This window comes from Streptomyces sp. NRRL B-1347 (genome assembly GCF_000720325.1).
Classification (GTDB): Bacteria; Actinomycetota; Actinomycetes; order Streptomycetales; family Streptomycetaceae; genus Streptomyces.
Map to the genome: position 1 here is coordinate 1 of NZ_JOJM01000014.1, position 56,903 is coordinate 56,903.

A 56,903-nucleotide genomic window follows, 5' to 3' on the forward strand; every position below is an offset into this window, starting at 1 on the left:
CACGATCTGGCAGCCCGACGCCGTCAGCTCGGCGATCTGCTGGAGCGTCGCCCCGATGTCGGACGTACGCGTCGTCGTCATCGACTGCACCGACACCGGTGCGTCCCCGCCTACGGCCACCGAACCGACCTGGATCTTGCGGCTGACCCTGCGGTCGGCCAGCTTGGTCGGAACGGACGGGATTCCGAGAGAAACGGCAGTCATCTGGCGTGCATCCCCAAGTGTGGATCGAGGTCCCGAGTTCGGCGGGCTCCGGGCTACGCGGCATCGCGCTACAACGTCACAACGTCGCTTGTTCGCGGGTTCGAGATTACGGCACCCCACAGGCCCCAAGCACATCCCGCCCCGATGTCCACCCATAGGCGGACGGGACCGCACATACGAAGGCGGCCGGGCACACACGGTGCCCGGCCGCCGCAAACTTCGTACGACTAGGAAATTCTGACCGGGTTAACCACATCCGCGATCAGGACCAGAATGGTGAAGCAGATGAAGATCCCGGCCACCACATAGGCCACGGGCATCAGCTTCGCCACGTCGAACGGGCCGGGATCCGGTCGCCGCAGGACCTTCGCCGCGTTCCGGCGCAGCGACTCCCACAGTGCACCCGCGATGTGACCGCCGTCCAGGGGCAGCAGCGGCAACATGTTGAACAGGAACAGCGAGAGGTTGAAGCCGGCCAGCAGGAACAGCATCAGCGCGATCTGGTTCTGCGGCGGGATGTCCAGGGTGAACACCTCACCGCCGACGCGGGCCGCGCCCACGACGCCCATCGGGGAGTCCTGCTTGCGCTCCCCGTCGCCGAACGCCGCGTTCCACAGGTCGGGGATCTTGGAGGGCAGGGCGACGATCGACTCGACGCCGTTCTCCATCATGTTGCCCATGCGGTCGACGGACTCGCCGAAGGACTGCTGGACGATGCCGGAGGCGGGGGTGAAGCCGAGGAATCCGGCGTACACGTACTTGCCCTCGACGTAGCCGCCGTCGCCGTCCGTCTTGCTGACCTGGTTCTTGATCAGGTTGGCGTGCAGGTCGACGCGCTTGCCGTCGCGCTCGACGGTGATGGTGGCGGGGCCGATGGTGTCGCGGATCCTGGACTGGAGCGCGGACCAATCGTCCACGTCCTTGCCCTGGAAGGCGACGATCTTGTCGCCCGCCTTGAGGCCCGCGGCCTTGGCGGGAGCGGGCTTGTCGCCCTTCTCGCAGCTGGTGCGGTTCTGGCCGGCCTCGATGACGCAGTCGGAGACCTTGCCGACCGAGGTGGTCTGGGTGCTGATGCCGAAGGTCATCATCACGCCGAGGAAGATCACGACGGCCAGGATCAGGTTCATGAACGGCCCCGCGAACATGACGATCACGCGCTTCCACGGCTTGCGCGTGTAGAAGAGCCGGGACTCGTCACCGGGCTTGAGCTCCTCGAACGCGGCGGAGCGCGCGTCCTCGATCATGCCGCGCCAGGGCGAGGTGGAGCGCGCCTCGAGGCGCCCGTCGGGCCCCGGCGGGAACATGCCGATCATGCGGATGTAGCCGCCGAGCGGGATGGCCTTGATGCCGTACTCGGTGTCGCCCTTCTTGCGGGAGAAGATCGTCGGGCCGAAGCCGACCATGTACTGCGGCACGCGGATGCCGAACATCTTCGCGGTCGACAGGTGGCCGAGCTCGTGCCAGGCGATCGAGAAGAGCAGCCCGATCACGAAGACGACTATGCCGAGGATCATCATCAAGGTCGTCATGCACGAGCCTCCGCGGTCGTCTGGGTCGAAGCCGTCAGTTCCCGGGCCCGGGCCCGGGCCCAGGTCTCCGCTTCGAGGACGTCCGCCACGGTCAGGGAGGTTCCCGTACGCGGTGTGCCGTGCTCGGCGACGACCCGGGTGACGGTCTCCATGATGCCGTTGAACGGCAGCGTGCCCGCCAGGAAGGCGTCCACGCACTCCTCGTTGGCGGCATTGAACACCGCCGGGGCCGTGCCCGCGAGCTCCCCGACGTGCCGGGCGAGCCCCACCGACGGGAACGCCTCGGTGTCCAGCGGGAAGAACTCCCAGGTGGAGGCCTTGGTCCAGTCGAACGCGGGGGCCGCGTCCGGCACCCGCTCGGGCCAGCCGAGCCCGATCGCGATGGGCCCGCGCATGTCCGGCGGGGTCGCCTGGGCGAGCGTGGAGCCGTCGGTGAACTCGACCATGGAGTGCACGTACGACTGGGGGTGGACGACGACCTCGATGCGGTCGAAGGGGATGTCGTAGAGGAGGTGGGCCTCGATCACCTCCAGGCCCTTGTTCACCAGCGTCGCCGAGTTCACCGTGATCACCGGGCCCATCGCCCAGGTCGGGTGCGCGAGCGCGTCCTTCGGCGTGACGTCGGCGAGCTCGGCCTTCGTACGGCCGCGGAAGGGACCGCCGGACGCGGTCACGACGAGCTTGCGGACGTCGGCGCGGGTGCCCGCGGCGAGCGCCTGGAAGAGCGCGGCGTGCTCGGAGTCGACCGGGATGATCTGGCCGGGCTTGGCGAGCGCCTTGACCAGCGGGCCACCCACGATCAGCGACTCCTTGTTGGCGAGCGCGAGCGTGCGGCCCGCCTCCAGGGCGGCGAGCGTGGGCGCGAGGCCGATGGAGCCGGTGATGCCGTTCAGGACCGTGTGGCAGGGCGAGGCGGCGAGCTGGGTGGCCGCGTCCGGCCCCGCGAGGACCTCGGGCAGCGGCTCCCCGGCCCCGTACTCCTCGCGCAGCGCCTCCCGCAGCGCGGGCACGACGTCCTCGCGGGCGACCGCGACGGTCCCCACCCGAAGGCGCCTGGCCTGCTCGGCGAGGAGCCCGACCCGGCCGCCCGCGGCGGACAGGCCGGTGACCCGGAAGCGGTCGGGGTTGCGCAGCACGAGGTCGATCGCCTGGGTGCCGATCGACCCCGTGGAGCCGAGGACGACGATCTCCCGCGGCCCGTCGGCGGTGCCGGGGTCGAAGACGAGATGCGGGTCGGCGAGGGGTGCGGGGCTTTCGCTCATGCCCTCCATTGTGGCCGTAGCGCCCCCGCGTTCCGACAGCGCCTCTCGGCCCGCGCCCCCGATCCGCACGCCTGTGCGCCCCTTCGGGCGGCCTCCTCCCGCAGCTTCGGGCGGCCTGCTCCCGGAGGAGGCGCACGCGGCGGGCGGGCGGACGTCAGCGGATCGGCCGGTGGACGTTCTCCCGCGTGCTCGCACCGGGCGTCGCGTCGGCGATCCACGGACCGTCGTCGCTGGGGTCGACCACGCCCTGCTCCAGCCAGGTGTACGTACCGGCGAGGACGCCCTTGACGACCTTGCGGTCCAGGTCGTCGGTGTTGGTCCACAGGCGCCCGAACAGCTCGTCTACGCGGATGCGGGACTGCCGGCAGAAGGCGTCGGCCAGCTGGTACGCCTCGCGGCCGTAGTCCTCGGTGCTGCGGAGCAGCTCGGCGCGCACGCACGCCGCGCTGATCGCGAACAGCTCCGCGCCGATGTCGACGATCCGGCCGAGGAAGCCCTGCTTGGTCTCCATCCGGCCCTGCCACCGCGACATCCCGTAGAACGTGGAACGGGCCAGCCGCCGGGCCGCGCGCTCCGCGTACCGGAGGTGGCCCGACAGGTCGGGGTGGCCTGCCGGGGCGAAGTCGGCGTACGCGCGCGGGAGCTGGCCGGGTCCCGCGATGAGCTTGGGCAGCCAGCGGGCGTAGAAGGCGCCTGCCGCGGCCCCGGCCCGTGCCTTGTCGGACAGGGTCTTGTCCGGGTCGATCAGGTCGCCCGCCACCTTCAGGTGGGCGTCGACGGCCTCGCGGGCGATCAGCAGGTGCATGATCTCCGTGGAGCCCTCGAAGATGCGGTTGATGCGCAGGTCGCGCAGGATCTGCTCGGCCGGTACGGCCCGCTCGCCGCGGGCCTTGAGGGACGCGGCGGTCTCGAAGCCGCGGCCGCCGCGGATCTGCACCAGCTCGTCGGCCATGAGGCAGGCCATCTCGGAGCCGTAGAGCTTGGCGAGGGCGGCCTCGATGCGGATGTCGTTGCGGTCCTCGTCGGCCATCTGCGAGGACAGGTCGAGCACGGCCTCCAGGGCGAAGGTGGTGGCCGCGATGAAGGAGATCTTCGACCCGACGGCCTCGTGGTACGCGACGGGCTTGCCCCACTGCTCGCGGGCGCCCGTCCACTCACGGGCGATCTTCAGGCACCACTTGCCCGCGCCCACGCACATCGCGGGCAGCGAGAGGCGCCCGGTGTTGAGGGTGGTGAGGGCGATCTTCAGGCCCGCGCCCTCCGGGCCGATGCGGTTGGCGGCGGGGACGCGGACGCGGTGGAAGCGGGTGACGCCGTTCTCCAGGCCGCGCAGGCCCATGAAGGCGTTGCGGTTCTCCACCGTGATCCCCTCGGACGCCGCCTCGACGACGAACGCGGTGATGCCGCCCTTGTGCCCCTCGGACCTGGGCACGCGCGCCATGACCACGAGGAGGTCCGCGACGACGCCGTTGGTCGTCCAGAGCTTCACGCCGTCCAGTACGTAGTCACCGTCGTCGCCGTCCGGCACCGCGGTCGTCGCGAGCCGGGCCGGGTCGGAGCCGACGTCCGGCTCGGTGAGCAGGAAGGCGGAGATGTCGGTGCGGGCGCAGCGCGGCAGGAACGCGTCCTTCTGCTCCTGGGTGCCGAAGATCTTCAGCGGCTGCGGGACGCCGATCGACTGGTGCGCGGACAGCAGGGCGCCCAGCGAGGGGCAGGCGGAGCCGACGAGCGCGAGGGCCTTGTTGTAGTACACCTGCGTCAGGCCGAGGCCGCCGTACTTCGTGTCGATCTTCATGCCGAGCGCGCCGAGCTCCTTGAGCCCGTTGATCACCTCGTCCGGGATGAGCGCGTCCCGCTCGATGCGCTCCCCGTCGATCTCCGTCTCGCAGAAGTCGCGCAGCTTGGCGAGGAACTCCTCGCCGCGCTGGGCGTCCTGGGTGGCGGGCAGCGGGTGCGGGTGGATCAGGTCGAGCCGGAAGCGGCCGAGGAAGAGCTCCTTGGCGAAGCTCGGTTTGCGCCAGTCCTGCTCGCGGGCGGCCTCGGCGACCTGGCGGGCCTCGCGTTCGGTGACGGAGGGCTTCGACGCGGGGGACGGGGGTGGGGTGGTTGGTGCGGACATGAGGCTCACCTCGCCGCGAGTCGGGATCGTGGACCGATCATGAATCGTCACAGAACCGGATCATGGTTACTCACCGGTGCTACTCGATCGTTGGTACCCGATTCCCTCCATCCTCACCAGCCCTCGCGCAGCGAATGCACGGATACGGCCGGAGCCCCCGCACAGCGGGCTCCGGCCGTAGTGGTGTCCGTGCCGCTTCGGCGGCGCGCTACAGCGCCAGGCCGGTGAGGACCAGGACGCGCTCGTACGTGTAGTCGTCCATGGCGTAGCGGACGCCCTCGCGGCCGACGCCGGACTGCTTCACGCCGCCGTACGGCATCTGGTCCGCGCGGTAGGAGGGGGCGTCGCCGATGACGACGCCGCCGACCTCGAGGGCGCGGTGCGCGCGGAAGGCGACCTGCAGGTCGTGCGTGAACACGCCCGCCTGGAGGCCGTACTTGGAGTTGTTCACGGTGTCGAAGGCGGCCTGCTCGCCGTCCACCTTCGTGACCGTGAGCACCGGTCCGAAGACCTCCTCGCGGGCGAGGGTGGTCTCGGCCGGCACGTCGGCGAGGACGGTCGGCGCGTACGTGGCGCCGTCGCGCTTGCCGCCGGTGAGCAGCGTGGCGCCCGCCCGCACGGCCTCGTCGACCCAGGACTCCACCCGCTTGGCCGCGTCCTCGCTGACCAGCGGGCCGACGTCGGTCTTCGGGTCGGTCGGGTCGCCGGTCACCTGGCCCTCGACGGCCTCGACGACCTTCGCCACGAGCCGGTCGTACACGGCGGCGTCGGCGATGACCCGCTGCACGGAGATGCAGGACTGGCCGCCCTGGTAGTTGGAGAAGGTCGCGATGCGGCTCGCGGCCCAGTCCAGGTCCTCCTCGGCGGAGAAGTCGCCGAGCACGACCGCCGCGCCGTTGCCGCCGAGCTCCAGGGTGCAGTGCTTGCGCGGCACCGAGTCCATGATCTGGTAGCCGACCTTGTCAGAGCCCGTGAAGGAGATGACCGGAAGGCGCTCGTCCTGGACGAGGGCGGGCATCTTGTCGTTGGCGACCGGCAGCACGGACCACGAGCCCGCGGGCAGGTCCGTCTCGGCGAGCAGCTCACCGAGGATCAGGCCGCTGAGCGGGGTGGCGGGGGCAGGCTTGAGGATGATCGGCGTACCGACGGCGATCGCCGGGGCGACCTTGTGGGCGCACAGGTTCAGCGGGAAGTTGAACGGCGCGATGCCGAGGACGACGCCCTTGGGGAAGCGGCGGGTGAGCGCGAGGCGGCCCTGGCCGCCCTGGTCGGTGTCCAGGCGCTGGGCCTCGCCGCCGTTGAAGCGGCGGGCCTCCTCGGCGGCGAAGCGGAACACCGAGATGGCGCGGCCGACCTCGCCGCGGGCCCACTTGATCGGCTTGCCGTTCTCGGCGGAGATCAGCTGTGCGATCTCCTCGGTGCGCTCCACCAGGCGCTGCGACACGTGGGCGAGGGCGGCGGCGCGGACGTGGGCCGGGGTGGCCGCGAACTCGTCGCGGACCGCGTAGGCCGCGGCGACGGCCTCCTCCACCTGGGCGTCGGTCGGGACGGCCGCCTTGCCGACGAGCCGCCCGTCCCACGGCGAGGTGACGTCGAGGGTGGTCTCACCGGTGGCCTGGCGACCGGCGACCCAGAAGGCGTGAATGGAAGTCATACGAATCCCGGCCCTTCGCGGAGGTTCGTCTTCAGCAGTACGGGGTCCACCGTAGGGGTGGAGGTTTCGGCGGGGGCTTGTCCGAGTCGGCGTAGTGGCGGGGGCCCGCGCGCCGGATTGTCAGGGGCGTCCCGCGCGGGGCGCCCCAGGCCCACCCCTTCCCGAACAAGGGGGCTGCGCCCCCTTGGACCCCCGCTCATCGGCGCAGCGCGATACGCCGCACAGGGCTAGTCCGCCGGTGTCGTCGCCTTCAGGGACAGCCACAGCTCCATGCGGACGTCCGGGTCGTCCAGGGAGCGGCCGAGGATCTCCTCGACCCGCCGCATGCGGTAGCGCAGCGTGTGCCGGTGCACCCCGAGGTCCGCCGCGGCCGCGTCCCACTGCCCGTGCCGCGAGAGCCAGGCCCGCAGCGAGGCGACCAGGTCGCCGCGCCCCGTCGCGTCGTGCTCGCGCAGCGCGCGGAGCAGCCCGTCCGCGAAGGCCCGTACCGCGTCGTCCGCGAGCAGCGGAAGCACGGATCCCGCGGCCAGCTCCTCGTGCTCGACGAGGGCCTTGCCGCGCCGCCGCGCCACGGAGAGGGCCTGCTCGGCCTGCTTGTAGGCGGGCGCGGCCGCGACGGTGCCCGCGGGCGCGGAGAGCCCGGCCAGGAGCGCGGGCCCCTCGGCCTGCTCGGGGCTGCCCGCGGCCGCCGCCACGTGCTCGACGGCGGCCCGCTGCGCCGCCCCGCCGTCGGCGACGAGCAGCACGAGCCGCTCGCCGTACGGCACCACGAGGAGCGCCTCGCCGAAGCGCGCGGCCGCCGACTCGACGGCGTCGACGAGCCCCGCGGACCAGGCGCCTTCCTCCCCGGCGGCCGGAGGTGTCGCGGACTCGGCGACCACGAGCCGGAAGGGCGCGTCGAGGAGGCCGCCGTACAGGTCGCCGGCCACGGCCCGGGCGTGGTCCGGCTCCGCGGCGAGCAGCATCCGCAGGACGGCGGCGCCGATGCGGGCCTCGGCGGCGTGCAGGGAGCGGGAGCGCTCGGTGGTGAGGGTGAGCAGGGCGATCGCCGAGTGCACGGCGTACCGCTCGGCGGTGCCGAGGGTCGAGGCCGTGCCGACGGCGAGCGCGGCGCGCGGCCGCCGCCCGGTGCCGAGGGAGTGCAGCTCGACCCGGTCCTCGGCCCCGGCCACGACGAGGCTGGCGGGGGCGGTCCGCTCGCGCAGGCGGTCCACGTCCGGGGTGAGCCGGGCGGCCCGGCGGGCGGCCCACTCGGGCGCCGTGGCGACGACGGCCCCGGAGGCGTCGTACAGCGCGGCCCAGCCGTCGACCTGTCCGGCGAGCGCGCCGAGCAGCCCTTCCGGGCCGTCCCCGAGGGCCTGCCGGGTCAGCTCGCGCTGGGCGGCGAAGCCCGCGGTGACGGCGCGGTACTGGTCGGCGGCGATGGCGGCCGACACGGCCTTGCTGATGGCGAGGAAGGGGGTGCGGCGCGGCACCTCGATGAGCGGCAGGTCCTCCTCGGTGGCCGCGGCGACGAGGGCCTCGGGGATGTCGGGGTAGTTCACGCCGACGGCGAAGCCGAGGCCGACGACGCCCGCGCCCGCCAGCCGCTTCACGTACCGGCGCATCGCGTCGGGGTTCTCCGCGTCCAGCTGGAGCGCGGTGACGAGGAGCAGTTCGCCGCCCTCCATGTACGGGACGGGGTCGGCGAGCTCGCTGACGTGGGCCCAGCGCACGGGGGTGTCCAGGCGGTCCTCGCCCGCGCGCACGGTGAGCTTGAGCGCGGAGTGCTGGACGAGCGAGGCGAGCGTGGGGGGCATGGGACCTTCAGGTCGTGCGACGGCGGGGGCGGGCGCCTGGTCGGCGGGCCGCGTGCGGGTGGTGGGCCGGGCGGGGTCGTGGCGGCGGTCGCGGCGGCGGACGGCGGTCACGCGGGCGCCCGGCGGGCGCACCGCGCGGCTCGTGATCTCTTGTCCGCCGCGTATGACGGCTACCGTCGATTCTGCCTCACCGTACGGTCGCCACGACCCGCCTTGCGGGTATATCCCCTCGGTTTCCGCGCCCCGCGGGTCTCAGCTCCGCAGATCCACGAGGAGCGGCGGCGCGTGCTCCCCCCGTACGTCCGTCAGCGAAAGGACCGCGTGCCCCGGCGGCACCGCGTGGGCCAGCTCGGAGGCCGACCAGCGCTCGCGCTCGACCTGGCGGACGGTGACGGCGCGGGCGGTGGGCGCGCGCCCCGTGATCACCCGGCGCAGCACGTGCAGGACCTTGCCGGCGGGGGTCTCGGCGATGATCTGCCGGTCGGTGACGTCCCGTGCCTCGGTCCACTCCTTGCCCCACACCTCCGCGAAGTCCTGCCCGTCCCAGGGGGTGAGCCCGGACAGGGCCATGCGGCAGCCGATGGCGCCGAGCAGCGGCGTGCGCAGCGGGCGCGGCACGTCGTCGAGCGTCCGCAGGGTCATGACGACGCCCGCGTTGGCCGACCTGAGCCGCTGGATCCGGCGCACCGCTTCCGGGGTGACCGTGCCGGTGGCGTCGTCGAGGACCAGACAGGCGAAGAGCGAGCGGTCCTCGCGGGCGGCGGCGCTGGACGTGAACTGGGCGAGGACGAGCCGGGCGAGGATCCGGGAGGCGTCGGCGTGGCCGCGCTCGGGCAGGTCGATGCGGACCCGCACCGGGTGGTCGAGGGCCCGCAGCGAGAACGGGGTGCTCTGGCCCGAGGTGTCGAAGAAGGCGGCGAACGCGGGCCGGTCGAGCAGCGCGAGCCGGTCCGCGAGGGTGGCGCCGATGTCGCCCGGGTGCCCCGACTGCCGGGCGCGGGCGTCGAGTTCGCGCAGCATGACCTCGTGTCCGAGCTCCTGGAGCCCCTTGCGGAGGGCGTCGAGCGGCTCGGGGACGCCGTCGAGCAGGGCGCGCAGCTCGGGGACGGCGGGGAACCTGCCGTGGACCGTGTAATACGGGCCGAGGAGCTGGGCGAGGACGGTCGTGGAGCGGCGCGTGTCGGCGCCCAGGTGCGGGTCGACGAGGTCGCCGACCAGCGCCTCGGCGAGCACGGCGGCGGCCTCGTCCGGGTCGGTGGCGCCGCCGTACAGGTCGAGGTCGTACACGGACTCGGGGTGGCCGATCCGGACGACCACGTCGTAGTCGTCAGCGGGGCCGAGCCCCGCCCCGGCCGCGCCGACCACCACGACGGCGGCACGCCCGGCGAGGGCCTGGAGGCACAGGCCCTCGGCGATCGGCCAGACCACGCTGCCGGTCTTGCCGGAGCCCGCGGGGCCGACGGCGAGCAGCGAGGTGCCGATCAGGTTCGGGCCGACGGCGAGGCCGGTGCCCCGGTAGGCGTACGGGTTGCGCGGGTCGTCCACGGTGGTGCCGAGCCGCACCTGCGCGGTGGCGAGGTCGTGCCGGGCGGCCCGCGCGGGCAGGTCCCGGTCCCCCGAGGGGTGCGGGCAGGCGGCGGCGCCGTCGCGCACGACGGCGTCGGTGAACGCGGCGAGCGAGTTGTTCCCCGACCGCACGGAGCGCCACGCGCGGGCGATGCGGGCGGCGTCGATGTCCCGCATGAGCCCGGCCCTGGCATCGGCGACGAGCCGGTCGGCGGCGGCCCCGGCGCCCCCCGCGCGCAGCTTCGGCCACTGCGCGGGGTCCTCCTCGGGCGCGGGCTCCGGCTCCTCCGGCGCCTTGGTGCGCAGGCGCGGGGCGACGAAGCGGCGCCAGATCTCGTCCCAGCGGCCCACCTTGCCCGCGCCGATCATGATGGCGAGCACGATGAGGAGGGTGTAGCCGTCCCAGACGAGGAGGTTGACGAGCTGGCTGTCGCTCGTGCGCCAGGAGTCCGGTGTGAAGAGCTCCAGCGGAACGATCCACCAGCTGCCCAGGTATCCGTTGTTGAGCAGCGACCAGATCAGCCAGCCCACGAGGAACGCGATCCCCGCGCCGGTCAGGAGCTGCCGGGTGGGGATGACCTCCGGCTCCTGCTCCGGCCTCGCCCGGTGCCCGAGCCGCCAGACGCCCGGCGCCGCCTTCGGCCGCGGCGTGCGCAGCCAGGCCAGGAACTCCTCGCCCTGGGTCTGCGGCGGCGCGCCCGGTGCCCGCGCGGGCCTGGGCGGCACAGCGGGAGCCGCCTCCCCCGTGGCGCCGGCGCGCGGCGGCGCCACGCGCGGCACCGGAGTGGCGTGCGTCCCGCGAGCGTCGTACGTGCCGTCGGAAGTCATGGCCCTTGCCCCCTGACCTGCCCTGTCTTGACCCTGCGTACTGGTTCGCGGCTCAATCTAGTGCCCGTGTGCCGCCGTTGGGCCGCGCGCACGCCGATCACGCCACGGGCCGCCGCCGCGGCGCCCCTTCCCGTGGCTATGTCCACCACGGACAACCGCCACGCCGAACATCTCCCCCATGGAGCATGCCCGCCGCCACCGCCCGCCCCTAACCTGCGGAGAAAGACCAAGAAAGCGTCCGGAAAGCCGCTGTGCCCCGAGGACGTCCGCACGCCCCACCACCCCCAGGAGCTCTCATGACCGCCCTTCCCCAGGAGCGCCGCGTCGTCACCGCCATCCCCGGGCCGAAGTCCCAGGAGCTGCAGGCCCGCCGGACCGCCGTGGTCGCCGGTGGCGTGGGCTCGGTGCTGCCCGTGTTCACGGCCCGTGCGGGCGGCGGCATCATCGAGGACGTCGACGGCAACCGTCTGATCGACTTCGGCTCCGGCATCGCGGTGACCAGCGTCGGCGCCTCCGCCGAAGCCGTCGTCCGGCGCGCCTCCGCGCAGCTGGCGGACTTCACCCACACCTGTTTCATGGTCACCCCGTACGAGGGCTACGTGGCGGTCGCCGAGGCCCTCGCCGAGCTCACCCCGGGTGACCACGCCAAGAAGTCGGCGCTGTTCAACAGCGGCGCCGAGGCCGTCGAGAACGCCGTCAAGATCGCCCGCGCGTACACCAAGCGCCAGGCGGTCGTGGTCTTCGACCACGGCTACCACGGCCGCACGAACCTCACGATGGCCCTGACGGCGAAGAACATGCCGTACAAGCACGGCTTCGGCCCGTTCGCGCCCGAGGTCTACCGCGTGCCGGTGGCGTACGGCTACCGCTGGCCGACCGGTGCCGAGAACGCCGGCCCCGAGGCCGCCAAGCAGGCCATCGACATGATCAACAAGCAGGTCGGCGCCGACAACGTCGCCGCGATCATCATCGAGCCGGTGCTCGGCGAGGGCGGCTTCATCGAGCCGGCCAAGGGCTTCCTGCCGGAGATCGTGAAGTTCGCGGGCGACAACGGCATCGTCTTCGTCGCGGACGAGATCCAGTCCGGCTTCTGCCGTACCGGCCAGTGGTTCGCCTGCGAGGACGAGGGCATCGTCCCGGACCTGATCACGACGGCCAAGGGCATCGCGGGCGGCCTGCCGCTCGCCGCCGTCACCGGCCGCGCCGAGATCATGGACGCCGCGCACGCGGGCGGCCTCGGCGGCACCTACGGCGGCAACCCGGTGGCCTGCGCCGGTGCGCTCGGCGCCATCGAGACGATGAAGGAGCTCGACCTCAATGCCAAGGCGAAGAAGATCGAGTCCGTGATGAAGGCCCGGCTCTCCGCCATGGCCGAGAAGTTCGACATCATCGGCGACGTCCGCGGCCGCGGCGCGATGATCGCGATCGAGCTGGTCAAGGACCGCGCGACCAAGGAGCCCAACCCCGAGGCGACCGGCGCCCTCGCCAAGGCCTGCCACGCCGAGGGCCTGCTCGTCCTGACCTGCGGCACGTACGGCAACGTGCTGCGCTTCCTGCCGCCGCTGGTGATCGGCGAGGACCTCCTGAACGAGGGCCTGGACATCATCGAGGCCGCGTTCGCCACGGTCTGATCCACACCGGGTGCGGCCGTACGCGCCGCACCTGTCTGGACCTCTGGAACCGGGGCCGTCCCACCGCGGGGCGGCCCCGGCGCCGTGCCCGGCACACCTCCTGACATGTGCGGATCCCGCCCGGTACAACGCCCGTGACCTGGGGTGACGGTCAGGGCCTGTGAAGAAGGTGTGGGAGCCCCATGGCGGGACGCGCTTCCGGCTGTCGGCCCCCGAACTACTGACGTACGGTTTCTGCAGATGAGAGAAACACCTCGCCCACGGGAGACCGCGGGCGACACCGGGTCGGAGCCTCCCCAGCTTCGCCCTGGGCGTGCCTTCGCGCACACACCTGGAGCCACGCGCTCCGGAACTCCTCACCGATCGGATGGCCGCCCGTCCCAAACCCCCCGGGACGCGCGGCAGCCCGGTCAGGACGGCCGCCCCGGAACTACCCCCCCTGTTCCGGGGCGGCCGACCGTCCACCTCGTTCTCCTCGCCGTGGGCGCTCTCCTCTTCACCCTCCTCACCTGGCAGATCGCCGACGGCGGCCCCGTGCGCCGCCTCGACGAACGCCTCGGCCGTGCCCTCTCCGGCGCCCTGCTGCCCCGCCCCGTCGCCGAGTTCCTCGCCGATCTGGGCAACATGGCGGTCGCGCTTCCGGTGCTCGCCGCCGCGATGGCGTACACGGCGTGGCGCGGCCGCCGGTCCCGCGCGCACCGCTGGTGGCTCCCGCCCCTGTTCGCGGCGCTCGCCATGGCCGCCGTGCCCGCTCTGGTCGTACCTCTGAAAGCGGCCGTCGACCGGGGCGCGCCGCCGGGCATGGACGGCACCGGCTACTACCCCTCCGGCCACACGGCCACCGCCACCGTCGCCTACGGCGCCGCCGCCCTCCTGCTCCTGCCCTTCCTGCGCGCCCCCCGCACCCTGGTCGCGGCCTGCGCCCTGCTGAACCTCGGCGTGGCCCTCGGCCTGGTGGTCCGCGGCTACCACTGGCCCGCGGACACCGTGGCGAGCTGGCTGCTGGGCGGGGGGATCCTGGCGGTCACGGCCCGCGGCGTCAGCCGAAGTACGTGTCGAAGTTCTTCGAGAACTCCCAGTTGTTGAAGCGGTCCCAGTTGATGGACCAGGTCATCAGGCCGCGGAGCGCGGGCCACTTGCCGTGGGGCTTGTAGGAGCCGCAGTTGGTGTTCTTGGTGAGGCAGTCGAGGGCCTTGTTGACCTCGGCGGGCGGAACGTGGCCGTTGCCCGCGTGCGGGGACGCGGGCATGCCGATGGCGATCTTCTCCGGGGGCAGGGGCGGGAAGACGTTGGCCGCGTTGCCCTTGACCGGGAAGCCGGTGAGGAGCATGTCGGTCATGGCGATGTGGAAGTCGGCGCCGCCCATCTGGTGGTACTGGTTGTCGAGGCCCATGATCGGCCCCGAGTTGTAGTCCTGGACGTGCAGCAGCGTCAGGTCGTCGCGCAGGGCGTGGATGACCGGCAGATAGGCGCCCGCGCGCGGGTCGGCGCCCCACTGTCCCGGGCCGTAGTGCTGGTAGCCGAGCTGCACGAAGAAGGTCTCGGGCGCCATCGTGAGGGTGAAGCCGGGGCCGTACTTGGCCTTGAGGGTCTTCACGGCGGAGATCAGGTTGACGATCACCGGGGTCTTGGGGTTCTTGAAGTCGGTGTCGTTGGCGGCCAGCGAGAGCGAGTGGCCCTCGAAGTCGATGTCCAGGCCGTCGAGTCCGTACTCGTCGATGATCGCCGACACGGAGGAGACGAACTTGTCGCGGGCCTGGGCGGTGGTGAGCTGGACCTGGCCGTTCTGGCCGCCGATGGAGATCAGGATCTTCTTGCCCTGGGCCTGCTTGGCCTTGACGGCGGCCTTGAACTCGTCCTTCGTCTCGACGTTCGGGCACTCCGTCTTGGGGCAGAGGCCGAAGCGGATGTCGCCGGACGTCGCGGAGGTCGGCTCGCCGAAGGCCAGGTCGATGATGTCCCAGCTGGCCGGGGTGTCGGCGAGGCGCGTGTAGCCGGAGCCGTTGGCGAAGCTGGTGTGGAGGTAGCCGACGAGGGTGTGGGCGGGAAGGGCCCGGCCCGAAGCTGCCGCCTGCGGACTCTGGACCGCGAGCAGTCCGCAGAGCGCGAGCACCAGGGCGGCACACGGGAGCACCCCGAAGGGGCGCGGGGCGGTGTCATGTGCGGCTTCGCCGCGTGGGCGCGACCGGCCACGACGAACCCGCGGGCGAGAAACGAGTGCCACAACTGCCTCCGGAAGTGGGGGTGTTGGAGAGCAGGACACACTCAAGCTGGTCCAGACCAATACTCTTGTCAAGTCCCTGTCACTCACTCGACCGGGTCACTCGGGGCGCGGCCCGTCCGGGTCGCCAGGAGCGCCCCAGGCATCCCGTTCGGCCCGCGCGTCCCGCGCGAGCTGCGCCGCCGCCTCGTGCATCGCGAGTTCCAGGAGCGCCGGATCGACGAGCGTGCCCGAGCCGTCCGGCGGGACCAGCCAGCGCACGGCGCCCGTGGAGCGCCCAGGGAAGGGCACGACGATCCAGGTGCCGCGGCCCGCGCCGCGCACCCCCGTGCCCACCCAGCGGGCCACCGTGCCCGGGGGCACGAAGAACCCCATCCGCGCGTCGCCGAAGTCGGCGAGCACCGGTCCTGGGCGGTCGACGACCCGGGCCAGCACGTCCAGCGTGGGGTGGCCGAGCTCGCCCGGCAGGATCAGCACGTCCCAGAGCCTGCCGGCCGGGAGCAGCGCGACCCCCAGGGGGTTGCGCTCCCACTCCCAACGGCAGGCCTCCGGATCCGGTGCCACCGACACGAGCCACTCCACCGCCGATTTAGCCCCCGAAGCGTTCATGGGCCGACCTCCCTGTCTCCATGTGCCGTACGAATGCCTGACACGAGGGAGAGCGGCCCGAGGCCGTGGCGTTACGCGGGTTCGGCTACTGGCTGGTAGTGAAGCGTGCCACAGGGCGGTGGGGGCGTACGCCGGTGGACGACGGCGGGCGGATGTCCACCCGCGCGCCGCCCGGACGGCGGCGCGCGGGCACCGCCGCACCCAGGTCAGCTGTCGAAGCCGAGCCCCAGCTTGTCCATCGTCCTGAGCCAGACGTTCCGCTTGCCCGCGTTGGCGTCGGCGCGGGCCAGGGCCCACTTGGTCAGGGTCACCCCCGTCCAGGCGAAGGGCTCGGGCGGGAACGGCAGCGGCTTGGAGCGGACCATCTCCAGGGCGGTCCGCTCGGTGCGCTCGCCCGCGAGGAGGTCCAGCATCACGTCGGCGCCGAAGCGCGTGGCGCCGACGCCGAGGCCCGTGTATCCGGCGGCGTACGCGACCCGGCCCCCGTGCGCCGTGCCGAAGAACGCCGAGAAGCGCGAGCACGTGTCGATCGCGCCGCCCCAGGCATGTGTGAACCGCAGGCCCTCCAGCTGCGGGAAGCAGGTGAAGAAGTGCCCGGCGAGCTTCGCGTACGTCTCGGGGCGGTGGTCGTACTCGGCGCGCACCTTGCCGCCGAAGGGGTAGATCGCGTCGTACCCGCCCCACAGGATGCGGTTGTCGGCGGAGAGCCGGAAGTAGTGGAACTGGTTGGCCGCGTCGCCGAGGCCCTGGCGGTTCTTCCAGCCGATGGCGGCCAGCTGCTCCGGCGCGAGCGGCTCGGTCATCAGCGCGTAGTCGTACACCGGGACCGTGTACGCGCGCACCCGCTTGACCAGGGACGGGAAGACGTTCGTGCCGAGCGCGACATGGCGGGCGAAGACCCTGCCGTACGGGGTGCGGATCGCCATCCCGGCGCCGGCGGGGGCCAGCTGGAGCGCGGGCGTGTGCTCGTAGACGCGCACGCCGAGCTCGCGGCAGGCGCGCTTGAGGCCCCAGGCGAGCTTCGCCGGGTGCAGCATCGCGACGCCGTCGCGGTCCCAGAAGCCGCCGAGGAAGGTCGGCGAGTCGACCTGCTCGCGCAGCTCGTCCGCGTCCAGCATCTCGGCGGAGCCGGTGAGGCCGCGGGCGGCCATCTCCTCGTACATCTCGTGGAGTTCGGCGAGCTGGTGCGGCTGCGTGGCGACGTCGATCTCGCCGGTGCGCTCGAAGTCGCAGTCGATGCCGTAGCGCGCGACGGCCGCCTCGATCTCGTCGAGGTTGCGGGCGCCGAGCTCCTCGAGTCTGGCGATCTCGTCCGGCCAGCGGGCCAGGCCGTTGGGCACGCCGTGGGTGAGGGACGCGGCGCAGAAGCCGCCGTTGCGCCCGGACGCGGCCCAGCCGATCTCGCGGCCCTCGACGAGGACGACGTCGCGGCCGGGGTCGCGCTCCTTGGCGATCAGGGCGGTCCACAGGCCGCTGTAGCCACCGCCGACGACGAGCAGGTCGGCGCGCTCGTCACCGACGAGCGCGGGTTCGGGGCCGGGCTTGTCCGGGGCGTCCAGCCAGTACGGGACCGGCTTGGCTTCGGAGAGAGACTTGGTCCAACGGTTCATGGCAGCAGGGGCCATGATTTCCACTCCCTTGAGAACTGCGTAGAGCTGCTTCGAGAACTGCGTACAGCTGCTGTGAGTCTTACCGGCACCGCTTTTCGGGCTTTCAGTCCGCCCGCTTCGTGCGGCGCTTTCCGATCAGCATTCCTGCCAGTACGAGAACGACGGCGATGAGGAACATCGCCGTACCGATCACATTGATCTGAACGGGCGTACCCCGCTGCGCGGATCCCCAGACGAACATGGGGAAGGTCACAGTCGATCCGGCGTTGAAGTTCGTGATGATGAAATCGTCGAAGGAGAGCGCGAAGGCGAGCAGCGCGCCCGCCGCGATGCCGGGTGCCGCGATCGGCAGCGTGACCCGCAGGAAGGTCTGCACGGGCCCGGCGTAGAGGTCCTGCGCGGCCTGTTCGAGGCGCGGGTCCATCGACATCACGCGCGCCTTCACCGCGGTCACCACGAAGCTCAGGCAGAACATGATGTGCGCTATCAGGACGGTCCAGAAGCCGAGCTGCGCCCCCATGTTGAGGAACAGCGTGAGCAGCGAGGCGGCCATGACGACCTCGGGCATCGCCATGGGCAGGAAGATCAGCGAGCTCACGGCACCGCGCGCCCGGAAGCGGTAGCGCACGAGCGCGAAGGCGATCATCGTGCCGAGCGCGGTGGCGCCGAGCGTCGCCCAGAACGCGATCTGCAGGCTGATGGAGAGCGAGCCGCACATGTCGGCGACGCCGCACGGGTCCTGCCAGGCGTCGGTCGAGAACTCCTGCCAGGAGTAGTTGAAACGGCCTTTCGGCTTGTTGAAGGAGAAGACCGTGACGACGACGTTGGGCAGCAGGAGATAGCCGAGCGTGAGGAGCCCGAAGATGACGACGAGGTTCCGGCGCAGCCAGCGGCCACATGCGATGAACGGGCCCATCAGACCAGATCCTCCGTCCCCGACTTGCGGATGTAGAACGTCACCATGATCAGAATGGCGGCCATCAGGATGAAAGAGAGCGCGGCCGCCGTCGGGTAATCCAGAATGCGCAGGAACTGCGTCTGAATGACGTTTCCGACCATGCGCGTGTCGGTGGAGCCGAGCAGATCGGCGTTCACGTAGTCACCGGCGGCCGGAATGAAGGTGAGCAGCGTGCCGGAGACGACACCCGGCATCGACAGCGGGAAGGTGACCTTGCGGAAGGTCGTGGAGGGCCGCGCGTAGAGGTCGCCCGCAGCCTCGTGCAGCCGGGGGTCGATGCGCTCCAGGGACGTGTAGAGCGGCAGGATCATGAACGGCAGGAAGTTGTACGTGAGTCCGCAGACCACGGCGAGCGGTGTGGCGAGGACGCGGTCGCCGTCGGTGGCGCCGAGCCAGTTGGTGACGTCCAGGACGTGCAGCGTGTTCAGGGCGCCGACGACGGGCCCGCCGTCCGCGAGGATCGTCTTCCAGGCGAGCGTCCGGATGAGGAAGCTGGTGAAGAACGGCGCGATGACGAGCACCAGGACCAGATTGCGCCAGCGGCCCGCGCGGAACGCGATGAGGTACGCCAGCGGATAGCCGAGCAGCAGGCACAGGACCGTGGCGGCCCCCGCGTACAGGACCGAGCGCAGGAACTGCGGCCAGTAGTCGCCGAGCGCGTCCCAGTAGGTGGCGAAGTGCCAGGTGACCTTGTAGCCCTCTTCGAGGGAGCCGGTCTGCACGGACGTCGAGGCCTGGTAGACCAGCGGCAGGGCGAAGAAGACGAGCAGCCACAGGATGCCGGGGAGCAGCAGCCAGTAGGGCACGAGGCGGCCGCGCCTGCGGGGCTTCGCGGGGGCCGGGGCGGGGGCGTCCTCGACGGGCGCCGCGACGGGGGCGGTCACGCGTCCTCCTCGACCTTCTCGACGCCCGCGTCGACATCCTGGTCGGCGTCGAGGCCGAAGGTGTGGGCGGGGTTCCAGTGCAGGACGACGTCGGCGCCGGGGGTCAGCCGAGTGTCGCGCTCGATGTTCTGCGCGTACACCTCGAAGGCGTCGCAGACGGGGCTGTCGATGACGTACTGCGTCGAGACGCCGATGAAGCTGGAGGCGACGACGCGGCCGGTGATGCGGTTGCGGCCGTCGGGGACGGTGCCCGCGTCGTCGGCGTGGGTGAGGGCGATCTTCTCGGGGCGCACCCCGACGAGGACCTTGCCGCCGGAGCCGGTCGCGGCGCCGCATCGCGCCCTGGGCAGCAGCAGTTTGCCGTCGCCCGCCTTGAGGACCACGTCGTCGCCGCTGACCGAGTCGACCTCGGCCGCGATGAAGTTGGAGGTGCCGAGGAAGTTGGCGACGAAGGTGGTGCGCGGGTTCTCGTACAGCTCGGCGGGGGCGCCCTGCTGCTCGACGCGGCCGCCGTTCATCACGGCGACCGTGTCGGCCATGGTCATGGCCTCCTCCTGGTCGTGCGTGACGTGCACGAAGGTGATGCCGACCTCGGTCTGGATGCGCTTGAGCTCCAGCTGCATCTGGCGGCGCAGCTTCAGGTCGAGGGCGCCGAGCGGCTCGTCGAGGAGCAGCACCTTGGGGTGGTTGATGAGCGCGCGGGCCACGGCGACGCGCTGCTGCTGGCCGCCGGAGAGCTGGTGCGGCTTCTTGCGGGCCTGCTCGCCGAGCTGGACGAGGTCCAGCATGTCGCCGACCTGCTTCTTCACCGACTTGATGCCGCGCCTGCGCAGGCCGAAGGCGACGTTCTCGAAGATGTCGAGGTGCGGGAAGAGCGCGTACGACTGGAAGACCGTGTTCACGGGCCGCTTGTAGGGCGGCAGCGCCGTGACGTCCTGCTCGCCCAGGCACACGGTGCCGGTGCTCGGCTCCTCCAGGCCCGCGATCATGCGCAGCGTGGTGGTCTTGCCGCAGCCGGACGCGCCGAGCAGGGCGTAGAACGAGCCCTGGGGCACGGTGAGGTCGAGCGGGTGGACGGCGGTGAAGGAGCCGTAGGTCTTGCTGATCCCGGTCAGGCGGACGTCGCCGCTGGTTTCGGTCATGAGTTCTTCCCAGGGGTGGTGAGCGGTCGGGACGGCGGGGGCCGTGAAGGGTGCCCAGGGGGCCGTGGGCGGGTCCGGGGGCGGCCCGTGGGGGGCGGAGGGGCCCGTGGCGGGCGGCGGGTCCGGAGGGGCCCGTGGGGGCGGGTTCAGGAACCCGTGAGCCGGGCGAACTTCTCCTCGTACGCCGTCTCTTCCTTCGGCGTGAGCGACCGGAAGGCGTGGGACTTCGCCGCCATCTCCTTGTCCGGCAGGATCAGCGGGTTCCGCGCCGCCTTGGGGTCGATCTTGGCGAGCTCGTCGCGGACGCCGTCCACCGGGCACACGTAGTTGATGTACGCGGCGAGCCGGGCCGCGGGTCCGGGCTCGTAGTAGTAGTCGATGAGCCGCTCGGCGTTGCGCTTGTGGCGCGCCTTGTTGGGGATCAGCAGGTTGTCGGTGGACACGATGTAGCCGCTGTCCGGGATGGCGAACTCGATGTCGGGGTTGGCCAGTTTGAGCTGGACGACGTCACCGGCCCAGGCCACGCACGCGGCGAGGTCGCCCTTGTCGAGGTCGGCGGTGTAGTCGTTGCCGGTGAAGCGGCGGACCTGCCGCCGGTCGACGGCCTTCTGCAGCCGGGCGATCGCCGCGTCGAAGTCGTCGTCCTTGAAGGCGGCCGGATCCTTGCCCATGTCGAGCAGGGTCATGCCAACGGTGTCGCGCATCTCGGAGAGGAACCCGACGCGCCCCTTGAGCTCCGGCTCGTCGAGCAGCTGCGAGACGGAGGTGATCTCCTTCCCGTCGGTCGCCTTCTTGTTGTACGCGATGACGGCGGAGATGCCGGTCCAGGGGTACGAGTACGCGCGTCCGGGGTCCCAGTCGGGCGAGCGGAACTGGGCGGACAGATTGGCGTAGGCGTGCGGCAGCTGGGCCGCGTCGAGCTTCTGCACCCAGCCGAAGCGGATGAGCCGGGCCGCGAGCCAGTCGGTGACGCAGATGAGGTCGCGGCCGGTGTCCTGGCCCGCGGCGAGCTGCGGCTTGACCTTCCCGAAGAACTCGTTGTTGTCGTTGATGTCCTCGGTGTACTTGACCTTGATGCCGGTGCGCTCGGTGAACGCGTCGAGGGTGGGCCGCCGCTCGTCGTCGTCCACGTCCATGTACTCGGTCCAGTTGGAGAAGTTCACGCGCTTCTCCTCGGCCGAGCGGTCCTCGGCGGCGATGCCGCCCGAGCCCTTGCCCGCGGCGGGGATGCCGCAGGCGCTCAGGGCGCCGAGCCCGCCCGCGGCGAGGACGCCGCCGCCCGAGGCGCGGAGGAGTGAGCGGCGGGTGAGCGCGGCCCGGCCGCCGGTCAGGCCGCGCCGCAGGGCGGCCCGCTGGGCCGGGGAGAGGCGGTCGGGCTCGTACTGCTCCATGCGCTGGTCTGCCCTTTCGGGAGGGTCCCTTGCGGGAGGGTGAGGGGGCGGGCGCCGCCCGGTCTCGCGGCGCCCGGGCCCGTGCTGACTATCGGTCCCCGAAGATCGTGCGGTGCCAGTCCTTCCTGGCCACCGCGGTGTTGTCGAACATGACGTGCTTGATCTGCGTGTACTCCTCGAAGGAGTAGGCGGACATGTCCTTGCCGTAGCCGGAGGCCTTGTACCCGCCGTGCGGCATCTCGCTGAGGATCGGGATGTGGTCGTTCACCCAGACGCACCCGGCCTTGATCTCGCGCGTGGCGCGGCCCGCCCGGAACACGTCGTGGGTCCAGGCGGACGCGGCCAGCCCGTACGGCGTGTCGTTGGCGAGCCGGATGCCCTCGTCGTCGCCGTCGAAGGGCAGCACGACGAGCACGGGCCCGAAGATCTCCGCCTGCACGGCCTCGCTGTCCTGCGCGGCGTCCGTGATCAGCGTGGGCTTGTAGTACGCGCCCGGGTGCTCGGGGGCCTCGCCGCCGGTGACCACGCGCGCGTAGCCGCGGGCCCGCTCGACGAAGCCGGCGACCCGGTCGCGGTGGGCGTGCGAGATGAGCGGGCCGAGGTCGGTGGACGGGTCGCAGGGGTCGCCGAGCCGCACGGTCGCCATCAGCTCTGCGACCCCGGCGACGAAGGCGTCGTACAGCGGCCGCTGGACGTAGGCGCGGGTGGCGGCCGTGCAGTCCTGGCCGGTGTTGATCAGGGCGCCCGCGACGGCGCCGTGCACGGCGGACTCCAGGTCGGCGTCGTCGAACACGACGAACGGCGCCTTGCCGCCGAGCTCCAGGTGCAGCCGCTTGACGGTGGCGGTGGCGACCTCGGCGACCCGCTTGCCGACGCCGGTGGAGCCGGTGAAGGAGGTCATGGCCACGTCGGGGTGGCCCACGAGGTGCTCACCGGCGTCGCGGCCCGCCCCGGTGACGACGTTGACCACCCCGTCCGGGATCCCGGCGGCGGTCGCCGCCCGCGCGAACATCAGCGAGGTGAGCGGCGTCAGCTCGGAGGGCTTGAGGACGATGGTGTTCCCGGCGGCGATGGCGGGGAGCACCTTCCAGGCGGCCATCTGGAGGGGGTAGTTCCAGGGCGCGATGGACCCCACGACGCCGATGGCCTCGCGGCGCACGTACGAGGTGTGGTCGCCGCCGTCGTACTCCCCCGCGGACTGGCCCTGGAGGTGGCGGGCCGCGCCCGCGAAGAAGGCGGTGTTGTCGATGGTGCCCGGGACGTCGAACTCGCGGCTCAGCTTGATCGGCTTGCCGCACTGGACGGTCTCCGCGCGGGCCAGGTCCTCGGCGCGTGCGGACAGTTCGGCGGCGAAGCGGTGCATCGCGTCGGAGCGCTCGCCGGGGCTCGCGCCCGACCAGCCGGGGAACGCGGCGCGCGCGGCGGCCACGGCCGCGTCCACGTCCTCGGCGCCCGCCAGCTCGTAGCCGAGCACCTCCTCGCCCGTGGCCGGGTCCACGACCGCGTGGTGCTGCCCCGAGGTGCCGCGGGTGAGCCGCCCCGCGATGTACTGCGCGCCGTCCGCGAAGTGCTCCCGCGCCGGAAAGAACTGGTCGCGCGCCTGGAATGTGTGCATGCCGCTCTCCTCCGCCGCCCGGCCCCGATGAGGGAGCGGCGTAGTTCCAGATCGATTTGAGTGCCGATCCTGACAGAGGGTCGATAGTCCAACAAGTGATTCCGTAGTTGCCTTTTGGTTAAGCGACGGAATCTGTCGACCAGGTGTCGAGTCGCCCCGGAAAAGGACGGACGGAATGTCCGTGGCGCGTGCCAGGGTGGCGTGCATGAGCGAGATCACGGGGGCGGACACGCGGCCGGGCACACGTTCCGCCCCGCGTTCCGGCACGGACGACATCCGATCGGTGGCAGCCCTGACGGCCGCGCTGGCGGCGGGACGGCGCGTGAAGTACGTGCACTTCTGGGGCCACACCCCGCGCCGCGACGGCACCCTCGGCGCGAGCTGCTTCAGTCAGTGGTGGCCGTCGCCGTTCACCGTCGACGGGGTCGCGTACGCGACGGCGGAGCACTGGATGATGGCGGCCAAGGCCCGCTTGTTCGAGGACGCCGAGGCCGAGCGCGCGGTCCTCGCGTCCCGCACGCCCGCGGAGGCGAAGCGGGCCGGGCGGCTCGTGCGCGGCTTCGACCAGGCCGTGTGGGAGCGGGAGCGGTTCTCCGTGGTGGCCGAGGGCAGCGAGCACAAGTTCGCCTCCGACCCCGCGCTCCGGGCGTACCTGGTCGGCACCGGCGAGCGCGTCCTGGTCGAGGCCAGCCCCGTCGACCCGGTGTGGGGCATCGGCCTCGCCGCGGACGACCCCCGGTCGGACGACCCCACCACCTGGCGCGGCACGAACCTCTTGGGCTTCGCCCTGATGACAGCGAGAGAACGCCTGCGCTGAGCCTCAGTGCGGACACCCGGCCCGCCTGCGCTGCCCCCCGCTGTGGGCAATCGTCCCGCAGGGCGAGTGGGGCATCCCCTGCTCGAGCGAAGCCGAGAGCTTGGGGAGGGGTGGGCACAGCCCACAGGTGCCGCTCAGCCGGAAAGCCGGGCCGAGCGCAGCGCAGCCCCCTGCCCAGGCCCCGCGCCCCCGGCCCCGTGTCTACGATGACCCGGACCCCACGCGGGTCACCCGATCAGCCGATCAGCCTTGTTCCGGGGAGGAACCATGACCGACACCACCGCATCCCGAGCTGGAAGCTTCATCGCAGGTCTGCCCAAGGCGGAGCTGCACGTCCACCACGTCGGCTCGGCCTCCCCCCGCATCGTCTCCGCCCTCGCCGCCCGCCACCCCGACTCCAAGGTGCCCACGGACCCCGAGGCCCTCGCCGACTACTTCACGTTCACGGACTTCGCGCACTTCGTCCAGGTGTACCTGTCCGTCGTCGACCTCATCCGCACCCCGGAGGACGTCCACCTCCTCACCTACGAGGTGGCCCGCGAGCTCGCCCGGCAGAACGTGCGCTACGCCGAGCTGACCATCACCCCGTTCTCCTCCACCCGCCGCGGCATCGACGAGCGCGCCTTCATGGCCGCCATCGAGGACGCCCGCAAGACGGCCGAGGCGGAGCTGAACGTGGTCCTGCGCTGGTGCTTCGACATCCCCGGCGAGGCGGGCCTGGTGTCGGCCGAGGAGACCGTGCGCCTCGCCACCACCGACGGCATCCGCCCCGAGGGCCTGGTCTCCTTCGGCCTCGGCGGCCCGGAGATCGGCGTACCGCGTCCGCAGTTCAAGCCGTACTTCGACCGCGCCATCGCCGCCGGCCTGCACTCCGTGCCGCACGCGGGCGAGACCACGGGCCCGGAGACGGTCTGGGACGCCCTGACGCACCTGCGCGCCGAGCGCATCGGCCACGGCACCAGCTCCGCCCGGGACCCGAAGCTCCTCGCGCACCTCGCGGAGCACCGCATCCCGCTGGAGGTCTGCCCGACGTCGAACATCGCGACGCGCGCGGTCGCCACGATGGACGAGCACCCCCTGAAGCAGTTCGTGGACGCCGGGGTCGTCGTGACGATCAACTCCGACGACCCGCCGATGTTCGGCACGGACCTCAACAGCGAGTACGGCGTCGCCGCCCGCCTCCTCGACCTCGACGAGCGCGGCATAGCGGCCCTCGCGAAGAACGCCGTGGAGGTGTCCTTCCTCGACGAGGCGGGCAAGCAGCGCATCAGCGAGGAGATCGACGCGTACACGGAGGCGTGGCTGTCCCGCTGAGTACGTCCCCCGGGGGCCGCGGCCGTCACAATGAGCCCATGCGCACCGTGACTGCCGTGGCCCACCGAGGCGACCCCTACCGCGTCCGTGAGAACACCCTGCCGTCCCTGCGTTCGGCGCTCGACCGGGGCGCGGACGCGGTCGAGATCGACGTCCGCCTGACCGCCGACGGCGTCCCCGTGCTGCTGCACGACGCCACCCTCGACCGGCTGTGGGAGCACGACCGGCCGCTGGCCGCGCTCTCCGCCGCCGAGGTCAGGGGCGTCACCGAGGGCGGCGTACCCACGCTGGAAGAGGCGCTCAAGGAGACCGAAGGGCACCGCGTGCTCGTGGACCTGCCGGACCCGGACGCCTCGCGGGACACGGTCCGTACGGTCGTCGGCGTCATCGGCGAGTGCGGCGCGGCGGACCGCGTGTACTACTGCGCGGGCCCCGCCGCGACGCTCGCGGTGCGGGCCGCGGACCCGGCGGCGGAGATCGCGCTGACGTGGAAGACGCTCGCGCCGCCGCGCCCCGCGCTGCTCGCCGCGATCACGCCGCGCTGGCTCAACTACCGCTTTGGGCTTGTGAGTCGGGAACTCGCCGACCACGTCCACGCACAGGGCTACCTGATCTCCGCATGGACTGCCGACACCCGCCGCACCATGCGTAAGCTCGTGTCCCACGGAGTGGACTCGATCACCACCAACCGCATGGACGCGCTCGCCACCGTGCTGGGGCGGCGGGACCGGCGGACGGGGAAGGAACCGCAGGCGTGACGGCAGACAGCACCGGCAGGATCCGCACGGACATCGCGCACAACGCCCGGGTGTGGAACTACTGGCTGGGCGGCAAGGACAACTACCAGGTGGACCGGGCCGTCGGCGAGCAGGTCACCCAGATGTTCCCCGGCATCGGCGAAGTGGCGCGCGCGGACCGGGCGTTCCTCGGCCGGGCGGTCGCCCACCTCGTCGGCGACCGGGGCATCCGCCAGCTCCTGGACATCGGCACCGGCCTGCCCACCGGCGAGAACACCCACGAGGTGGCGCAGCGCCTGGCCCCGGACGCGCGCGTCGTGTACGTCGACAACGACCCGATCGTCCTGGCCCACGCCCACGCGCTGCTCACCAGCTCGCCGGAGGGCGTGACCACGTACATCGACCAGGACGCCCGCAACGCGCGCGAGATCGTGGCCGCCGCCGCGGCCACGCTCGACCTCACCCGGCCGGTCGCCGTGATGCTGCTCGGCATCCTGAACTTCATCCCGGACACCGACGACACGCTCCGGATCGTCAAGACCCTCATGGCCGAGGTGCCGTCGGGCAGTTACCTCGTCCTGACCCACCCCACCCTGGACGCCGACGTCGGCGGCGCGGGCAACCAGGCGGCGATGGACTTCTGGAACGAGAACGCCACGCCGCCGATCACCGGCCGCACCCGCGCCGAGTTCCACGCCTACTTCGACGGCCTCGAACTCCTCGAACCGGGCGTCGAGTCCTGCTCCCGCTGGCGCTACCCGCAAGGTCCCGTGGTCCCCCAGTTCGGCGCGGTGGCCCGCAAACCGTAGCCCGCGCCCCGACCGCGTCAGCCTCCGGCGCGGGCGAGCGGCGGCACGATCGCCCGCGCGTCCACGCCCCGCCCCACCCAAAGGCCGATGAGCAGCGCCGCCGTCGCCTCCACGAGCCCGGCCCGCCGGAGCCCACCGGCGTCGTCCGCCTCGCACCCGAGGCCGCGCACCAACTCCCGTACGACGTCGAGTGCTTCGGCTGGAGTACCACGGCCTGGTGACGCGCCGGTCGTTCGGCGCCTGGGCCTTCAACCGAGCGGAGGCCTCTTAGCGGGGCAGCGCCCCGAAGGGGCGCGAGGCTCTGGCATTTTGCGGCTCCGCCGCGTGGGCGCGCCCAGCCCCCGGCGACCCGCAGCCGAAGAACCCGCACAATCCAGCGAAGCGCCTACGCGTTGGTGCCGCCGTCCACCGTGAAGTCCGCGCCCGTGATCGAGCGGCCCCCCGGGCCCACCAGGTGCGCGACCGTGGCGGCTATGTCGTCGGTCTCCGCGTAGCGGCCGAGTGCGGACAGGCCGCGCTGGAAGTCGGCGCTCTCGCCGGCGGCGGGGTTCATGTCGGTGTCCGTGGAGCCCGGGTGGACGAGGTTGACGGTGATGCCGCGCGGGCCGAGCTCGCGGGCGAGGGCCTTGGTGAAGCCGGTCAGGGCGGACTTGCTCATCGAGTAGAGGACGATGCCGGGGAACGGCGCGCGGCCCACGAGGCTGCTGCCGATGCTCACGATGCGCCCGCCCTCCGGCAGGTGCGCGAGCGCGGCCTGGGCGCCGAGGAACGCGGCGCGGGCGTGGATCGCCAGGGTGCGGTCCAGCTCGTCGAGGCCGACCTCCTCGACCGGCCCGTGCGGGAAGACGCCCGCGTTGTTCACGAGGATGTCGAGGCGGCCCAGCTCGCGCGCCGCCCGCTCCACCGCATCGGTGACCGCGTCGGCCTCGGCCGCGTCGGCCTGGATGGCCACCGCCCGCCGCCCGAGCGCCTCCACCTCGGCGACGACGGCCTCGGCCTTCGCCTTGCCCGCGGGGCTCACATAGGTGAACGCCACGTCGGCGCCGTCCCGCGCGAGCCGCTTGACGATCGCCGCCCCGATGCCCCGGCTGCCGCCCGTGACCAGCGCGGCCTTGCCCTGGAGGTCCGTCATCCCCTGCCCCAAATCTCTCGGTGAGTAAGGGCGGCACGCACAGCCGCGTACCGCCACGCCGATTTCTGTGTCGATCGGCACAGAAACTTTCACACGAGCGTTCCGCCACGTCAAGGCCTATATTTGTCAGTCACTACAGAAATGAATCGGCGACGGACACCAGGGAGGTGGGGGACGTGGCGGGACGCGGACGGCCCCGGAGCTTCGACCGGGACGCGGCCCTGCGCCGGGCCATGGAGGTGTTCTGGGAGCACGGCTACGAGGCCACGTCGATGACGGACCTCACCTCGGCCATGGGCATCGCGTCGCCCAGCCTGTACGCCGCGTTCGGCTCCAAGGAGCGCCTCTTCCAGGAGGCGGTGACCCTGTACAGCGCCACGGAGGGCTCGGCCATGGCGCGCGCGTTCACCGAGGTGCCCACCGCGCGCGGCGCCGTCGAGGCGGTCCTGCGCGAGAACGCGCGCGCGTACACCGACCCGGACCGGCCGACCGGCTGCATGATCGTGCTGGCCGCGACCAACTGCTCGGCGGCGAACGCGCCGGTGCGCGACCACCTGGCGGCCTGGCGCCGCACGGGCGCCGAGATGATGGCCGACCGGCTGCGCCGCGGCGTCGACGAGGGGGAACTCCCCGCCACCACGGACACGGAGGCCGCGGCCGCCTTCTACACCACGGTCATCCAGGGCATGTCGGTCCAGTCCCGCGACGGCGCGACCCGCGCGGACCTGGACAGGACGGTGGACCGGGCGATGGCGGCCTGGGAGGCGGTGCTCGCGCCCGGCGCGTAGCGCACGCCGCAGCCCGGGAGGGTCAGAGGCCCACGATCGAGTTCCACCGCCGCGCGAACTCCGTGCGCTCGTCCGACGTGATGTCCCGCGCGATCGCGAGCCGTTCGCGCATCGCGTCGTCGGGGAAGACCAGCGGGTCCTCGGCGAGCGCGGCGAGGTCCTTGTCCTTGGCGGAGGCGAGGACGTCGCGGGCCGCGGGCACGGGGCAGACGTAGTTGACCCAGGCGGCGAGCGAGGCGGCGACCTCGGGGTCGTAGTAGTGGTCGATCAGGCGCTCGGCGTTGCGCTTGTGGCGGGCGAGGTTGGGGATCATCAGGGACTCGGCCCACAGCTCGGCGCCCTCCTCGGGGACGACGAACGCGATGTCGGGGTCGTCGGCCTGGAGCTGGATGACGTCGCCGCTGTAGGCCTGGCAGGCGAGGACGTCGCCGCTGGCGAGGTCCTTGATGTAGTCGTTGCCGGTGAAGCGGCGGACGTGGTGGCCGCGCACGCGCTTCTCCAGGCCGTCGCACATGCGGTGGAAGTCGTCCCCGGTCCACTTCCTGATGTCGACGCCGTCGCCCTGCATCAGCAGCGCGAACGCCTCGTCGAGCCCGGACAGGAGCGTGACCCGGCCCTTCAGGTCGTCGGCCCACAGGTCCGACACGTGCCGGATCTCGCGGCCGAGCCGCCGCTTGTTGTACGCGATGCCGGTGATGCCGGACTGCCACGGCACGGAGAACCTCCGGCCCTCGTCGAAGTGCGGCGTGCGCAGGATCGGGTCGAGGTGCTCGGCCACGTTGGGCTGCCGGGAGCGGTCCATCTCCTGCACCCAGCCGAGGCGCACGAAGCGCGCGCACATCCAGTCGCTGATGACGACGAGGTCCCGGCCGGTCTCCTGATGGTTCATCAGGGACGGGCTGATCTTGCCGAAGAACTCGTCGTTGTCGTTGATCTCCTCGGTGTAGCGGACGTCGATGCCGGTCCGCTTCTCGAAGGCGTCGAGGGTGGGGCGCCTGGTCTTGTCCTCGTCGTCGGTGTCGATGTACAGCGGCCAGTTGGCGAACGTCAGCTTCTTGTCCCGGCCGGAGAGGTCCTTCGCGGCGCGGTCCGACGCGTCGACGTAAGCGGCGGGCACCCCGCAGCCCGCGAGGGCGCCGAGGACTCCCGCCGCGCCGATGCCCTTGAGGAACGTACGACGTGCGGCAACTGTCATGCCCCCACCCTCACTTCACGCACGAGGGGCGGGCAATGGACAAGGTGTCCACCGCCCGCCCCGAAGACGACTCAGAACGTCAGCCCCGCGGGGCCGGAACGTCAGTCGAGCGACGTCATGACGTGCTTGATGCGGGTGTAGTCGTCGAAGCCGTAGGCGGAGAGGTCCTTGCCGTAGCCGGACTTCTTGAAGCCGCCGTGCGGCATCTCGGCGACCAGCGGGATGTGCGTGTTGATCCAGACGCAGCCGAAGTCGAGCACCTTGGACATGCGCATCGCGCGGGAGTGGTCCTTGGTCCACACCGAGGAGGCGAGGGCGTACTCCACGCCGTTCGCGTAACTGACGGCCTGGGCCTCGTCCGTGAAGGACTGGACCGTGATGACCGGGCCGAAGACCTCCTTCTGGATGATCTCGTCGTCCTGCTTGAGCCCGGAGACGACGGTCGGCGCGTAGAAGTAGCCCTTGTCGCCGACCCGGTGGCCGCCCGCCTCGACCTTGGCGTGCGCGGGCAGCCGGTCGATGAAGCCGGAGACCTGCGCCAGCTGGTTGGCGTTGTTCAGCGGGCCGTACAGCACGTCCTCGTCGTCCGGCAGGCCGGTCTTGGTGTCGGCGGCGGCCTTGGCGAGGGCGGTGACGAACTCGTCGTGGATCGACTCGTGGACGAGCACGCGGGTCGCGGCCGTACAGTCCTGGCCCGCGTTGAAGAAGCCCGCCACCGAGATGTCCTCGACGGCCTTGGCGAGGTCGGTGTCCTCGAAGACCACGACGGGCGCCTTGCCGCCGAGCTCCAGGTGGACGCGCTTGAGGTCCTTGGCGGCCGACTCGGCCACCTGCATGCCCGCGCGCACCGAGCCGGTGATGGAGGCCATCGCCGGGGTGGGGTGCTCGACCATCATGCGGCCCGTGTCGCGGTCGCCGGTGACCACGTTGAAGACGCCGGGCGGTACGACGGAGCCGATGATCTCGGCCATCAGGACGGTCGACGCCGGGGTGGTGTCCGACGGCTTGAGCACGACCGTGTTGCCCGCGGCGAGCGCCGGGGCGAACTTCCACACGGCCATCATCATCGGGTAGTTCCACGGCGCGACCTGCGCGCAGACGCCGACGGGCTCGCGGCGGACGATGGAGGTCAGGCCCTCCATGTACTCACCGGCGGCGCGGCCCTCCAGCATCCGGGCCGCACCCGCGAAGAAGCGGATCTGGTCCACCATCGGCGGGATCTCTTCGGAGCGGGTGAGGCCGATCGGCTTGCCCGTGTTCTCGACCTCGGCGGCGATGAGCTCCTCGGCGCGCTCCTCGAAGGCGTCCGCGATCTTCAGCAGGGCCTTCTGCCGCTCGGCGGGCACGAGGTCGCGCCAGGCCGGGAAGGCGTCGGCGGCGGCCTTCATCGCCGCGTCGACGTCGGCCTGTCCGGACAGCGGCGCCACGGCGTACGCCTCGCCGGTCGCCGGGTTGATCACCTCGGTGGTCCGTCCGTCGGCCGCGTCCCGGAATTCTCCGTTGATGTAATTGCGCAGACGGCGCAGCTCGGTGCTCACTTCCGGCCCTCCAGTCAGTGTCCAGTGGATGAGACACCCACCCTAGTCCGTACACCGACGCTTTCAACATACCCAGCAGCCCAGGACTGCGAAATCCGCACGCCAGAAGTCCTTCAGCAACGAATTTCATCGATCTGCCCTTGCGTAACTGACGAGACCTCGTGCACAGTGAAGTCGTGGCCAGTCGAAGCACAGACCCCAGCAGCCCCCGCGAGGGGGCGACCACCCGCCCCGCCACCGGTGGCGGCCGCGGCCAGAGCGGATCGCCGTCGGTCGACGCCGTCTCCCTGGCGATCATCGAACAGCTCCAGGAGGACGGCCGCAGGCCGTACGCCGCGATCGGCAAGGCCGTCGGCCTCTCCGAGGCGGCCGTGCGCCAGCGCGTCCAGAAGCTCCTGGACCAGGGCGTGATGCAGATCGTCGCCGTGACGGACCCGCTCACCGTGGGCTTCCGCCGCCAAGCGATGGTCGGCATCGACGTGGAGGGCGACGTGGACCCGGTCGCCGACGCCGTCGCCGCGATGCCGGAGGCGGAGTACGTGGTGATGACCGCGGGCTCGCACGACCTGCTCGTGGAGATCGTCTGCGAGGACGACGACCACCTCCTGGAGGTCATCAACAAACGGATCCGCGCCCTCCCCGGCGTGCGTTCGACCGAGAGCTTCGTCTACCTCAAGCTGAAGAAGCAGACCTACATGTGGGGAACCCGATAGCCGTGAGCAAGGACCTCAGCAAAACCGCGTACGACCACCTGTGGATGCACTTCACGCGCATGTCGTCGTACGAGAACACGCCCGTGCCCACCATCGTGCGCGGTGAAGGCACCTACATCTACGACGACAAGGGCAAGAAGTACCTCGACGGTCTCGCGGGCCTGTTCGTGGTCCAGGCCGGACACGGCCGCCGTGAGCTCGCCGAAGTCGCCGCCAAGCAGGCGGCCGACCTCGCCTTCTTCCCCATCTGGTCGTACGCCCACCCGAGCGCCGTCGAACTGGCGGAGCGCCTCGCCCACTACGCCCCCGGCGACCTGAACAAGGTCTTCTTCACCACCGGCGGCGGCGAGGCCGTCGAGACCGCGTGGAAGCTGGCGAAGCAATACCACAAGCTCACCGGCAACCACACGAAGTACAAGGTCATCTCGCGCGCGGTCGCCTACCACGGCACCCCGCAGGGCGCCCTGTCCATCACCGGCCTGCCCGCCCTGAAGGCCCCCTTCGAGCCGCTGGTCCCGGGCGCCCACAAGGTCCCGAACACCAACATCTACCGCGCCCCCATCCACGGCGACGACCCGGAGGCCTTCGGCCGCTGGGCCGCCGACCAGATCGAGCAGGAGATCCTCTTCGAGGGCCCGGAGACGGTCGCCGCGGTCTTCCTGGAGCCGGTGCAGAACGCGGGCGGCTGCTTCCCGCCCCCGCCCGGCTACTTCCAGCGCGTGCGCGAGATCTGCGACAAGTACGACGTGCTCCTCGTCTCCGACGAGGTCATCTGCGCCTTCGGCCGCCTCGGCACGATGTTCGCCTGCGACAAGTTCGGCTACGTGCCGGACATCATCACCTGCGCCAAGGGCATGACCTCGGGCTACTCCCCGATCGGCGCGGCCATCGTCTCCGACCGCATCGCCGAGCCGTTCTACAAGGGCGACAACACCTTCCTGCACGGCTACACCTTCGGCGGCCACCCGGTCTCCGCGGCCGTCGGCCTGGCCAACCTCGACCTCTTCGAGCGCGAGGGCCTCAACCAGCACGTGCTGGACAACGAGGGCGCGTTCCTCTCCACCCTCCAGAAGCTGCACGACCTGCCGATCGTCGGCGACGTCCGCGGCAACGGCTTCTTTTACGGCATCGAGCTGGTGAAGGACAAGGCCACCAAGGAGTCCTTCACGGACGAGGAGTCGGAGCGCGTGCTCTACGGCTTCGTCTCCAAGAAGCTCTTCGAGTACGGCCTGTACTGCCGCGCCGACGACCGCGGTGACCCCGTCATCCAGCTGTCGCCGCCGCTGATCTCCGACCAGTCCACGTTCGACGAGATCGAGGGCATCGTCCGCCAGGTCCTGACGGAGGCCTGGACCAAGATCTGACCCGGCGCGAAACCGGCCCGGGCGCACCCATCCGAGTGAGATGGGTGCGCCCGGGCCGCGTCCTTGTCCGGGGTCCCGCGGCAAATCCCTAGCGTGCCCAGTGACCGATCGGCCCAGCCTTCGTTCCCCCGTACGGGGGAGGCGATCTGATCTGAACCGAGGTGTACGCCCATGGTGGCCCCGCCGGACAACGACGTGCTGTGGGCCCGTGCCCTGCACGTCACGCTCAACGGCACTCCCGCACTCACCGGCGTCTCGCTCGGTGTCCGCGAGGGCGAGATCCTCGCGGTCGGCGGCCCGCGCGGCAGCGGCAAGACGACGCTCCTGCGCTGTCTGTCCGGCCAGCTCGCGCCGCAGCGGGGCGAGGTCTGGTTCAACTCCACGCCCGTGCACACCATGGGCCCGCTGGTCCGGGAGCGGCTGCGCCGCGACCGGTTCGGCTGGATCGACCCCGAGCCCGCCCTCGTGCCGGAGCTGACCGGCTGGGAGAACGCCGCGCTCGCGCTGCTCCTGCGCGGCGCCCCGCACCGCACCGCCAAGCGCGCCGCCCTGGAGTGGCTGGAGCGCCTCGACGCAGGCGACTGCGCCCGCAAGCGGCCGCACGCCCTCACCCGCGCCGAGTGCCAGCGCGTGGCCGTCGCCCGCGCCCTCGCCGCGACCCCGGCCGTCCTCTTCGCGGACGAGCCCACCGCGCCGCTGCACCGCGCCGACCGCGCGCACGTCCTGCGCACCCTGACGACGGCCGCCCGCTCGCACGGCATCACCGTCGTCCTCGCCACCCACGACGCGGAGGTCGCCGCCCTCGCCGACCGCACGGTCGCCCTCCTGGACGGCCGCCGCGTGAACACGCTCCACCTGCCCGACGACGGCTTCACGCCCAGTGCCGACGGCTCCGGGGCCGCAGCGGGTGCGGCGGACGGAGCCGCGGGAGCCTCAGGGGCCTCAGGGGCCTCGGCGGCCGAGCGGCCCGGGGCCGCGGTCACCGGCGGCCAGGGCGGCTCCGGGCGGCCCGGTGGCTCCGACGCGGAAGGCCGGGCCGCGTGCTCGCTCTCCGTCTAGCGCGCGGCGCCCACCCCCTGGTCCTGCTGCGCCGCCTGCTCGTCGCCGCCGCGGCGGCCGGGACCGGATTCCTGCTCCTGTGCGCGCTCGGCCACGCCCTGGGCCACCCGGGCTCCAGCGGCGCCGCCGCGCGCCTGGCCTGGTGCGCGCTGCCGCTCGCCGCCACCGTGTACTTCGCCGTCGCCGTGGCCCGCAGCGACCCCGGCACCAAGCCGCGCCCCGGACTCTCCTCGGTCGGCCTCGGCCCCGGCCGGCTCATGGTCGTCTCGGCCATGACCACGGCGGTGGCCTGCACGCTCGGGTCCATGGTGGCGCTGCTGTTCTTCCTGCACCTGCGCGGCGACCTCACCGGTCTGCCCTTCGACGGCGCCGCCGCCGACCTCCTCGCCGCCGACCGGCCGCTGCCGCTCGCCGCCGCGCTCACGCTGCTCGCCCTGGCACCGCTCGGCGCGTCCGTCGCGGTCGCGCTCACGCTCCGCCCGCGGCGCGCGAAGCCCGGTGCCCAGCCGCCCGACCCCGACGCCCCGCCCCCCGCGCCGGGCGGCCTGCCGTGGGGCGTGGCCCTGCTCGCGGCCGGGCTCGCCGTCGAGACGTACGCGAGCGGCGCCGACGCCGCGCCGGGCCTGCGCATGCCCGGCGGCATCGACGGCAGCCCGGCCGGCGTGCTCACCGGCTGGGCGCTCACCGCGGTCGGCCTGGCCCTCGCCGGACCCGGCCTCACCCATCTGTGCGGACGCCTGCTGCAAGCGGTGCGGCCCGGGGCGCTGCGGCTGCTCGCGGGGCGCGTACTGATGCGGGAGGCGCGCCGGATCGGCCAGCCACTCGGCGTGGTGTGCGCGGTGGCGTCCGGCGCGTACGCGCTGACCACGCTGCACGCGGCGGGCGGCCGCGCGGACATCGGCCCGCTCACCACGCTCGGCGCGCTGCTCGTCGCGGGCTGCACGGTGCTCACCCTGGCCACCGCGGCGGCCGAGTCCCGCCACGCCCGCGCCTCGACCCAGGCGGCACTGGTCCGCCTCGGCGCGCCCGCGTCCCTGCTCCGCGGCTCCGCTGCCCTGCGCACGGGGGTGCTCGCGGCCACGTTCGGGCCCCTGACCTGGCTGGTGGCCCAGCTGTCCGCGATGCCGCTGGCGCGCTGAGGACGGGAGTTCCGGCGCGGGGCCCGAGGGCTGGAGTACCGGTGCGCGGCCCCTGGAGCACCGGTGCGCGGCCGGAGGCTGGAGCGCCGACGTGAGGCCCGAGTACGGCAGTTCCGGCGCCGGGCCCGAGCCCGTCACGCATTCGCTCGAAAAAACTTCCGCACCACCGATGAGTTCTCGCCCGGCCTCCCGTCTACCCCTTCGTAAGACGCACCGCACACCGAACACCACCCGAGCGGGAGACACCTCATGTACCAGCAGATGATCTTCGTGAACCTGGCCGTGTCCGACGTCGAGGCCTCCAAGAAGTTCTTCACCGGGCTCGGCTACACGATCAACCCCCAGTTCACGACGGACGACTGCGCCTGCGTGGTGATCAGCGACACCATCGTCGCGATGCTGCTCGGCACGGCGCGCTACCAGGACTTCACCACCAAGGAGATCGCGGACTCCAGGAAGACCAGCGAGGTCCTGCTCTGTCTGAGCGCCGAGAGCCGCGCCCAGGTCGACGAGATCGCCGACAAGGCCGTCGCGGCCGGCGGCACGGCGGGCCGCACCCAGGACTACGGCACCATGTACGGCCGCAGCTTCGACGACCTCGACGGCCACACCTGGGAGATCATGTGGATGGACCCGGCCCAGGTCGAGGGCTGAGCCCCCCTCCCCCGCCGCCGGGTGCCTAGCATGGGCGGATGCTCCCCTCCGAAGCATCCGCCCCGCACCCCGGGGACCGCGAGATCGAGACGCTCACCGCGTTCGACGAGGTCGTCGCGGAACGCGGCTCACTGGCCGGATACCGCGTCCAGGCCGTCGATCTGACGGACCGTACGGACGTACTGCTGGCCGTCGACACCGCGGACGCCGTCTTCCTGGGCTGCCCCATGCGCGAGGCCGCGGCGGCCCGGGTCCGCGCCTCCGGCGCCCTGGTCTTCCCGCCCGTGCCCGGGCTGCCGTTCGACCCCTACCTCGCCCGCCTCTACACCCCGGGCGACCTGTTCGCGGGCCTGGCCGACGGCGGCTACGAGGCGACGCCGGACGCCCGCGCCTACGCCTGGTTCCAGCGCACCAAGGCCGACGGCGACGTCTTCGCCTCCATGCTGCGGGCGGTCCACGACGACTCCGTGTCCGACGCGCTCGACGAGCTCCTCCACGGCGCCCGGGTCGTGGGCGTCATGGGCGGCCACGCGATGGCCCGCGGCACCGACGCGTACGCGGCCGCCGCCCGGCTCGGACGCTCCCTCGCACGAGCCGGTCTCACGGTGGCCACGGGCGGCGGGCCCGGCGCCATGGAGGCGGCGAATCTCGGCGCGTACGCCGCCCCGTACGACGACACCATGCTCGACGAATCCCTCGAACTCCTCGCCAAGGCGCCCTCGTTCACGCCGTCGGTGACCGACTGGGCGAAGGCCGCGTTCGCCGTGCGGGAGCGGTGGCCGGACGGCGGGGCGTCGGTCGGCATCCCCACCTGGTTCTACGGCCACGAGCCGCCGAACGCGTTCGCCGCGCACCTCGCGAAGTACTTCGCCAACGCCACCCGCGAGGACGGGCTGCTGGCCCGCTCGAACGCGGGCGTCGTCTTCCTGCCCGGCGCCGCCGGCACGGTCCAGGAGATCTTCGACAACGCGACCCCCAACTACTACGGGTCCCGCGGCGAGCCCACCCCCATGATCCTGGTCGACCGGGCCCACTGGACGACCCACCTCCCGGCCTGGCCCCTCCTCCAGGCCCTGGCGAAGGACCGCCCGATGGCGGAACGCATCGCGCTGGTGGACGACGCGGAGAGTGCGGCAGAAGCACTTACCGCTGTGGGCAATCGTCCCGCAGGGCGAGTGGGGTATCCCCTGCTCGAGCGAAGCCGAGAGCTTGGGGAGGGGTGGGCACAGCCCCGAGGTGCCGCTCGGCCGTCAACGTAACCCGGCGTCAGCCAAAGGAGGCCCGCCTCAGCCAGAACTCCAGCAACTCCCGATCCCCCAACACCTCAACCCGCCCAGAATCCACCCCCCGCCGCCGGTAGAACGCGAGCAGCACCTCGGTCAACGGCCCCCGCAGCACCACGTCCGCGTCCGCCGCCCCCGGCCCCCGCTCCCACGCCACCCCGTCCGGCCCGAGCGCAATGACCCACCCCACCCCGGCGTCCACGGCGTGCAGCCCCAGCGTCCCCCCGTCCCCCGTCAGCTCCACCGCCCGCGGATCCGCCTTCGCCAGTTGCACGAACCGCACGATGTCCAGCCACTCGTCGATGGCGTCGGCGGCCACGTCGGGCGCGAGCTCGTACGCGGCGCCCACGGCGATCGCCGCGTCCGCCCGGTGGATGGCCAGCTCGTGCGTCATGCGCCGCGCCCAGAACCCGGCCGTGGCCTCCCCCGCCCAGGACCACACGGGCGTATCGGCATCGGCACCGCGCAGCGTCTCGTCGAACATCTCCGCGGTCTCGGCGAGCCACGCGTCGAGCGCGGCCGCGCCCGCCTCCTCGGGCCCTTCGAAGCCGGGCACCCGCGCGTCGGGGATGTTCTCCGTGGCCCGGGTCCGCACGTGCAGCTCGACCAGGCGCACCGCGCCGCCCATGTGCCGTACGAGCTGATCGAGGGTCCAGTCGGGGCAGGTGGGGACGGTCACCGACAGGTCGGCGCCGTCCAGCGTCGCCCGCAGACTCTCCAGCTGGGCGGCGACTTGGTGGCGGTAACGCTCGTACGGAAGGCAGGCCATGGGCGGGAGCCTAGGCCGTCGCACCCCGCCGCAGCACCACCACTTCCTCCACCGCGAAGCGCACGCCCACGCGCGCGCCCGGCTCCGGCGCGTCGCGCAGCCCGCACGCGGCCTCCAGGCGCGGCGCGCCCTCACCGTCGACGGGCTCCAGGCGCACGGCGACGTGCGTGCCCCGGAACGTGCGCCCCGTCACCACGCACGCGAGCCCGTCGTCCGCCTCCACGAGCCGCACTCCTGCGGGCCGTACGAGCAGCCGGCAGCGGCCGTCCGCCGTGCCGTCCGGCACCGGGACCTTGCCCCACGCGGTCGCGGCGGCCGCTCCCGTGACGGTCGCGTCGACCACGTTGTCGAAGCCGAGGAAGCGCGCCACGAACTCGTCGGCGGGCCTGCGCCACACCTCAAGAGGCGTACCGGACTGGGCGATCCGGCCGTCCCGCATCACCACGACCCGGTCGGCGAGCGCGAACGCCTCGCCCTGGTCGTGCGTGACCGCGAGCACCGTCGTGCCCAACTCCTGGAACAGCTCCCGCAGTTCGGCGACCAGCCGCTCCCGCAGGGACCGGTCGAGCTGGCCGAGCGGCTCGTCGAGCATCAGCAGGCGCGGCCGGGGCGCGAGGGCCCGGGCGAGCGCCACCCGCTGCTGCTCTCCACCCGAAAGCGAGGCGACGGCCCGCTTCTGCGCTCCCGGCAGGCCCACCAGGTCAAGGAGTTCCGCCACCCGCAGCGCCTGCTCGGCGCGCGGTACGCCGTGCATGCGCAGGCCGAAGGCCACGTTGCCCGCCACGTCGCGCTGCGGGAAGAGCTGGTGGTCCTGGAACATCAGGCCGACGCCCCGCTTGTGCGCGGGCACCCCCGCCTGGTCGCGGCCGCCGAGCACGACCCGTCCGGAGTCCAGCGCCTGGAGCCCGGCGACCGCGCGCAGCAGGGTGGACTTGCCGCTGCCGCTCGGCCCGAGCACGCACACGATCTCGTGCTCGGCGACGTCGAGGCCGACCGCGTCGAGTGCGGTGTGCGCGGCCCGGGCGCCGAAGCGCACGGTGGCCTCGTCGAGCCGCAGCAGCGCGCCCTGCGCGATCCCCGCGGGGGCCGTGGCGGTCATCAGAACTCTCCCGTCGTACGGTCCGTGCGCAGCCGCTCCAGGAGCAGGAGCGACACCGCGCACACCACCATGAGAATCGTCGAAAGGGCCATCGCCTGCCCGTAGTTGAGGTCACCGGGGCGGCCGAACAAGGTGGCCACCGCGACCGGCAGGGTCGGGTTGTCGGGCCGCGCGATGAACACCGTCGCGCCGAACTCGCCGAGCGACACCGCGAACGCGAACCCGGCCGCGATGAGCAGCGCGCGCCGCACCAGCGGCAGGTCGACCTCCCGCCAGGCCCGCAGCGGCGAGGCCCCGAGCACGGCCGCGGCCTCCCGCAGCCGCTCGTCCACGGCGCGCAGCACGGGCAGCATCGTACGGACCACGAACGGCACGCCCACCAGGGCCTGGGCGAGCGGCACCAGGAACCAGGACGCCCGCAGGTCCAGCGGCGGCTCGTCCAGGGCGATGAGGAAGCCGAAGCCGACCGTCACCGCGGACACGCCGAGCGGCAGCATGAGGAGCGCGTCGAAGCCGCGCACGAGCCGGCCCGCGCGCCGGGTCAGCGCCGCGGCCGCGAGCCCGCCGACGACCAGGGCGATGGCGGTGGCGACGGCCGCGTACTGGAGGGAGTTCCAGATCGCGTCGACGGGCGGCACCAGGAAGGCCCCGCCCTCCGTCGACGTCAGCTGCCGGTAGTACACGAAGCCGTAGCCCTCCGGGCCGTCGAGGGACCGCTGCACCAGGACGCCGAGCGGCAGCACGACCAGCACGGCCACGGTGAGCAGCACGAAGCCGAGCAGCCCCCACTGCCCGGCCCCGCGCGGCCTGCGCGCCGTCGTCGCGGCGTCGACGAGGCGCAGCGTGCTCTCGCGCCGGCGCACGGTCCAGGCGTGCACGGCCAGGACCCCGCCGACCGCCGCGAACTGCACGAGGGTGAGGACGGCGGCCGTCGGCAGGTCGAGCAGGTTGGCCGTCTGCCGGTAGATCTCCACTTCGAGCGTCGCGTACGTGGGTCCGCCGAGGATCTGCACGACGCCGAAGGACGTGAACGTGAACAGGAAGACCATCAGCGCGGCGGCGGCCACGGCGGGCGCGAGCGCGGGCAGCGTCACCGTCCGCCACGCGCGCGTGCGCGAGGCCCCGAGCATCCGCGCGGCCTCCTCCTGCCGCGGGTCGAGCTGGGACCACAGGCCGCCGACGGTGCGCACGACGACGGCGTAGTTGAAGAAGACGTGGGCGAGCAGGATCGCCCACACCGTGGTGTCCAGACGTACGCCCCACAGCTCGTCGAGCAGCCCGCCGCGCCCGATCAGCGCGAGGAAGGCCGTGCCCACGACGACGGTCGGCAGCACGAACGGCACGGTGACGACCGCCCGCAGCACCTGCTTGCCGGGGAAGTCGAAGCGCGCGAAGACATACGCGCCGGGGAGCGCGAAGAGCAGGGTGAGCGCCGTCGACGCGAGCGCCTGCCAGGTGGTGAACCACAGCACGTGCTGGATGTCCGACTGCCCGAGCACGTCGGCGATCCGCCCGAACTGCCAGGCGCCGTCCACCTTCAGGCCGCGCACGACGATCGCGGCGACCGGGTAGGCGAAGAAGACGGCGAAGAACGCGACGGGCAGGGCCATGAGCCCGAGCCGCGCCGCGCCGCCCCGCGACGGCCGCCGACCCTTGCGGGCCCGCGCCTTCGCTACTTCAGTACGAGCGAGGTCCACGACTTGACCCACGGCTCACGGTTGTCGGCGATCTTCTTGGGGGCCATCGTCCCGGGCTTCTCGACCTCGACGCCGTACTTCCGGAAGAGCTCGGGCACCTGCGCGCCCTTCCGCACGGGGTTCACGAACATCTGGAGCGGCATGTCGTCCTGGAACCGCTTGCCGGACAGGAAGTCGAGCAGGGCCTTGCCGCCCTTGGCGTTCTTGGCGTTGCTGAGCAGGCCCGCGTACTCGACCTGCCGGAAGCAGGTGCCGGTCGCGACGCCGGTCGGGGCCTCCTGGGGCCGCGGCTTGGCGTACAGGACCTCGACGGGCGGCGAGGAGGCGTACGACACCACGAGCGGCCGGTCGCCCTTGGCCTTGCGGCCGCCCGCGGAGCCGGAGAACTCCTGGTTGTAGGCCTGGTCCCAGCCGTCGACGACCTTGACGCCGTTGTCCTTGAGCTTCTTCCAGTAGCCCTGCCAGCCGTCGTCGCCGTACTGGGCGGCGGTGCCGAGCAGGAAGCCGAGCCCCGGCGAGGACGTGGAGGCGTTCTCGGTGACCAGCAGGTTCTTGTACGCGGGCTTGACCAGGTCGGCGAAGGTCCGCGGCGGCGCGAGCTTCTTGTCGGCGAAGTACTTCTTGTCGTAGTTCACGCAGATGTCGCCGCTGTCGACGGGCGTCACGCGGCGCTCGCCCTTGGCGAGCCGGTACTCCGGCAGGACCAGGCCCGCGTCCTTCGCCTCGTACGGCTGGAAGAGGCCGTTGTCGAGGGCGCGCGAGAGCAGGGTGTTGTCGACGCCGAAGAAGACGTCGCCCTGCGGGTTGCCCTTGGTGAGGATCGCCTTGTTGACGGCCTGGCCCGCGTCGCCGTCCTTGAGGATGCGGACCTTGTACCCGGAGGTCTTCTCGAAGTCCTTCAGGACGTCCTTGGAGACGTTGAAGGAGCTGTGGCTGACCAGGGTGACGTCCTTGGACCCCGTCCCGGAGCCGCCGCCCGAGTCACCGCCGGAGCCGCACGCGGAGACGGCGACGAGCCCGAGGCCCACCGCGACCGCGGTCAGAGTGGCCTTCTTGGTGGTGCTCACGTGAGTTCATTCCTCCTGGAGTGACCAGGAGAAGACGCGGCCCTGCCCGCGAACCGGGCGGTTCGCGGGCAGGGCGCAACAGCTTGAGTGGTGACCGAACTTCCTACCCGGAATGACCCGGGCGAGGTTCAGAGGGTCTGCGGCCGGCCTGTGTCAGGTGCCGCACTCTCAGCGCTGTGGCGCTCCCCTGTCGGAATATGCAGATGTTTCGGCCAGCGTACCGCGCTAGCGTTCGGCTGCCGCGAGCTGTCCGCAGGCCCCGTCGATCTCCTGACCTCGGGTGTCGCGGACGGTCACCGGCACGCCGTGGGCGGCGATGGCCTCGACGAAGGCCTTCTCGTCCTCGGGGCGCGAGGCCGTCCACTTCGAGCCCGGCGTGGGGTTCAGCGGGATCAGGTTGACGTGCACCGGCTTGCCCTTGAGCAGGCGGCCGAGGCGGTCACCGCGCCACGCGTGGTCGTTGATGTCGCGGATCAGGGCGTACTCGATGGAGAGCCTGCGGCCGGACTTCGCCGCGTACTCCCAGCCCGCGTCCAGGACCTCGCGGACCTTCCACCGCGTGTTCACCGGTACGAGGGTGTCGCGCAGCTCGTCGTCGGGCGCGTGCAGGGAGATCGCGAGGCGGCACTTGAAGCCCTCGTCGGCGAACCGGTGGATGGCGGGCACCAGGCCGACCGTCGAGACGGTGATGCCGCGCTGGGACAGGCCCACGCCGTCCGGCTCGGGGTCGGTGAGGCGGCGGATCGCCCCGACCACCCTGTTGTAGTTGGCCAGCGGCTCGCCCATGCCCATGAAGACGATGTTGCTGAGGCGCGCGGGGCCGCCCGGGATCTCGCCGTCGCGCAGGGCCCGCATGCCGTCCACGATCTGGTGCACGATCTCGGCGGTGGACAGGTTCCGGTCGAGGCCGGCCTGGCCCGTGGCGCAGAACGGGCAGTTCATGCCGCAGCCCGCCTGGGAGCTGATGCACATCGTCACCCGGTCGGGGTACCGCATGAGCACGGACTCGACGAGCGTGCCGTCGAAGAGGCGCCACAGCGTCTTGCGCGTGGTGTCGTCGTCACAGCTGATGTGCCGCACGACGCTCATCAGCTCCGGGAGCAGCGCCTCCTGGAGCTTGCCGCGCGCACCGGCCGGGATGTCCGTCCACTGCTCGGGGTCGTGCGCGTACCGCGCGAAGTAGTGCTGCGAGAGCTGCTTGGCGCGGAACGGCTTCTCGCCGATGGTGGCGACGGCTTCCTTGCGCTCGGCGGGCGTGAGGTCGGCGAGATGCCGCGGCGGCTTCTTGGCTCCGCGCGGCGCGACAAACGTGAGTTCTCCGGGCTTGGGCATGATGGCTCCATTGTCCCAGAGATACGACAAGGGGCCCGCCGCCTGTGGACAACGGGCCCCTCACCTACAAAACAGCAGGTCAGCCATGTTCGGCTGACAGGGTCACCCCGAACCGACGAACACCACCAGCAGCAGCCACACCACCGGCGCCGTCGGCAGCAGCGAGTCGAGCCGGTCCATGATCCCGCCGTGCCCCGGCAGCAGCGTGCCCATGTCCTTGATGCCGAGGTCCCGCTTGATCATGGACTCGCCGAGGTCGCCGAGCGTCGCGCTGGCGGCCACCGCGAGGCCGAGCAGCAGGCCCTGCCACCACACGCCGTCGTCGATCAGGAAGTGCATGCACAGCGCGCCCGCCGCCATGGCGAAGGCCACCGCGCCGAGCAGGCCCTCCCGGGTCTTTCCGGGGCTGATGCGCGGCGCCAGCTTGTGCCTGCCGAACCGCCAGCCGACCGCGTACGCTCCGGTGTCGCTGACCACGGTCAGGATCAGGAAGGTGAGCACCCGCTGCGGGCCGTCGTCCGCGGTGAGCATCAGCGCCACGAAGGTGGCGAGGAACGGCACGTAGAAGGCCGCGAAGACGCCCGCCGTGACGTCCTTGAGGTAGCCCTCGGGCGGCTCCGTCATGCGCCAGACGAGCACCGCCAGCGCGGTGAGCGCCATCGCCACCCAGGCGCCCTCGACGCCGCGCACGTACCCGGCGACGACCATCGCCGCGCCGCCCACCGCGAGCGGCACCAGCGGCGCCTTGATGGCCTTGCGCTCCTGCAGACGGGAGGTCAGCTCCCACAGGCCGACGACGACGGCGACCGCTATGACGCCGATGAAGACGGCCTTCTCGAAGAACAGCGACGCGAGGATGACGGCACCGAGGCCCACCCCGACCCCTATGGCCGCCCCGAGATCGCGCCCCGCGCTCTTCTTCTGCGGTGCTGGGGCGGGCTGTGGTGCGCCGGTCATGGGCTCCTGCGGCTTCTGCGCGGGGTTCGAAGAGTGCGCTGCGTGCGCGGCGTGCGCTGCGCGCGCGGTCTCGTCACGGAACAGGGGGCCGCTCGACTGAGCAGCCCCCCGGTCGTCGTCCTGGTGTCCGCCGCTCGCGGCTACGTCGGGAACGATGGGCATGGGCTGAGTCTCTGACGGATTCAGCGCGTGCGCATCGTGTGCGGGACCCACCGGGGCAGCACCCTGGACCGGCGCCTGGTCGGGCGCCCCCCAGTACCCGGCTCTGGACGGCGCCCCCCAGGAAGTGTCGTTCACGGAATCGGATTCCTCAGACCTAGATCAGACGTCGCTCGATTCGGCCAGACCCCACGGGTCAGACCTCGAGCAGCTCGGATTCCTTGTGCTTGAGCAGCTCGTCGACCTGGGCGACGTACTTGGAGGTGAGGTCGTCGAGTTCCTTCTCGGCGCGACGGCCCTCGTCCTCGCCGATGTCGCCGTCCTTGATGGCCTTGTCGAGGGTGTCCTTGGCCTTGCGGCGCACGGAGCGGATGGACACCTTCGAGTCCTCGGCCTTGCCCTTGGCGACCTTGATGTAGTCGCGGCGGCGCTCCTCGGTGAGCTCGGGGAACGTCACCCGGATGATGTTGCCGTCGTTGCTCGGGTTGACGCCGAGGTCCGAGTCGCGGATCGCCTGCTCGATGTTGCGCAGCGCGCTCTTGTCGAACGGCGTCACGACCGCCATGCGCGGCTCGGGCACCGAGAACGAGGCGAGCTGGTTGATCGGCGTCAGCGCGCCGTAGTAGTCGGCCACGATCTTGTTGAACATCGCCGGGTGCGCACGGCCCGTGCGGATCGCGGCGAAGTCCTCCTTGGCGACCACGACGGCCTTCTCCATCTTCTCCTCGGCCTCGAGGAGGGTCTCTTCGATCACCACTTGCTCCTGCGTGTCTTGAGTGGGCCCGGCTTCCATGGATCGGCCGGCTGCGTCGCGTCTCTTTCCTGCACGGTGTCCGACCGGCAGGGCTTTGTCCATCCCTCCGAGGCGCCCCCGAGCCCCGTGGAGCCCCAGGGAGCCCGGTGTGGCCTCGTGCGGGACGGACGTCCTCGGCTCAGTCCCGGGTGTCCTGGTCGCCGACGAGCGTGCCGATCTTCTCACCCTTGACCGCCCGGGCGATATTGCCCTCCGCGAGCAGCTCGAAGACCAGGATGGGCAGCTTGTTGTCCCGGCACAGCGTGATGGCGGTGGCGTCGGCCACCTTCAGGTCGCGCGTGATGACCTCGCCGTAGCCGAGGGAGTCGAACTTCACCGCGTCCGGGTTCTTCTTGGGGTCGGAGTCATAGACCCCGTCGACACCGTTCTTGCCCATGAGCAGGGCCTCGGCGTCGATCTCCAGAGCGCGCTGGGCGGCGGTGGTGTCGGTGGAGAAGTACGGCATGCCCATGCCGGCGCCGAAGATCACGACGCGGCCCTTCTCCAGGTGGCGCACGGCGCGCAGCGGGATGTACGGCTCCGCGACCTGGCCCATGGTGATGGCGGTCTGCACGCGGCAGTCGATGCCTTCCTTCTCCAGGAAGTCCTGCAGGGCGAGGCAGTTCATGACCGTGCCGAGCATGCCCATGTAGTCGGAGCGGGCCCGGTCCATGCCGCGCTGCTGGAGCTCGGCGCCGCGGAAGAAGTTGCCGCCGCCGATGACGATGGCGATCTCCGCGCCGTCGCGCACGACGGCTGCGATCTCCCGGGCGATTTTGTGCACCACGTCGGGGTCGACGCCGAGGCCGCCGCCTCCGGCGAACGCCTCACCGGAGAGCTTCAGCAGGAAGCGCCCGGCCACTTTGCCGTCGTCAGTCTTGGTGTCGGCCTTGGTCATGGAGTTCTCCTTGTGGTGCACATACGAAGAGGCCATTGCCGGTGGGGTGGTGTTCATCCCATGCTCGGCAATGGCCTCCTCGTCAGATCTTGCGGTCGTCCGTCGCGTACGAGGCGCACCGTCGCTCTCGGCACGGCCCTCGCGTACGACTCACGGCCGTCGCGCGCGCCGCTGCGCACGCGGTCGACCGCGGTAGACCCTAGCGGGGTCTACCGGCGATCGTGGTACGGACTCAGATGCCGACCTTGATGCGCGAGAAGCGCTTCAGGGTGACACCGGCCTCCTGGAGGACCTTCTCGACGGACTTCTTGTTGTCGAGGGCGTACGGCTGACCCAGGAGGGTGGCGTCCTTGAAGAAGCCGTTGACGCGACCCTCGACGATCTTCGGGATCGCGCCCTCCGGCTTGCCCTCGGCGCGGGTGGTCTCCTCGGCGACGCGGCGCTCGGACTCGACGACCTCGGCCGGAACGTCCTCACGGGTGAGGTACTTCGGCGCGAAGGCGGCGATGTGCTGGGCGACGCCGCGGGCGACCTCGGCGTTCGGCTTGTCCAGCTCGACGAGGACACCGATCTGCGGGGGCAGGTCGGGCATCGTGCGGTGCATGTACGCCGAGACGAAGCCGTCCGAGAACTGCGCGAAGCGGTCGAGGACGATCTTCTCGCCGAGGTTGGCGTTGGCCTCGTCGACGTACGCCTGGACGGTCTTGCCGGCCTCGATCTCGGAGGCGAGCAGCGCCTCCAGGTCGGCCGGGTTCGTCTTGGCGACGTGCGCGGCGATCGCGGCGGCGACGGCCTGGAACTTCTCGCCCTTGGCGACGAAGTCCGTCTCGCACTTCAGCTCGACGATGACACCGGTGGAGTTGTCGTCGGCGATCAGGGAGACGATCGCGCCGTTCTCGGCGGAGCGGCCCTCGCGCTTGGCGACGCCCTTCTGGCCCTTGATGCGCAGCGCCTCGACGGCCTTGTCGACGTTGCCGTCGGCCTCGTCGAGCGCCTTCTTGCAGTCCATCATGCCGGCGCCGGTGAGCTCGCGGAGCTTCTTGACGTCAGCGGCGGTGTAGTTCGCCATGATTCTCTGAAGTCTTTCTCGAAGTCGAAGATCTACGGGTGAACGGCGGGGGCCCCGCTCCTGGCGCGGGCCCCCGCCGTCAGCATCCGATGCTGAGGTCAGGCCTGCTCGGCAGCGTCCGCAGCCGGGGCCTCGGCGACCGGGGCCTCGGCGACGGGAGCCTCGGCGGGCTTCTCCTCGGCCTTGGGGGCCTCGGCGTCGGCAGCCTTCTCGTCGGCCTTCTTCTCGCCCTCGAGCAGGTCGCGCTCCCACTCGGCGAGCGGCTCGCCCGCGGCCTTCTCGCCCGGCTTCGAGTCACCGGTGGCAACGCCGGAGCGGGCGATGAGGCCCTCGGCGACAGCGTCGGCGATCACGCGGGTGAGCAGGGTGACGGAGCGGATCGCGTCGTCGTTGCCCGGGATCTTGTAGTCGACCTCGTCGGGGTCGCAGTTGGTGTCGAGGATCGCGACGACCGGGATGTTCAGCTTCCGGGCCTCGCCAACCGCGATGTGCTCCTTCTTGGTGTCCACGATCCAGACGGCGCTGGGCACCTTCTGCATCTCGCGGATACCGCCGAGGGTCTTCTCCAGCTTGGCCTTCTCGCGGGAGAGGACCAGCAGCTCCTTCTTGGTGAGGCCGGAGGCGGCCACGTCCTCGAAGTCGATGGCCTCAAGCTCCTTGAGGCGCTGCAGGCGCTTGTAGACGGTCGAGAAGTTGGTGAGCATGCCGCCCAGCCAGCGCTGGTTGACGTAGGGCATGCCGACGCGGGTCGCCTGCTCGGCGATGGCCTCCTGCGCCTGCTTCTTCGTACCCACGAACATGACCGTGCCGCCGTGGGCGACGGTCTCCTTGACGAACTCGTAGGCGCGGTCGATGTACGACAGCGACTGGAGCAGGTCGATGATGTAGATGCCGTTGCGCTCCGTGAAGATGAAGCGCTTCATCTTCGGGTTCCAACGACGGGTCTGGTGACCGAAGTGGACGCCGCTTTCCAGCAGCTCCCGCATCGTGACGACGGCCATGGCCGTACTCCTTGGTGTTCTCGGTTGTGTCCTGACGCCCTGCCGCGCGCCGTGCCACGCACTCGCGTGCGGGACCGAAAGGCGCTGACACCGGCGGCTACGAGAGCCCGGTGCCGGGGCGTGCGAAGTCGACCCGGTGACCCGGATCGCCACATGAAGTGTACGGGACCCGCGAGGTGCCGGGTGACGCCGCTGTCCACAACCGGCTGGTAGTCCACAGTTCCCGGCCAAGATCCCTGCGGACCGCGGCGGCGCGGGACCGTTCTGGCATGTCACGTCTACGACGCATCCTGACCCTGGCCGTGCTCGCGCTCCTCGCCGCGCTGCCGCCCCCGGGCGCCCTGGCGGCCGTCGACCCGGTGCCCGCCGTGGGCGCCTCCTGGCCGGTGGGCGCGCGCCCCTGGATCGTGCGGGGCTGGGAGCCTCCGGCGACGGCGTACGGCCCCGGTCACCGGGGCGTGGACCTGGCCGCTGCCCCGGGCTCCCCCGTGCGGGCGGTGGCGGCGGGACGGGTCTCCTACGCGGGCCGGGTGGCGGGCCGGGGCGTGATCACGGTGGAGCTCACGGGCACAGGCGATCCACCGCTGCGTACGACGTACGAACCGGTGCGACCGTCCGTGAAGAAGGGCGCCGAGGTCAGTGCGGGCGCCCTCCTGGGCACGCTGGAGGCGTCGGCCCGCTTCCACTGCCCCACCGCATGCCTCCACTGGGGCCTGCGCCGGGCCGAGGCGTATCTGAACCCCTTGGGCCTGCTGCCGCCGTGGCTCCTTGGCGGGGGGCCGTCACGGCTGCTGCCGCTGTCGGGCACCGGGGCGGTGCCGCCGGGGCCGGTGCGGCCGTCCTGGCCGTGGGCCGTCGTCCCCGGTGCCAGCCGTCCGCCGGGCCCGGGGCTCAGCCCCGTACGCCTCGCAGAGCCATGGCCACAGCCGCCTCCGTGATGGCCTCGGGCTCCTCGGCCACGCCGAGCTCGATGCGCCGCACCGCCGCGTCCACGATGCCCTGGAGCAGCATGGCAGCGAGCCGGGGCTCCTGGTGCCCGAGGGCGTCGAGCGCCTCCACGATCATGGCGACGAGGCCTCCGTGCGCGGCCCGGATCTTCTCCCGCGCCCCGGCGTCCAGCTCGCTCGCGGAGATCGCGACCACGGCCCGGTGCCGCCGGTCCCCGACCAGCGCCAGCTGCTGGCGCACATAGGCCTCGATCTGCTCCTCGGGCGTCCCGGCCCGCTCCATCGCCGCCGAGACCTCCGCCGCCCAGACGGGGAAGTCGACCTCGCAGAGCTCTTCGACGACGGCCGCGCGCGAGCGGAAGTACTCGTAGACGGACGACCGCGCGAGCCCCGTGCGCTCGGCGAGCGCGGGGAACGTCAGCGCGTCCGTCCCGCCCTCGGACAGCAGGGTGCGCGCGGCGTCCAGCAGGGCGCCGCGCTGCATCGACCGGTGCTCGGCCACAGAGGCCGCTCGAATCCTTGGCACGCCTCCACTTTACGGACGCGCCCCGCGCCAGGGGAGGCCGCCAGGCAGGCACTCTTCCTGGCCTGGAGGGCGCGGCGAGGCAGAACCACGGCGCGAACGGAGCGGGGAAGCGGTGGACAGCGCGGCCCAGGAAGGGACGATTCAGCTCACTCAGCGACCAAAACTGGCCAGCTTCGCTCGCAACTGGAGCACCGACTTGGTGTGGATCTGACTGACCCGGCTCTCGGTCACCCCGAGCACATTGCCGATCTCGGCCAGCGTGAGGCCCTCGTAGTAGTACAGCGTGACGACGGTCTTCTCGCGCTCCGGCAGCGTGTTGATCGCACGGGCGAGCAGCCGTCGCAGCTCGCGGTCCTCGGCGACCTCGACCGGGTTGTCGGCGGCGGTGTCCTCAAGGGTGTCCATCAGGCTCAGCCGGTCGCCGCCCTCGCCGCCGGCGTGCAGCAGCTCCTCCAGGGCGACGACGTTGGCGAGCGACAACTGGCTGAAGACCGCGTGCAGTTCCTCCACCGGGATGCCCATCTCGGCGGCGACCTCGCCCTCCGACGGCGTGCGCCTGAGCCGTGCCTCCAGGGTCGCGTAGGCCCGCTCCACGTTCCGCGCCTTCTGCCGCACCGACCGGGGGATCCAGTCGAGCGCCCGCAGCTCGTCGATCATGGCCCCGCGGATGCGGGTGATCGCGTACGTCTCGAACTTGATCGACCGCTCGATGTCGAACTTCTCGATCGCGTCGATGAGCCCGAAGACGCCGGAGGAGACGAAGTCGGCCTGCTCCACGTTGGACGGGAGGCCCACGCTGACGCGGCCCGCGACGTACTTCACCAGGGGCGAGTAGTGCAGGATCAGCTGCTCCCGCAGCCGCCCGTCGCCCGTCGACTTGTACGACCGCCACAGCTCGTCCAGCGACGAGGGCGCGGGAGGCCGCCGCTCCTGTTCGCCGCTACGGGCGGCTGGGGGAATGGCCGCCCGGTCGGACCCGGAGGTGTGCTGGGGCATGCGTCGCCTTGAGCCGTTCTGCCGTGAAGCTGAGAGGTTGCCGGAACTGGTGCGGTGGTGGGTTTGCGTGAAGTGAATGAGGTTGTCCGTCTGCTTGCCTGTCTGCACCGGATTCGTTGTGAGCGTAGCGTGACTGAAGTGTCGCGGTGAGCGAAGACTATGGGATCGCGCGTACGCAGATACGTTCCGCTTTACGTCCGAGCGATCCGTAACCGTCGCTCTGCGTAATGGATCTAAGGCGCCAACTGCACCGTTTCCCAAGGCCGTCAGGCAGGCGTCACGCCGTCATCCATCCGGCGGAACACGCACAGTCACGCATCACCCCCCTCCGGAAGGGGCGGCAGAAACGCCTGGCGTGTCAACTGCCAGCCGTCGCCCTGTCGTTCGACAAACCCCAGGGAGCGAAGTTCGTACAACCTGGCGACCGCGTCGTCCGCACTGGTGCCCGCACCCCGCGCCACGTCGGGGACCGTCGCCGCGCCACGGGCGGGCAGCGCCGCGAGGACCCGGGCCGCGCCGGGAGCGAGCAGGTCACGCGGCACCACGGGGCCGCGCCGCCGCGGAGCGAGCTCACCCATGTCCCCGACCAGCTCGGCGACTTCGGCGGCGTCGGTGACCAGCACCGCGTCCCCGCGCAGCAGTTCGTGCACCCCTGCCGACAAGCCGCTGGTGGCGGGCCCCGGCACGCCCATCGTGAACCGGCCGAGGTCCCGCGCGGCCCGGGCCGTGACCAGCGCGCCGCTGCGATAGGCGGCCTCCACGACGACCGTGCCCCGGGTGAGGGCCGCGATCACTCTGTTCCGCAGCACGAACCTGCTCGGTGTCGGGTGGTCGCCGGGCGGCAACTCCCCCACGACTAGGCCCTGTTCCGCGATCCGGCCGAGCAACTGGGAGTGTCCGCGCGGGTAGGTCCTGTCGACCCCGCACGCGAGCACCGCCACGGTGGCGCCGCCCGCTCCCAGGGCGCCCCGGTGGGCTGCGCCGTCCACGCCGTACGCGCCGCCGGACACCACCACCCAACCGCGCTCGGCGAGGCCCGCGCCGAGGCTCGCGGCCATGTGCGCCCCGTACTCCGTGCAGGCCCGCGCCCCCACGAGGGCCACCGAGCGCAGCGCCCAGATCCGCAGCGAGGGCCGCCCCCGCACCCAGAGCCCCACGGGCCGCGCGTCCCCCAGGTCGTCGAGCTGCGCGGGCCACTCCGCGTCCTGGGGCGTCACGAACCGCGCCCCGGCGGCGGCCGCGACCTCCAGGTCCCGTGCCGCCCGCACCCGCCCGGCGCGCGCCCGCAGCCCCTCCCAGCGCCGGGCGCTCACCCCCGGCAGCATCTCCTCGTCCTCCGCAAGGCGCCGCAGCACCGCCACGGCTCCCCATTCCCGCAGCCACCACCCGCCCACGGCATCGCCCGGTTCGAGCACCCGCGTGAGGGCGACCCGCGCGAGCCGCTCCTCGTCCGGCGCGACGAGCGGGTCCGGGGCGGTGCCGAAGTCCGGGGTGGTGCCCGGGTCCGGGGTGGTGCCCGGGTCCGGGGGCGGGTCGAAACCCGCGGGCGCCTCCCCCGGCGGCGCGGAACCCACCGGCGGCCGGGGCGCCACGGGCGGGACGCCCTCCCTGCCTCGCTCCCTGCCGCCCTCCCGGCCGCTCCCCCGCTCCGCGCTCACGTCTGAGCCCCCACCACCATGGGCACCCCGCGCGGCACCCCCGTGCGCAGTTGCAGCGCCAGGGCCACGTCGCCCTCGTCGGGGCGGTCGTGGCCCGCCAGGTCCGCGACGGTCCAGGCGACCCGCAGGACCCGGTCCAGGCCGCGCGCGGTCAGCACCCCGCGCTCCAGGCAGCGCTCCGCCTCCGCCATCGCGCCCGGCAGCGCGTGCCAGCGGGTGCGCAGCTCATGGCCGGGCACGTCGCTGTTCGTGCGCCACGGCGTGTCCTCGAAGCGGGCGGCCGCCCGCTCACGGGCCGCTCGGACCCGCTCGGCCACCACGCGTGTGGTCTCGCCCCGCACCCCCTGCGCCGTCAGCTCGGAGCGCGTCACGGGCTCCACCCCGACCCGCAGGTCGACCCGGTCCAGGAGCGGTCCGGAGAGCCGGGCCTGATAGCGGCGGACGCTGCTGGGCGCGCAGTCGCAGGCATCACCCGTCAGGCTGAACCGGCCGCACGGACACGGGTTGGCCGCCAGCAGCATGAGGAACCTCGACGGCAGCCGCACGACCCCGGCGCTCCGGGCGATCATGACGTGCCCGGACTCCAGCGGCTGCCGCAGGGCGTCGAGCGCGTGGGTGCTGAACTCCGGGGCCTCGTCCAGGAACAGCACGCCGCGGTGTGCCAGCGAGACCGCGCCCGGGCGGGCGATGCCCCGGCCGCCGCCCACGAGCGACTGCATGGTCGAGGAGTGGTGGGGCGCGCAGAACGGCGGGACGTCCACGAGGGGCTTGCCCGGTGGCAGCATGCCCGCGACCGAGTGGACCGCCGTCACCTCCAGGGACTCCGCCCTGGACAGCCTCGGCATGATCGTCGGCAGTCGCTCGGCGAGCATCGTCTTGCCCGCGCCCGGTGGCCCGTGGAGGTAGACGTGGTGCCCACCCGCGGCCGCCACCTCCATCGCCGTGCGCGCCGACGACTGGCCCACCACGTCCGCCAGATCGTGCGCGTGGTCGTGGTCCTGCGCGCCGACGCCGCTCACGTCCACACCGAGTCCGGCGCCCGGCAGGCTGAGCCCCGCCATCAGGCGATCCGGCCGCCCGGAGTCGTCCGGCGGCTCGTCCGGGACGGGCTCGTCGGTGAGCACCGCGATCAGCTGGCGCAGGCTGCGCACGCCGAGGACGGAGACACCGGGCACGAGCGCGGCCTCCGCCGCCGTGCACTCGGGGACGACCACTTGCTCGTACCCCGCGTCGGCCGCCGCGAGGACGGCGGGCAGCACGCCGCGCACCGGTCGCACGCGGCCGTCGAGGCCCAGTTCGCCGATCATCACGATGTCGGCGAGGACCCGGGGGTCGATCCGCTCCGACGCGCCGAGGACCGCGCAGGCCACCGCCAGGTCGAAGCCGCTGCCGCCCTTGGGCACGGAGGCGGGGCTCAGGCCCACCGTGAGCTTCTTCTGCGGCCACTCCCCGCCCGAGTTCACGACGGCCGCCCTGACCCGGTCACGGCTCTCCGTGAGGCTCTTGTCCGGGAGTCCCACCAGCGTGAACGCCGCGACGCCCGGCTCCAGGTCGGCCTGCACCTCGACGACGACGCCCTCCACCCCGACGAGGGCCACCGAGCACGTACGCGCGAATCCCATCAGGCCACCCCCCGCACGTGCTCCACCACGGGCGCGCCGCGCTCGGGCAGCAGGACGCCGACCACGTCGAGCCGCACGCCGCCGGGTGGGGCTCCGCCGTGCTCCTGGACCCAGCGCTCGGCGAGCCCGCGCAGGCGCTCGGCCTTGGCGGGCGTCACCGCCGCCATCGGGTGCTCGAAGGAGACCGCCCTGCGGGTCTTCACCTCGCAGACGACCAGCACGTCGCCGTCGCGGGCGACGATGTCGATCTCCCCTGTCCTGCCTCCGCGCCAGTTGCGCTCCAGGACCGTCATACCGGCTTCGGCGAGCCGCCGGGCGGCCAGTTGTTCGCCGTACTTGCCGAGTGCGCCTCGTGCGTTCATATCGGCACCACCTCCGACATCAACGGTCGCGAGGCGGGCCGCACGTTGTGGATCTTGGTGTGCTACCGACGGGTTGTGGACAACTTCGTCACCCGCGCGGGGTGCGTCAGCCGCCCGGCAGTTCCAGGTCGCTCTTGTTGAGCTCCTCGATATTCACGTCCTTGAACGTGAGTACCCGTACCTGCTTGACGAACCGGGCCGGCCTGTACATGTCCCACACCCAGGCATCCGCCATGGAGACCTCGAAGAACACCTCACCCTGGACGGAGTGCACCTGCATCTCGTAGTCGTTCGTGAGGTAGAAACGCCGCTCGGTCTCGATCACGTATTTGAACAGACCGACGACATCTCGGTACTCCCGGTAGAGCTTCAGCTCCATCTCGGTCTCGTACTTCTCGAGGTCCTCGGCGCTCATGGCATGTTCCCCTTCAGCCGTGCGTCCCCCTATTGTGCGCCAGCCCCGGAGGCCTCTACACGATTTCCGTGTCCAGGGTCTCGGGTTGTTGCGGAGGACCCTCGTCGAGCAGCTTGCGCAGCAACTCGGCGAGCCTGGTCGGATACACCGTCTCATGCGCCCGGGCCAGTTCCGGGCACGTCCACCAACGTGCTCCGGCGACGCTGCGTCGCTCGAGGTCGGTCAGGCCCGTCGCCCGGGTCGCCGTCTGCGACGTACGCCCCAGGTAGTACCACTCGTCCTGGTCCCAGCGCCGTCCCGCGAAGGGGAAGGAGCACACGCGCCGCCACAGCACCGGGCCGAGCGCGACGTCCGTGATGCCGGTCTCCTCGGCGAGCTCCCGCAGCGCGGCCTGCTCACGCGTCTCGTCGCCCTCCAGGCCGCCGCCCGGCGTGAACCACCAGTCGTCCGCCGGGTCGCCCGGCTCGTGGCCGTGCAGCAGCAGGATCCGGTCCCGCTCGTCGAGCAGCACGACGCGGGCGACCTTCCGCAGCGGCCGCCCGGCCACCGCGTCCTCAGCCGACACCGGCCGCCTCCGTGACCCCGCCGCGGCCCTGGCCGCGGCGCCGCACGAGACCGGCGACCGGCCCGTACGCGGCGCCTGCGAGCACCAGCGCGGCACCGGCCACGACCGCCGCCACGAGGAGGCGCAGCGGGCCGGGCTCGGACGTGCCGCCCGGCAGGGCGTCGAAGCCGGCGGGGCGGTCGAGCATGCCGTCCAGCGGCCAGGCGACGGCGTCGACGCGGCCCTTCACGGCGCTGCGGGGCACGGAGCCGTTACCGGCCTCGTCCAGATGCGCGGTGGAGTCCAGGGAGCCGTTGCGCTCGTCGCCGAGCAGGAAGAGGCGCCCCTCGGGAACCTTGGTGGGCGGTATGGCGCTGTCCATGCCCTGGGAGAGATACGGTTCTGCGATCTGCTTGCCGTTGACGGTCAGCTTGCCGTTCGTGCAGCAGGCGACCTTGTCGCCGCCGACCCCGACGACCCGCTTGACCATCGGCAGGTCGCCCCAGGTCTTCTGCCGGAAGACGACGACGTCGCCGCGGCGCACGTCGTCCCCGTCGATCCGCTGGGCGAGCACCCGGTCGCCCGCGCCGATGGTCGGCGTCATGGAGCCGGTGGGCACGGTGTACGGCTGGTAGAGGACGGCGCCCCAGACGAAGCCGCCGAGGAAGAGGACACAGCCGAGGGCCACGGCGACTCCCGACAGCACGCTGCCGAGCCGTCCGTGGCCCTCGTCCGTACGACGTGTCCTGCTGCTCATCCCAGTGCTCCCCCGGCTCGGAGACGATCCCGCCGACCCGGCCCGGCGGCGACCGGCGTACGGGGCCGACGGGCGCGCTCACGGGACCGGACCACGGAAGATCGGCGATCTGGGACGGCAGACTACCCGGCGGTACCGCCGCCAGAAACCCTGGTGCGGCCGGGGATCAGGCGGCGTTGGCCGCGCGGCGGCGGCGCCACAGCACGAGCGGCACGGCGCCCGCGAGGCCGAGCGCCGCGGGTGCCGCGCTCATCGCCTGGCTGAGGCCGGGCTGGTCGAAGGTGTCCGGGACCGGCAGCGTCCCCCAGCGGGTGGGAGGCCAGGCGATCACGAAGGCGCGGCCCACGACGTTGTCCACGGGGACGGAGCCGCCGCCGGGCTGGTTCTGGTGGTAGCGGGAGTCCAGCGAGTTCTGCCGGTGGTCGCCCATGACCCAGATTTTGCCCTTGGGCACCGTGATCTTGAACTGGCCGCCCTGGTCGTCGTCGGTGCAGGGGGTGTTGCCGGGGTAGACGTACGGCTCGTTCAACGCCTTGCCGTTGACCTTCACGGGGCCGGTGCCCTTGCACTCCACGGTGTCGCCGCCGACGCCGATGACGCGCTTGATGAGGTCCTTCTCGTCGGCGGACGGCATCAGGCCGATCCAGCCGAGGACCCGCTGCACGGCGTTC

52 protein-coding genes and 1 riboswitch (1 of these 53 running past the window's edge) are annotated in these 56,903 nt (G+C 72.0%); of the genes, 14 read left to right on the forward strand and 38 right to left on the reverse strand.

All coding sequences use genetic code 11. The annotated features are described in order from the left end of the window. From IG74_RS0114770 to IG74_RS0114800, 7 genes are all read right to left on the reverse strand, one after another. The coding region (locus IG74_RS0114770) for a flavodoxin-dependent (E)-4-hydroxy-3-methylbut-2-enyl-diphosphate synthase (RefSeq protein WP_030675788.1) at positions 1-204 on the reverse strand (204 nt) is incomplete at its 3' end. 227 nt (positions 205-431) lie between these two features. After that, the gene (locus IG74_RS0114775; RefSeq protein ID WP_030675791.1) at positions 432-1,733 is read right to left on the reverse strand and encodes a M50 family metallopeptidase; all 1,302 of its coding nucleotides are present in this window, start codon (positions 1,731-1,733) and stop codon (positions 432-434) included. Further along, entirely contained in the window at positions 1,730-2,995 is a 1,266-nt protein-coding gene (dxr, locus tag IG74_RS0114780) for a 1-deoxy-D-xylulose-5-phosphate reductoisomerase (RefSeq protein ID WP_030675792.1), read from the reverse strand. Before dxr ends, IG74_RS0114775 begins: the two co-directional genes overlap by 4 nt. A gap of 154 nt (positions 2,996-3,149) precedes the next feature. Beyond that, positions 3,150-5,114 carry an acyl-CoA dehydrogenase family protein gene (locus IG74_RS0114785; RefSeq protein ID WP_030675794.1) on the reverse strand — a complete coding sequence of 655 codons (1,965 nt, stop codon included), beginning with the start codon at positions 5,112-5,114 and terminating at the stop codon, positions 3,150-3,152. A 208-nt stretch (positions 5,115-5,322) separates the two neighbouring features. Then, entirely contained in the window at positions 5,323-6,768 is a 1,446-nt protein-coding gene (locus IG74_RS0114790) for an aldehyde dehydrogenase family protein (protein ID WP_030675796.1), read from the reverse strand. 227 nt (positions 6,769-6,995) lie between these two features. Beyond that, complete coding sequence (locus IG74_RS0114795; RefSeq protein WP_030675798.1) at positions 6,996-8,567, reverse strand: PucR family transcriptional regulator; 1,572 nt, start codon at positions 8,565-8,567, stop codon at positions 6,996-6,998. A gap of 252 nt (positions 8,568-8,819) precedes the next feature. Beyond that, on the reverse strand, positions 8,820-10,961 hold the full coding sequence (locus IG74_RS0114800; RefSeq protein ID WP_030675800.1) for a hypothetical protein: 2,142 nt from the start codon (positions 10,959-10,961) through the stop codon (positions 8,820-8,822). A 296-nt stretch (positions 10,962-11,257) separates the two neighbouring features. Here IG74_RS0114800 and gabT point away from each other — a divergent pair, with 296 nt between their 5' ends. Further along, positions 11,258-12,592 (forward strand): 4-aminobutyrate--2-oxoglutarate transaminase, encoded by a 1,335-nt coding sequence (gabT, locus tag IG74_RS0114805; RefSeq protein ID WP_030675801.1) that lies wholly within the window; start codon positions 11,258-11,260, stop codon positions 12,590-12,592. Between the two features lie 480 nt (positions 12,593-13,072). After that, complete coding sequence (locus IG74_RS45865) at positions 13,073-13,678, forward strand: phosphatase PAP2 family protein (protein WP_037825419.1); 606 nt, start codon at positions 13,073-13,075, stop codon at positions 13,676-13,678. On the opposite strand, the gene IG74_RS0114815 is transcribed toward IG74_RS45865, so the two are convergent. From IG74_RS0114815 to IG74_RS0114850, 8 genes are all read right to left on the reverse strand, one after another. Next, positions 13,632-14,726, reverse strand: coding sequence for a chitinase (locus IG74_RS0114815; protein WP_078868784.1), 1,095 nt, complete (start codon positions 14,724-14,726; stop codon positions 13,632-13,634). The two genes, IG74_RS45865 and IG74_RS0114815, sit on opposite strands and share 47 nt — an antisense overlap. 186 nt (positions 14,727-14,912) lie before the next feature. After that, the gene (locus IG74_RS0114820) at positions 14,913-15,422 is read right to left on the reverse strand and encodes a hypothetical protein (RefSeq protein WP_037825421.1); all 510 of its coding nucleotides are present in this window, start codon (positions 15,420-15,422) and stop codon (positions 14,913-14,915) included. A 206-nt stretch (positions 15,423-15,628) separates the two neighbouring features. Beyond that, the gene (locus IG74_RS0114825; RefSeq protein WP_030675810.1) at positions 15,629-17,047 is read right to left on the reverse strand and encodes an NAD(P)/FAD-dependent oxidoreductase; all 1,419 of its coding nucleotides are present in this window, start codon (positions 17,045-17,047) and stop codon (positions 15,629-15,631) included. 88 nt (positions 17,048-17,135) lie between these two features. After that, the gene (locus IG74_RS0114830; protein WP_030675814.1) at positions 17,136-17,948 is read right to left on the reverse strand and encodes an ABC transporter permease; all 813 of its coding nucleotides are present in this window, start codon (positions 17,946-17,948) and stop codon (positions 17,136-17,138) included. After that, entirely contained in the window at positions 17,948-18,874 is a 927-nt protein-coding gene (locus IG74_RS0114835; RefSeq protein WP_030675816.1) for an ABC transporter permease, read from the reverse strand. Before IG74_RS0114835 ends, IG74_RS0114830 begins: the two co-directional genes overlap by 1 nt. Continuing rightward, on the reverse strand, positions 18,871-20,016 hold the full coding sequence (locus IG74_RS0114840) for an ABC transporter ATP-binding protein (protein WP_030675819.1): 1,146 nt from the start codon (positions 20,014-20,016) through the stop codon (positions 18,871-18,873). Before IG74_RS0114840 ends, IG74_RS0114835 begins: the two co-directional genes overlap by 4 nt. Before the next feature lie 146 nt (positions 20,017-20,162). Beyond that, a complete protein-coding gene (locus IG74_RS0114845; protein WP_030675821.1) occupies positions 20,163-21,407 on the reverse strand; it encodes an ABC transporter substrate-binding protein in 1,245 nt (414 codons plus the stop codon). Between the two features lie 88 nt (positions 21,408-21,495). After that, entirely contained in the window at positions 21,496-23,022 is a 1,527-nt protein-coding gene (locus tag IG74_RS0114850; RefSeq protein ID WP_030675824.1) for a gamma-aminobutyraldehyde dehydrogenase, read from the reverse strand. Positions 23,023-23,197: 175 nt separating this feature from the next. On the opposite strand from IG74_RS0114850, the gene IG74_RS0114855 reads away from it, so the two are divergent. The 4 genes from IG74_RS0114855 to IG74_RS0114870 all read left to right on the forward strand — a co-directional run bounded on the left by IG74_RS0114855 (position 23,198) and on the right by IG74_RS0114870 (position 26,699). Continuing rightward, positions 23,198-23,839 carry an NADAR family protein gene (locus IG74_RS0114855; protein ID WP_030675827.1) on the forward strand — a complete coding sequence of 214 codons (642 nt, stop codon included), beginning with the start codon at positions 23,198-23,200 and terminating at the stop codon, positions 23,837-23,839. 267 nt (positions 23,840-24,106) lie between these two features. Next, a complete protein-coding gene (locus IG74_RS0114860) occupies positions 24,107-25,153 on the forward strand; it encodes an adenosine deaminase (protein ID WP_030675830.1) in 1,047 nt (348 codons plus the stop codon). A 38-nt stretch (positions 25,154-25,191) separates the two neighbouring features. Next, complete coding sequence (locus tag IG74_RS0114865; RefSeq protein ID WP_030675833.1) at positions 25,192-25,911, forward strand: glycerophosphodiester phosphodiesterase; 720 nt, start codon at positions 25,192-25,194, stop codon at positions 25,909-25,911. Next, a complete protein-coding gene (locus IG74_RS0114870; protein ID WP_030675837.1) occupies positions 25,908-26,699 on the forward strand; it encodes an SAM-dependent methyltransferase in 792 nt (263 codons plus the stop codon). Before IG74_RS0114865 ends, IG74_RS0114870 begins: the two co-directional genes overlap by 4 nt. A gap of 17 nt (positions 26,700-26,716) precedes the next feature. Here IG74_RS0114870 and IG74_RS49365 read toward each other — a convergent pair whose 3' ends face one another. Together IG74_RS49365 and IG74_RS0114880 are read right to left on the reverse strand one after the other, a co-directional pair. After that, positions 26,717-26,869, reverse strand: coding sequence for a hypothetical protein (locus IG74_RS49365; RefSeq protein WP_420709894.1), 153 nt, complete (start codon positions 26,867-26,869; stop codon positions 26,717-26,719). Positions 26,870-27,084: 215 nt separating this feature from the next. Beyond that, the gene (locus IG74_RS0114880) at positions 27,085-27,831 is read right to left on the reverse strand and encodes an SDR family NAD(P)-dependent oxidoreductase (RefSeq protein WP_030675840.1); all 747 of its coding nucleotides are present in this window, start codon (positions 27,829-27,831) and stop codon (positions 27,085-27,087) included. Positions 27,832-28,007: 176 nt separating this feature from the next. On the opposite strand from IG74_RS0114880, the gene IG74_RS0114885 reads away from it, so the two are divergent. Then, a complete protein-coding gene (locus IG74_RS0114885) occupies positions 28,008-28,619 on the forward strand; it encodes a TetR/AcrR family transcriptional regulator (protein WP_030675842.1) in 612 nt (203 codons plus the stop codon). A 22-nt stretch (positions 28,620-28,641) separates the two neighbouring features. Here IG74_RS0114885 and IG74_RS0114890 read toward each other — a convergent pair whose 3' ends face one another. Further along, entirely contained in the window at positions 28,642-29,814 is a 1,173-nt protein-coding gene (locus tag IG74_RS0114890; protein WP_030675844.1) for an ABC transporter substrate-binding protein, read from the reverse strand. 101 nt (positions 29,815-29,915) lie between these two features. Further along, positions 29,916-31,352: a gamma-aminobutyraldehyde dehydrogenase gene (locus IG74_RS0114895; protein WP_030675846.1), complete on the reverse strand. Its 1,437-nt coding sequence runs from the start codon at positions 31,350-31,352 to the stop codon at positions 29,916-29,918. A 161-nt stretch (positions 31,353-31,513) separates the two neighbouring features. Here IG74_RS0114895 and IG74_RS0114900 point away from each other — a divergent pair, with 161 nt between their 5' ends. From IG74_RS0114900 to IG74_RS0114925, 6 genes are all read left to right on the forward strand, one after another. Then, entirely contained in the window at positions 31,514-32,065 is a 552-nt protein-coding gene (locus IG74_RS0114900) for an Lrp/AsnC family transcriptional regulator (RefSeq protein ID WP_030675849.1), read from the forward strand. After that, positions 32,050-33,429, forward strand: coding sequence for an aspartate aminotransferase family protein (locus tag IG74_RS0114905; protein WP_030675851.1), 1,380 nt, complete (start codon positions 32,050-32,052; stop codon positions 33,427-33,429). Before IG74_RS0114900 ends, IG74_RS0114905 begins: the two co-directional genes overlap by 16 nt. Positions 33,430-33,600: 171 nt before the next feature. After that, positions 33,601-34,488 (forward strand): ABC transporter ATP-binding protein, encoded by an 888-nt coding sequence (locus IG74_RS0114910; RefSeq protein WP_030675854.1) that lies wholly within the window; start codon positions 33,601-33,603, stop codon positions 34,486-34,488. Further along, a complete protein-coding gene (locus IG74_RS0114915) occupies positions 34,470-35,627 on the forward strand; it encodes a hypothetical protein (RefSeq protein WP_030675858.1) in 1,158 nt (385 codons plus the stop codon). The genes IG74_RS0114910 and IG74_RS0114915 overlap by 19 nt, the downstream gene beginning before the upstream one ends. A 249-nt stretch (positions 35,628-35,876) precedes the next feature. Continuing rightward, positions 35,877-36,281: a VOC family protein gene (locus IG74_RS0114920; RefSeq protein ID WP_030675861.1), complete on the forward strand. Its 405-nt coding sequence runs from the start codon at positions 35,877-35,879 to the stop codon at positions 36,279-36,281. A 38-nt stretch (positions 36,282-36,319) separates the two neighbouring features. Beyond that, entirely contained in the window at positions 36,320-37,540 is a 1,221-nt protein-coding gene (locus tag IG74_RS0114925; RefSeq protein ID WP_078868785.1) for an LOG family protein, read from the forward strand. A gap of 7 nt (positions 37,541-37,547) precedes the next feature. On the opposite strand, the gene IG74_RS0114930 is transcribed toward IG74_RS0114925, so the two are convergent. From IG74_RS0114930 to rpsB, 10 genes are all read right to left on the reverse strand, one after another. Further along, positions 37,548-38,333 carry a maleylpyruvate isomerase N-terminal domain-containing protein gene (locus IG74_RS0114930; RefSeq protein ID WP_030675865.1) on the reverse strand — a complete coding sequence of 262 codons (786 nt, stop codon included), beginning with the start codon at positions 38,331-38,333 and terminating at the stop codon, positions 37,548-37,550. A 10-nt stretch (positions 38,334-38,343) separates the two neighbouring features. Beyond that, positions 38,344-39,432, reverse strand: a complete 1,089-nt coding sequence (locus tag IG74_RS0114935; RefSeq protein WP_051854911.1) for an ABC transporter ATP-binding protein — start codon at positions 39,430-39,432, stop codon at positions 38,344-38,346. Next, entirely contained in the window at positions 39,432-41,129 is a 1,698-nt protein-coding gene (locus IG74_RS0114940) for an ABC transporter permease (protein ID WP_078868786.1), read from the reverse strand. The genes IG74_RS0114935 and IG74_RS0114940 overlap by 1 nt, the downstream gene beginning before the upstream one ends. Continuing rightward, positions 41,105-42,196 (reverse strand): thiamine ABC transporter substrate-binding protein, encoded by a 1,092-nt coding sequence (locus tag IG74_RS0114945; protein ID WP_030675872.1) that lies wholly within the window; start codon positions 42,194-42,196, stop codon positions 41,105-41,107. Before IG74_RS0114945 ends, IG74_RS0114940 begins: the two co-directional genes overlap by 25 nt. Positions 42,197-42,278: 82 nt before the next feature. Then, positions 42,279-42,395, reverse strand: a riboswitch (TPP riboswitch). A 26-nt stretch (positions 42,396-42,421) separates the two neighbouring features. Beyond that, positions 42,422-43,528 carry a 23S rRNA (adenine(2503)-C(2))-methyltransferase RlmN gene (rlmN, locus tag IG74_RS0114950; RefSeq protein WP_030675873.1) on the reverse strand — a complete coding sequence of 369 codons (1,107 nt, stop codon included), beginning with the start codon at positions 43,526-43,528 and terminating at the stop codon, positions 42,422-42,424. Positions 43,529-43,630: 102 nt separating this feature from the next. Continuing rightward, on the reverse strand, positions 43,631-44,782 hold the full coding sequence (locus tag IG74_RS0114955) for a phosphatidate cytidylyltransferase (RefSeq protein WP_078868787.1): 1,152 nt from the start codon (positions 44,780-44,782) through the stop codon (positions 43,631-43,633). Between the two features lie 58 nt (positions 44,783-44,840). Then, on the reverse strand, positions 44,841-45,398 hold the full coding sequence (frr, locus tag IG74_RS0114960; RefSeq protein ID WP_030675879.1) for a ribosome recycling factor: 558 nt from the start codon (positions 45,396-45,398) through the stop codon (positions 44,841-44,843). Between the two features lie 178 nt (positions 45,399-45,576). After that, positions 45,577-46,371, reverse strand: a complete 795-nt coding sequence (pyrH, locus tag IG74_RS0114965) for a UMP kinase (protein WP_420709895.1) — start codon at positions 46,369-46,371, stop codon at positions 45,577-45,579. A 196-nt stretch (positions 46,372-46,567) separates the two neighbouring features. Beyond that, on the reverse strand, positions 46,568-47,404 hold the full coding sequence (gene tsf / locus IG74_RS0114970; protein WP_030675886.1) for a translation elongation factor Ts: 837 nt from the start codon (positions 47,402-47,404) through the stop codon (positions 46,568-46,570). A 98-nt stretch (positions 47,405-47,502) separates the two neighbouring features. Next, positions 47,503-48,405, reverse strand: a complete 903-nt coding sequence (gene rpsB, locus IG74_RS0114975) for a 30S ribosomal protein S2 (RefSeq protein ID WP_030675887.1) — start codon at positions 48,403-48,405, stop codon at positions 47,503-47,505. Positions 48,406-48,674: 269 nt separating this feature from the next. On the opposite strand from rpsB, the gene IG74_RS0114980 reads away from it, so the two are divergent. Next, positions 48,675-49,343, forward strand: a complete 669-nt coding sequence (locus IG74_RS0114980; protein WP_078868788.1) for a murein hydrolase activator EnvC family protein — start codon at positions 48,675-48,677, stop codon at positions 49,341-49,343. On the opposite strand, the gene IG74_RS0114985 is transcribed toward IG74_RS0114980, so the two are convergent. The 9 genes from IG74_RS0114985 to lepB (IG74_RS0115025) all read right to left on the reverse strand — a co-directional run. Then, the gene (locus tag IG74_RS0114985) at positions 49,297-49,854 is read right to left on the reverse strand and encodes a TetR/AcrR family transcriptional regulator (protein ID WP_030675893.1); all 558 of its coding nucleotides are present in this window, start codon (positions 49,852-49,854) and stop codon (positions 49,297-49,299) included. The two genes, IG74_RS0114980 and IG74_RS0114985, sit on opposite strands and share 47 nt — an antisense overlap. Positions 49,855-50,028: 174 nt before the next feature. Continuing rightward, on the reverse strand, positions 50,029-50,874 hold the full coding sequence (gene whiG, locus IG74_RS0114990) for an RNA polymerase sigma factor WhiG (protein ID WP_030675896.1): 846 nt from the start codon (positions 50,872-50,874) through the stop codon (positions 50,029-50,031). 311 nt (positions 50,875-51,185) lie between these two features. Beyond that, entirely contained in the window at positions 51,186-52,289 is a 1,104-nt protein-coding gene (dprA, locus tag IG74_RS0114995) for a DNA-processing protein DprA (protein WP_051854919.1), read from the reverse strand. Positions 52,290-52,528: 239 nt separating this feature from the next. Further along, on the reverse strand, positions 52,529-54,154 hold the full coding sequence (locus IG74_RS0115000) for a YifB family Mg chelatase-like AAA ATPase (RefSeq protein WP_030675903.1): 1,626 nt from the start codon (positions 54,152-54,154) through the stop codon (positions 52,529-52,531). Continuing rightward, entirely contained in the window at positions 54,154-54,516 is a 363-nt protein-coding gene (locus IG74_RS0115005; protein WP_030675906.1) for a YraN family protein, read from the reverse strand. The genes IG74_RS0115000 and IG74_RS0115005 overlap by 1 nt, the downstream gene beginning before the upstream one ends. Before the next feature lie 106 nt (positions 54,517-54,622). Then, a complete protein-coding gene (locus IG74_RS0115010; RefSeq protein ID WP_003965949.1) occupies positions 54,623-54,931 on the reverse strand; it encodes a DUF2469 domain-containing protein in 309 nt (102 codons plus the stop codon). A 55-nt stretch (positions 54,932-54,986) separates the two neighbouring features. Beyond that, positions 54,987-55,496, reverse strand: coding sequence for an NUDIX hydrolase (locus IG74_RS0115015; RefSeq protein WP_030675910.1), 510 nt, complete (start codon positions 55,494-55,496; stop codon positions 54,987-54,989). Further along, positions 55,486-56,232 (reverse strand): signal peptidase I, encoded by a 747-nt coding sequence (lepB, locus tag IG74_RS0115020; RefSeq protein WP_030675912.1) that lies wholly within the window; start codon positions 56,230-56,232, stop codon positions 55,486-55,488. The genes IG74_RS0115015 and lepB (IG74_RS0115020) overlap by 11 nt, the downstream gene beginning before the upstream one ends. 166 nt (positions 56,233-56,398) lie before the next feature. Further along, positions 56,399-56,903 carry the 3' portion of a signal peptidase I gene (gene lepB / locus IG74_RS0115025; RefSeq protein WP_158857627.1) on the reverse strand. It continues 512 nt past the right edge of the window, so 505 of the gene's 1,017 nt are visible here — the last part of the coding sequence; the start codon falls outside the window, past its right edge; its stop codon occupies positions 56,399-56,401.

Coding starts and splice junctions, on each gene's coding strand:
- IG74_RS0114775 (WP_030675791.1), bottom strand. CDS start 1,733: ATGACGACCTTGATGATGATCCTCGGCATAGTCGTCTTCGTGATCGGG.
- dxr (WP_030675792.1), bottom strand. CDS start 2,995: ATGAGCGAAAGCCCCGCACCCCTCGCCGACCCGCATCTCGTCTTCGAC.
- IG74_RS0114785 (WP_030675794.1), bottom strand. CDS start 5,114: ATGTCCGCACCAACCACCCCACCCCCGTCCCCCGCGTCGAAGCCCTCC.
- IG74_RS0114790 (WP_030675796.1), bottom strand. CDS start 6,768: ATGACTTCCATTCACGCCTTCTGGGTCGCCGGTCGCCAGGCCACCGGT.
- IG74_RS0114795 (WP_030675798.1), bottom strand. CDS start 8,567: ATGCCCCCCACGCTCGCCTCGCTCGTCCAGCACTCCGCGCTCAAGCTC.
- IG74_RS0114800 (WP_030675800.1), bottom strand. CDS start 10,961: ATGACTTCCGACGGCACGTACGACGCTCGCGGGACGCACGCCACTCCG.
- gabT (WP_030675801.1), top strand. CDS start 11,258: ATGACCGCCCTTCCCCAGGAGCGCCGCGTCGTCACCGCCATCCCCGGG.
- IG74_RS0114820 (WP_037825421.1), bottom strand. CDS start 15,422: ATGAACGCTTCGGGGGCTAAATCGGCGGTGGAGTGGCTCGTGTCGGTG.
- IG74_RS0114825 (WP_030675810.1), bottom strand. CDS start 17,047: ATGGCCCCTGCTGCCATGAACCGTTGGACCAAGTCTCTCTCCGAAGCC.
- IG74_RS0114830 (WP_030675814.1), bottom strand. CDS start 17,948: ATGGGCCCGTTCATCGCATGTGGCCGCTGGCTGCGCCGGAACCTCGTC.
- IG74_RS0114840 (WP_030675819.1), bottom strand. CDS start 20,016: ATGACCGAAACCAGCGGCGACGTCCGCCTGACCGGGATCAGCAAGACC.
- IG74_RS0114845 (WP_030675821.1), bottom strand. CDS start 21,407: ATGGAGCAGTACGAGCCCGACCGCCTCTCCCCGGCCCAGCGGGCCGCC.
- IG74_RS0114850 (WP_030675824.1), bottom strand. CDS start 23,022: ATGCACACATTCCAGGCGCGCGACCAGTTCTTTCCGGCGCGGGAGCAC.
- IG74_RS0114855 (WP_030675827.1), top strand. CDS start 23,198: ATGTCCGTGGCGCGTGCCAGGGTGGCGTGCATGAGCGAGATCACGGGG.
- IG74_RS0114860 (WP_030675830.1), top strand. CDS start 24,107: ATGACCGACACCACCGCATCCCGAGCTGGAAGCTTCATCGCAGGTCTG.
- IG74_RS0114865 (WP_030675833.1), top strand. CDS start 25,192: ATGCGCACCGTGACTGCCGTGGCCCACCGAGGCGACCCCTACCGCGTC.
- IG74_RS0114880 (WP_030675840.1), bottom strand. CDS start 27,831: ATGACGGACCTCCAGGGCAAGGCCGCGCTGGTCACGGGCGGCAGCCGG.
- IG74_RS0114890 (WP_030675844.1), bottom strand. CDS start 29,814: ATGACAGTTGCCGCACGTCGTACGTTCCTCAAGGGCATCGGCGCGGCG.
- IG74_RS0114910 (WP_030675854.1), top strand. CDS start 33,601: ATGGTGGCCCCGCCGGACAACGACGTGCTGTGGGCCCGTGCCCTGCAC.
- IG74_RS0114920 (WP_030675861.1), top strand. CDS start 35,877: ATGTACCAGCAGATGATCTTCGTGAACCTGGCCGTGTCCGACGTCGAG.
- IG74_RS0114925 (WP_078868785.1), top strand. CDS start 36,320: ATGCTCCCCTCCGAAGCATCCGCCCCGCACCCCGGGGACCGCGAGATC.
- IG74_RS0114930 (WP_030675865.1), bottom strand. CDS start 38,333: ATGGCCTGCCTTCCGTACGAGCGTTACCGCCACCAAGTCGCCGCCCAG.
- IG74_RS0114935 (WP_051854911.1), bottom strand. CDS start 39,432: ATGACCGCCACGGCCCCCGCGGGGATCGCGCAGGGCGCGCTGCTGCGG.
- rlmN (WP_030675873.1), bottom strand. CDS start 43,528: ATGCCCAAGCCCGGAGAACTCACGTTTGTCGCGCCGCGCGGAGCCAAG.
- pyrH (WP_420709895.1), bottom strand. CDS start 46,371: ATGGCCTCTTCGTATGTGCACCACAAGGAGAACTCCATGACCAAGGCC.
- tsf (WP_030675886.1), bottom strand. CDS start 47,404: ATGGCGAACTACACCGCCGCTGACGTCAAGAAGCTCCGCGAGCTCACC.
- rpsB (WP_030675887.1), bottom strand. CDS start 48,405: ATGGCCGTCGTCACGATGCGGGAGCTGCTGGAAAGCGGCGTCCACTTC.
- IG74_RS0114980 (WP_078868788.1), top strand. CDS start 48,675: ATGTCACGTCTACGACGCATCCTGACCCTGGCCGTGCTCGCGCTCCTC.
- whiG (WP_030675896.1), bottom strand. CDS start 50,874: ATGCCCCAGCACACCTCCGGGTCCGACCGGGCGGCCATTCCCCCAGCC.
- IG74_RS0115000 (WP_030675903.1), bottom strand. CDS start 54,154: ATGGGATTCGCGCGTACGTGCTCGGTGGCCCTCGTCGGGGTGGAGGGC.
- IG74_RS0115005 (WP_030675906.1), bottom strand. CDS start 54,516: ATGAACGCACGAGGCGCACTCGGCAAGTACGGCGAACAACTGGCCGCC.
- IG74_RS0115010 (WP_003965949.1), bottom strand. CDS start 54,931: ATGAGCGCCGAGGACCTCGAGAAGTACGAGACCGAGATGGAGCTGAAG.
- lepB (WP_030675912.1), bottom strand. CDS start 56,232: ATGAGCAGCAGGACACGTCGTACGGACGAGGGCCACGGACGGCTCGGC.